The sequence below is a fragment of the Desulfacinum hydrothermale DSM 13146 genome (assembly GCF_900176285.1).
Classification (GTDB): domain Bacteria; phylum Desulfobacterota; class Syntrophobacteria; order Syntrophobacterales; family DSM-9756; genus Desulfacinum; species Desulfacinum hydrothermale.
Map to the genome: position 1 here is coordinate 115,343 of NZ_FWXF01000006.1, position 57,671 is coordinate 173,013.

Below are 57,671 nucleotides of genomic sequence, written 5' to 3' on the forward strand. Positions count from 1 at the left end.
TTGTCCGTGTCAGGAGGATCCATCCAAGATCCTCCTAGGGATGCCAACAGACGATCATTAACTTCCACAAAGCCCCTGTTTTCCCAGAAACCTTGCGGGTTGTCGGGTTGCGGCGGCAGAAGATCATGTTCTCTGCCCAAATACATCCCACAAATGTGTAAGAGACGCGTAATCATCGATGTGCCGGATCGATGCATCCCGGCGATACAAAATAGCATGACCCATACCTCCCATTGTTTTGGTACTTGAACATGACAAAGTCAGCGGTCGGCAAGGGAGAAAATCCGATTCTTCAAACTTGCTGCTCGCTGTTTTGTTTGCCAGCAGCACAGAATGTAAAAGACGACCACGGCGACCTCCTTGCACTTCCGAAGCAAGGATTTTAGGTGCTATTCGATTGCGAGGATTCAGCCATACATTTTTCATGCCAACCAATTCGACTGGACCACCAATTTGGAATAACAAAAAGGTTTTGTCTTAGTTCAGCGTGTAAGGGAATTTTCCTGTACCCAAACAACATAGCTATATTGGCCTATTACCTTACTCCGTGAGTTTGCGCATATACATCCCACTATCTTAGCGAATACATCCTATTGAATGTAACCCTTTTTTATGTTATATGGTCCCCTGTCACATTTTCACCCGGCAGGTGCACTTATGAAGAAAATTGAGATCGAACAATCTTCGAAGGCCTTCTACAGCGGGCAGGCTTGGCCCTTGTGGGGAATCTGATCAACGGGTACACGAGTCTGTGCGAGCGGTTGGAAAAGGAAGTTACAGGACGGTCGATGATCTCACACGCGGATGTGGTCAAGACCTACTTGGACCTTCTGTGTCTGGGCAAGAGTGACTTTGAAGCCGGTGCGGGCGTTTCCAGCGATGACTGGTTCAAAGAGGCTCTGGACATTCAGAAGGTTCCTTCGCAAGAAACCATGCGGCAACGTTTGGACAAGCACGCGAGTGTTTTCGAACGCCTTGCCAGCTTAAGTAACATAGAACTGCTTGAGAGGATCCAGGTTCCCGTGACAGCTCTTTCCACGGGGCACGTGCCTTTGGACCTGGATGTTTTCTGCCTGGACAATTCCGACACAAAGAAAGAAGGAGTTTCGCGGACGTACCAGGACTATGACGGATATGCGCCGATCGGGGCCTACCTTGGCCAGGAGGGATGGTGTGTGGGCCTGGAGCTTCGCCCTGGGTCTCAGCATTCTCAGAGCGGATTTGTTGACTTTTTGCGCAAGACGTTGCGGCATGCCCGCAAGGTTACCCGCAAGCCCCTGCTGGTGCGAACGGACGCGGCTCATGATGCCCTGGAAACGCTTGTGGAGCTTCGCCGACATCCCAAGGTGAGCTTCATCATCCGATGGAATCCGCGCAGGGCGGACATCCTTTCCTGGCGTGATCGGGCGTTCAGGGAAGGCCGTGTGTGTGAACCCCGGGCTGGCAAGAAAGTGGCGATCTTCAGCACGTGGGTAACGCGACACCATGAAGAGAGGACCTATCGGTTTTGGCTGGTGATCCGGGTGACCGAGAGGATATCGGATAGCAAGGGACAAATCTTGATCCGGCCTGATATCAATCTGGAGGGCTGGTGGACGTCGCTTTCCGTCCCTGAAGATGAAGTAATCCGGTTGTACGAGAAGCGGGGTCTGAGTGAGCAGTTTCACAGTGAGATCAAGTCCGACTTGGACTTGGAACGATTGCTGTCTGGAAAGTTTGCCACTAATGCGCTGGTGCTGACCCTGGGCGGATTGGCTTACAACATATTGCGCATCCTGGGCCAAACCGGGCTACTGGCCCATTTTTCGCCTGTACGGCATCGGGCCAAGCGGCGTCGCATAAAGACCGTGATGCAGGAGCTGATCTATCTGGCAGCGCGTGTGATCCGGAGCGGTCGTCGGCTGAAGCTGCAGTTTGGTCGGCATTGTCCCGCTTTTCACGCTTTTCGAAGTGTTTATCTCAAATTTTGTCCAGCGTAGGGATCGCCGCCGCAAAAGCCTGAAAGCTCCTTCGGCCATAAGGGGGTGCGGTGTGTTCGAAAATGTCTGAGATGGCATCGTCATGAGGGCTTTTCAGTCCTTGAAAAGGCGATGACCCGAAAAAGTAATGCCCCCAAATGAGTTCCGAATACATGCAATTAAGTTCATTCAATCGTAGTTCATTGATTCAGCTCATTCACCTAACCAATCACTGCAATCCCAGTCAAGCTCACGCTCTATGCCTTTTATCTCATACTCAAAAATTGACCGAAGATATTCCCTTTCTTTATCATTCATTTTTGATGTATAGGGTCGAGAATGGACTTCTCTGGTATTGACGTTCTTAAAAGTATCCACCTCAAGCAAGTGGCATACCTCCCTAAGAGCCTCGTTTGGTTGATATTTCTGGTACTCATGTTTAATAACCAAAACTTTGTCCTTTCGAAAGAATCGCCAGAGCCTTCTTAGTTGTTCTAAATAGTATCCTCGATCAACATACGAAAAAACCCTGTGCTGGTATGGTAGCGCTTCACGGCACCTTTGTTGTTCATTCTGTATCGCATCCCAGAACCGCAAACTTTCTCCTAAATTGAGCGATTTGGGAGCAAAAATCCCACCTAATGGGCTAAAGGTATGGTATAGTGAAGTTATTCAGGCAACACATACTGCACACGTTTAACCCAAAAGGTGGGAGATTGAATATGAGCCATAGCACGGGAGCGACGAATAGTAAAGCGACAATCGATGGCGTGGAAGTGACCAAGGAGACGATCACCGGGCGGGGTGGTTTGAGTCTGTTTGTCCGCTATCTTCGCAACATCCAGATCTTCCCGCAGGTCGATACTTTTTTCGGCTCCATGCGTCCCAGTCGCACGGAATGTGTCAATGAAAATGAGACACCTCCGGTAAAATGCTAGACTCTTACAGCGTCGCTCGAAGGCTTGTTGATCCAGACGCCCTACGGGCCCCTTCCGTTACCCCCATTCCTACCCTTGTTTGCCGATTCTGAACTGATGTCATCCGATCCTCTCTCCTACCCGCCCAACTCAAATTTAACAAGGAGTAGGTGACTCACCTTCATTGGCACAGAGGGCAAAGCGCCAGCGCCCAAGAACGGTTCCTGAGCGGCTGACGCGAGCACCACCACGGGTGACCCGCGGGGGCCGTCGTCTGAAGATCCAATTCAGTTGGCATTGTGTCCTGCCTTATGGCTTTCGCAGCGTCTGTCTCAGCTTTTGCCCAGCGCAGAAATCACGGAGCAGAAGCCCGGAAGTTCTCCCCCCATAGTTCTTTTCCGATCGTGCTATCACTCGGTATTACTTCCCATCATCTCTTAGCACTTCCCATGCCAGAAACACCTTTTCGCGCAATTCGGTCCGGCAGTCCATGACACCATCGTCCGACCCCTTGAAATCACTTGGATCCCACCGACGTCATCACTTGCGCTATTGGGATAGGAAAATCATTGCCCATGCGGACTAAGGAGACAGCGGCCAATGAACAGACAAGGTCCGGCTGGACCCCTGCGACATCATCGATATTTCGCTTGCTGAAACCATGTGCATCAGAAGTATTTTGACGCGCTCGATAAATTGATCCGACTGCAATCCCTCCCAGCAAAGAAGCGCTGAGGTCCTTCCGTTCGCAAGATGGAGACGCTTGAAGCATGACCGCAAGGACGGTATGTAACGATAGGGGCGACAAAGGGACCGGCCGATTATTTGCGAGCGTCGAGGTGCTGCGGCGGTTGCCGGCTTTCTCCGCCTCCAAGAACGCGTCTCGTACTGGAAAATGCGATGAACCTAGGGACAAAAAATCCCCCAAGGGCGGGAAAATGCCTCCATTTCCTCGAATGGACGAAAAACATCAAGGGCCGAAGGATTTGGCAGCCCCATGTCAAACTGATGACATCCCGGTTCTCCCTGCCTCGGGATGCCTGGGCTGGGAGGCATGGGAGTGGGTTCAAGGGATACCGTGATGTTCTCGGCCTGGCCTTCCGATTTGGACAGGGGTGAAAAGGCTTATCCTGCAGGCTCTTTTCCGGTTCGGCTGATGGTGGTGTCGGCTTTGGAAGCCTTGCTGGATTCGGGCCGCCGCAGAACGCCCAAGGGGTTGGGCGCAAGGGCCAGTGAAGATAGGGAGATCGCTCGGCGGATGGAGGCGAGCGGCGGCTTTACCTCCCGAGAAGCCCATTAACGCCAAACACTGGCAGATTGCAGAAACGGCTCCAGAGGCGCGCCGAACGCCTGGACGAAGCACCTTGGGAAGGCTCTTTAGCAAAAACTCTTCCCAACCAAGAATCCTCTAAGGCTGTTGTCGGAACACGGCTTCTGGCCGGGAGAGCAGGACTCATATTTACGCCCGAGGCGAAACGGAGATCCAGGCTCCAGGGAAGATTCTTGTGGCACTTCCATTCAGATGAGCTTTCAGGCCTTTGACCCGCCGGCCCGTGTGCAGGGGCACAACATGGAGGTGGATCTTGCTTTTGGCGTAACCGGAGCCAACGGTTGACATCCACATCCATTAGGGAGGAAGATTTATTTTCTTGTTGCAGCATGGCCCGGTTGTTTGGATTTGTGGCATCTGGCGGAAATGCACACCATGAAAGACCCACGACCTCCCAGCCCTCCCCAGCCAGCCGTGTGGTTTCCTGCCGTGCGCGCCGGAAGCGGCACGGACGTCTTCACAGAGCGGCTGGCCGAAGGTCTCAACGCGCGTGGGATCCGCGCCCAGATCACCTGGCTGCCGCTTCGGGCCGAGTACGCGCCTTGGACCGTCCCCAAGCCCAAACCGCCCGCCTGGGCCAATATCGTCCACGCCAACTCCTGGCTGCATCCCCGCTTTTTGCCGCGCGACCTGCCGCTCATCACCACTTTGCATTTTTGCGTTCACGACCCGGCACTGGCACCCTACAAACGGCTGGCGCAGCGACTCTACCACGCGGTTTGGATCAAACAGGTTGAAGCTTCGCACCTCGCCCGCGCCGCGTGCATCGTGGCCGTCAGCCGCTATACCGCACAGGCGGCCCAAAGAGCCTTTGGGATTGAAGGCATCCAAGTGATTTACAACGGGGTCGATACGACGCGCTTCCATCCCGCCACTAGGCAAGAGCCGAACCGCCCCTTTCGTCTGCTCTATGTGGGCAACTGGAGCACCCGCAAAGGCGTGGATCTGCTCGCGCCAATCATGGAACAGCTGGGTAACGATTTTGAACTGCTCTACACCGCCGACCGCAACAGGGCACACGAACGCTTTGCATTGCCGCCCAACAGCCGCTGCCTGGGGCGACTGTCCGGCGAGGCCCTGATCACCGCCTACCAACAGGCCGATGCCCTGCTGTTTCCGTCGCGACTGGAAGGTCTGCCGCTGACCGTCCTCGAAGCGCAATCCTGCGGCCTGCCGGTGATCGCCGCGCGCAGCTCATCTCTTCCTGAAGTCGTGAAGGACGATGCCACCGGCCTTTCGTGCCCGCAGGACGACATTCACGCATTTGTAAGCGCTGCGCGCAAGCTGGCAAATAACACCGATTTCTGGCGCCGTATGCATGTGGCTGCGAGGGAACGCGCTGAGACTGTCTTTAGCCTGGGAATGATGCTCGACCGGTATATGGAGATATACCGCAGCGTACTCGCCGATGCTCCAACCGCCCTATAAATTGCGACCCGATACAGAGTGGCGGAATTGAAAGAGCCAATTAAAGAGGCCAGAGCCAGCGGATTTTGTTCCTTTTTCAGATCGCCCCTGGGGTTGAAGACAATTTTGGAGGGGCTCAATTGGCCGCCCCAATCGTTTCGCCAATAACCCGTTCCACCTCACGCACCACTCGGTCCAGCGTGAAATGGCACAGCGCCCTTTCCCGGCCCGCCGCTGCCAGGCGGGCGGCCAAATCTCTGTCTCTCAACACGCGCTCCAGTGCCGACGCCAACGCAGGCGCATCGTTCGGCGGCACCAGCAGACCGCTCACGCCATCTTCTACCAGTTCCGGTACGCCGCCAACCGCAGTCGCCACCAATGGCGCTTCCGAATGCAATGCCTCCAGCACCACCCTTGGACATGGATCGAACTCAGTGGACGGATGCGCAACCACATCCACCGCCCGCATCAGGGCCGGCACATCGTCGCGATGACCGAGAAAATGCACCCGCCCCGTCAAACCCAGTCGATCAACCCGCGAGCGCAAGTCCGCCTCGTAATCCGATTCACCGAAGAACGCGCCGCCGACCAGGGCAACATGGGCCTCTGGCAAGTGCGCCAGGGCATCGATCAAAACGGCTTGGCCCTTCCATCTCGTGAGACGACCAAAGCAGCCGATCAACGCCACATCCAGCGGCAAGCCAGCGCTGCGCCTCACCGCCGCGGGATCGACGGGCTGTGCATAACGGGATGGATCGAGCCCGTTGTGAATGACAATCGGCAAATCCGGCCTGCCCCCAGCAGCGATCAATGTGTCGGCCGACGCCTGCGACACGCTGATCACCCGCGACGCGTAGCGGTTTAGCAAATGCACGAGCAGGCTTTCCGATAGCCGCGCGCGCATTGGAAGCGTCCGCGGTGTGAGCATCGCATCCCGCTGATGCCAAATTAAGGGCCGACGCGCCCGGCGTGCCGCAAGCGCTCCAAACAACAAGGCCTTTTTGGAATTCACATACACCACATCGAAACGGCGTGCCTCCGCAGTCAATTTACCGACAATCCCCCGTAAACGGCGCACAGCCCACAACCTACTCAGAAGTGAAGTCTCACTTCCAAGTGAAAGTAATTGATCGGTATTAGGCATGACCGTTACCGATACATGTTTCTGTTGCAGTTTTTCTACCAACGACCCTGGTGATAAAAGAAAGACATGCGCCTTGACTGAAAGCCGCCTCAGTAACGCTTCCAAGGAATTCTGTCCACCGCCCATCTGGCCACTGTGATCAACAAACAGCACCCGCGGTTGTTCATTACAATGTAACAAGCTCATGCCAAGGCCCTAAATTGTGCAGCCATCACTTCCGCCGCATCTTTCCATGAAAATGGATGTTCCCATTGGTTGGGAAGTTGCCGCTCTCCAGCCGCGCTCATCAAACCCTTGCGAATGCCTGCGACGGTGGGTTCGATATAAAGCCCTTCCGGCCCACCGGCTTCGCGCAGTTCAGGCATATCTGTCGCCACAACGCGGGCGCCACAAGCGCGGGCCTCCGCCGCAGGAATCCCAAATCCTTCATACAAGGAAGGAAAAACAAAAGCCTTCGCACCTGCGTACAAGGCTGCGAGATCATGGTCGGAGACAAAACCCAGCCAGCGCACACCATACACCTCAGCCTCATGGAGCAGCACTTGTAATCGTCGCCCTCGCCAGCCGCGGCTGCCAGCGATCAGCAAAGCGTATTCTGGCAATCTACCGGAACGCTTCAAAGAAACAAAGGCCTCCATCAAGGCGGCCAGGTTCTTGCGCGGCTCAACCGTACCCACCGCCAGAAAGTACGGCTGGCGCACGTTGAGCGCGGAAAGACGCGCCGAAACAACTTCCGGAGCCTGTGGGCCGAAAACAGCCGAAACTCCGGGACGCGCCACACCATCTGCCTCCACGCCAAGCATCGTGCACAAGCGATCCGCCGTGCCTCGTGAATTCGTCACCACCGCATCCGCCCGGCGCACATCGCGCGCGAACCACAGGCGATGCGCCCATAGTGTTGCATGAGGCATGGACTTGGGGAATATCCGGTAATTGAGATCATGCACCGTCGAAACAGTGCGGAACCCATCCGTTCGCCCCGGCAAAATCGTTCGCGTCGCCCAGAATACCTGTACGCCGTCGGCTTTCGCCATCACCCGCGCTGACCACTTGAGCCAAGCATAAGAACTCGCCGCCCGGCTCCCGCCAATGCGCACCTGCCAGCGCGCAGAAGGCGGCTCGACCGTCAGAGGTTGCGGAGAGTACAGGAAAAATTCCGCCTCAGGCATGAGCTCGTCAAGCGCCCGGCAGATTTCCAAAACGTAGCGCCCGATCCCCGCGATGCGGCCAGCCATGGGAAAGGCGTCTACAGCTATTCTGAGCCTATCGGTCATTTTCGTATTCAGGCCGATGCCCTAGACGGCCACGAACTCCATCGGCGATGGCTTTCATAAAAATTTGAAACCGTTGGAGGGATGCGCTTTTATCCGAAGAAAAAAGCATCAAGTTAAAGAAGAGTACACTTGTACGAATTGCAACGTTCAGAAAAAACAAAAACTTGTTGCTCGCCGCTCGAAATTCCAAATAAGTCTGATTGCGAACGCCATAATACATACGATAAAAGCCAACGTCAGGGGATACGAGCGGTTTTAATGGTCCGGAGCGGAGATGCCATGAGTTCTCCAAATCGATCACCAAAGCATCCCGACATCGACGGATTGTGCCACCGGCATGAACAATGCGTGAGGTCCATTCTGTATCATCGGCGTAGGTAACAAAATCCGTACGCGGCAAACCCATTCGCTGGACGAGTGAGGCCGGAATCAAAAGCCCACCATAAGGCGCGACATCGACCACCTCCGTACTCGTTTTGCCGCCAGCCGAATTATCATTCAATTCACGGCTTCCACAACCAAAAAAACGATGCGAAAACCGTAACCACATCCTAAATGCATCATCCAAAAGATTAAATCCCAAAAAGCCGTTGATCGTAGTTCTGCCGGATATCCGGCGTCCCACTCCTGGTGTCAGTCGCGTACAAAGAACCGCATCTTTGGTTGCCTGGTAAAGTTTAACGGATTTTTCCAATGCATTTGTTTCTGGCTTATTGTCATCATCGAGCAACCAAAGCAAATCCATTTTGGTACTAAGAGCTGCACAAATTCCTGCTGCATAACCTTCAGCCGATCCTTTATTGGATTCAAATGACACCAAGCGAGCATCAACCCCGCATTGAACCAAAACATCTTCAATAGAATAACTGGCTCCGTTATTCACAATGACCACACAACTAACTTTGTAGGTCTGAGCTACAATTCCCTTCAGGACCTCAGCTAAAAGCACCCCCCTGTCCCCGTATGTTACGATTACTACACAAACAGACGGTTTATCCGAAAACTTAGATTCCAAAGACGACATACTAGTCCACATCTAACCTGATATTCATTTCGTCATTTAACGACATCCTCTATACTGATCATCACGAGCACCAAGTTTTTTTAGAGGATTCCCTTGTACCATGATACCCTGGCGACAGACACATAAAAACAGACGATCATAACGAGCTCTGCCACATACGTGGCGACGACAGCTCCCCGCCAAGACCAAAGCAAGATTAACCATGCGTTGAGTCCTATATTGATTACCGCCCCACCCAAGGTCATGAGCAGGCTGATGGCTTGTCCTCCTGAGGCATTTAGCACTGTTTGGCCAAATCGTCTGGGTATCGTCAATAGTGGTAACCAGGCCAGCCACCGCAACACCTCGACCGCGGGGGCAAACCCGGCGCCCAGGACCCACGGCAGCAACCCGGCCAGTAGGTACATGCTAACGCTCACGGCCAGCGCATAGAGCATCGGCAGCGGCAGCACCTGCCAGGCATAACGGGCGGCACTTCGGACACCTTCACCGCCGGCCCGGAAAAAACGCGGCGCGGCGGCGGCAAAAAAGGACATCAAAGGCACGTTGGCCATGTCCACCACACGGTAGGCGGCGGAATAGGCTCCTGTGATCTCCAGGGTGGTCAGGCGGACAAGCATGATTTTGTCGATATCCACGTACACCTTCTGTGCCGCACCGCCGACGGCGAAGGGCCAGCCTTCAGCCAACACATACCCGAGGCCACGCCAATGAAACGCCATGCGCAGGCCAAAGTCGCGGTGCAGCAAAACAAGAGTGTAAACGACCGCAAAAGCGGCAGCAATCAGGTAGAGCACCGCCCACACGGAAAGCCGCGCCGAAGGCGCCATGAGCAAGACCAGCGGCAGCAACACGGCGGCGGCGAGACGCGGCAGGATGGGAGCGAGCACGATGCGCGCCGCCCGCCCCATGCGTTCGTGCCCCTGATAGCCTTGCACGCCGGCCAGCATCAAGGGTGTGAGCAAAATTTCCGCTGCTCCAAGACAAACGATGACCACCCACCCGATGCGTTCCGGAAGGATTACCCAAGCCAGCAAGAGATAAACGACGAACAACCCAGGAGCCGTGACCAACCAGGCCCCCAGGGTGCGGCCCCAGCTTGCAGCGAATTCCACAGGATCGCGCGCCGTATCGCGCAACATAATGACAGAGGCGCCCAGCCCCGTAAAGCCGCCCAGCGTCATGGCCAACGCCAGTACCGCCGAATACGCGCCATAGGCTTCCACACCGAGCACCCGGGCGACGATGAGAAAGACACCCGCCTGTCCCAGTGTACGCAAACCGAGCCCGGCGGTCATGGCGAGGGTTCCCTGGGCCAATCTTCCCGGACGGTAATTCAAAAGACGGGAAATGTGTGAATGTAGTGTTTTCATCCCATCGAACTCATGAAGACGTCCGTTCCGGTACCGGCACGGATGGCGGGAATCCGGACGACGGAAAACACGGCATTAAGGGTGGGCATTGCCTTCATTCGCTTTCTTCCCTTCTTTTCGAAGAATACAAACGAGGGTCGGTATGATGGGGCGCAGGCGCGAAAGAAAGGCATCGGGCAACAAGGCGGCCACCGTCGCAAGAAACCCATCTTTTCCCTCATTGGATAACATTTCACGGAAGGCTTCCACCTCCACATGCCTCCAGGTCATGCCACTTTCAGCCAGCAAGGCATCCAACTCACCAAGAGTCATTGGCGCACAATCGTAGGCTTCACCACGGCCTCGTAGCCGCACATAAGCAGACCGCCATGAATCGGGCAACCAGCTAAGAAAGGCCAGGCGAAAATGGGGCTCGACCACCATCCAGCGGTTGGGTACGGCGAGGTAGGCAATACCTCGTGGGGACAACACGCGAGCCATTTCCTGTATATGGTGCCGCTGCGCTCGGCGATCTCCAACGTGCTCGATCACGTGGTTGCTGATCACCACATCGAATGAGTCCGCCTCGAACGGCAGTGTGGTCCCATTTACAAGATGAAATTGAAAGCCTTCCCTAACCAGTCGCTGGTCCACCACATCCACCGCGGTCACATCACAGCGCAGCACCGGATGGGTTGCAAAATAGTACGCTATCCCACCAGATCCGGTCCCTATCTCAAGCACCTTCATGGGCACGTGGCTTGCTTCCAAGCCAAGGAGTCGTTCGATCTTGAGGGCCTTCTTCATACGGGAAGGCAGATCAAGAACCGCATGCGGCTGTCTGAGTCCTGTGGCCATCTTCTCGACTCCTTTTAGGGTCAGACCAGTGCTGCAGCCAACCGGACACCGAAAGATTCCCAGCTGAATCCTTCCGCGAAACGGCGGATGCCTTGCGGTTCCGGGGGATGATGGAGCAGATCGAGCACGGCGGTTGCAAAGCCTTCCGCATCGCCCGGCGTCACAAGTCGGCCGGATACTCCGTGGGCCACGGCATCCACCACCCCGCCGGTGGCATAGGCGACGGTGGGAAGGCCGTGGGCGGCGGCCTCGACGGCCACCATGCCGAAGCCCTCGGGGTCGCCGGGGATTTCCCGCACCGGGAACACATGCACATCCGCCGCGCAGTAAGCGGATTCCAGGTCCTGTCCGAACAGTGTGCCAACCCAGCGGACGTGGTGTTCCAGTCCCATGGTGCGTGCCGCCTGGAGGATGGCCTGAGGTGGCTCCGCCTCGGCGGCCAAGGCATCCCGGGGGGCATCGCCCACGATCAACAAACAGGAATCGGGCTTGCGGCGGACCACCCGTGGCAACACCTCACGGACGAAGGGCATCAGCCCCTTGCGGGAGGTGAGCCGACCCACTGAAAGGAGAAGCGGTCGATCCCCAAGCCCCCATTTTTTGCGAAAGGCGTGCCGCCGGGCCCATTGGAGTGCCGCATCGATTCTGGGTAGCTCCACCCCCGGATGGACGATGGAAAGACGCGCTGCCTCGATACCGGCCTTTCGGGCAAGGGCCGCTGTGGCACGGCTGTTGGCAATGACACGATCGAGGCGGCGCAGGGCACGTAGCCACGCCGCTTGATAGATGGGGTGGGGAAGGGCCAGATCCAGTCCGTGGACGTAGGCCACGGCCTTGGCCTTGGCTAGGCGCGCGGCGATCAGGGCGAGCGGCGCAGTCAGACCGCTTCCGGCCAGGACCCAGTGGGGACGGAAGCGCTTTGCTTCCACGAGCCCCTTGCTGCCTGCGGCGAGCAGGAAGCGTTGCAGCGGGCGGAGTGGCACCTGGACCACCCGGACGCCGGGCGGCGCCTTTTCACTTGCCCCTCGTGGAGCAATGACGCACACCTCGCCATAACGTGACAGCTCGTGGGCCAGATGCCAGTTAAGCCGTTCCATCCCCCCCCAAAGGGGCGGGAAGTTGCGCGTGATAATAAGGATACGGCCGATCGCTGCACCCCCTAATGATCCTCGACTCATCTCCAAAGAGCCCTGCCCCATGGCTCCTCTACCTACCGCAAAGATTCAAGCGTTCGTTGGATAGGCTGCAAGCTCCCTGCGCCCCCCGATCGCGGCTTTCGCCGCTCCCACAAAAAGAGCGCTGAGCGCGGCGCTTCAAAAGGAAAAAAAAGCCGGCCCCTTTCCTCGGGGATGCTCCCGGCCATGCCACACAAGGGAAGGAGCGGCTTTGCCAACCCGATCATCCCCCGTTTTCCACCCGGTCGTAGCGCAGCTGGGTGATCTGTTCGCTCACGAGGCCCAGCATGAAAAGGAGCACCGAAGTGATGAAAAGCAGTGCCGACATGTTGGTGAAGCGATGGGCCGTCAAGTACGTATAGGCGTAGTTGGCCAGGCCCATGAGGAAGAAAGAGCCGCTCACGGGAAGAAAGATGCGAAGAGGCGAAAAGAGCGTGGTGATCTTCAAGATGATGAGAAAAAAGCGCACGCCGTCCTTGAGCGGCTTGATCTTGCTCTTACCCTTTCTCTTTTTCGCCTGGATGGGCACATAGCACACCGACCGGCCGCTTCGTAAGTAAGCCAAGGTGAGTGTGGTGGGATAGGAAAAGGTGTTGGGTAAAAGATAGAGGTATCGAAGCACCGTTTCCCGGTCCATCACGCGGTAGCCGGATGTCAGATCCTTGACAGGAAAGCGGGTGGCGTATCGAGCCAGCAGATTGTAGGCGGCGTTGGCCCATCGGCGAAAGGTATTGGCATGACTGGCGGGGTCCCGGGCCCCCACCACCATGTCGTAGGTTTCGGCCGCCTCCAGAAGGCGCGGCAGATCGGCCGGATCGTGCTGTCCGTCGCCGTCCATGAGCACCACCTTGTCGCGGGACGCCATGCGGATACCGGTTTTCACGGCCGCACCGTTTCCGATGTTGTAAGGATGGGACCACACGTAGGCGCCCGCCCGTCTGGCTTCCTCCGCCGTCCGGTCCCGCGACCCGTCGTCCACCACGATCACCTCCGCTTCAGGAAGCACTTGGACGATCCTGGAAACGGTCTGGGCGATGGCCCCTTCTTCATGGTAGGCCGGAATGACGACGGATACGTCCGAACCTCGTTCCACTGCCCCTTCTCCTTTTTTTGCCCCGGTTTCCATTCGGGGTTAACCACAAGCAATCGGCAGGCCAAATGCGCTGCACGAGGCCCGGATCCACCATGGACGCACCCAAAACGCCCTTCCCTTGGCCGCCCCTTCGGCCCCTTCGGTCTGCATGGCCGCAGGCGCACCACCGCACATGGAAAAATGAGATCATCGGGCATCGACCTTTTCCGTGGAAGTCGATCGGCCGGCCAGGCGTCTCACGGTCAAGGACCGCTCCGCCAGGCACCTGAAACACTCTTTCCTTAGATGGAGACGTCTTTTTTTTGACTCCCCCCAGGGCCTGTGCTAGTCAAAGGGCGTTTTCACCGAAAAGCTCCGATCAGAACAAACACGAGGGAGCCGCTCCATGAACACCCCATCCCCCGGCACACCCATTCCCCGCAAAGGCTATCTCTTCGTCATCTCGGCCGCCGTGCTGTGGGCCGTTTCCGGATCGGCCGGAAAGTATCTTTTCAACCACGGCGTCACCCCCTACCAGGTGGTGCAGATGCGGGTCACCTTGACAACCGCGATGCTCTTTTTGTGGCTGGCCGCCCGGGACCGGAGAAAGCTCCGGATCCCGGCCCGGGACATCCTCTATTTCATGGTCCTGGGCGTGACCGGTCTGGCCATGGTCCAGTTTACGTACTTTTACACCATCAGCAAGATCAAGGTGGCCGCCGCCATCTTGCTGGAATACCTGGCCCCGGTGCTCATAGCCCTCTATTCGGTGACCATCGCCCGGGAAAGGCTCACCTGGCCCACCGCCGTGGCCGTCACCGGCGCCACCCTGGGTTGCTACCTGGTGGTGGGCGGATACAACCTGAATCTTTTCAACATGAACAAGGCGGGCCTTTTGAGCGGCCTGGCATCGGCGGTGAGCTTCGCGTGGTATTCGGTGCACGGCGAACACGGCATGCGCCGCTACAGCCCCTGGACCGTGCTCTTCTACGCCTTCCTTTTCGCCGCCCTTTTCTGGAACATGGCCCACCCGCCCCTGGAATCCTTCCGCCACGACTACACCCCCATGGAGTGGGTGTGGATTCTCTACATCGCCATCCTGGGTACACTCATCCCGTTCGGGCTCTATTTCCATGGGATCAACCTGATCCGGTCCACCCGAGCCAGCATCACGGCCACCCTGGAGCCCATCACGGCGGGGATCGTGTCCTATCTGTTCCTGGGCGAAACCCTGGAGGGACTTCAGATCGTCGGTGGCCTGCTGGTGATCGGAGCGGTCGTTTTGCTCCAGATCCGTCGGGAATTTGACGATGCCACGCCGGAGCTCCTGCGGACGCGGGAGCAGGCGTCCTGAGCCGCACGGCTGCCATGGGCTCGACGCCCCTCCCGGCGGAGCCGACCGGTCGTTCCCATGGAATGGAATGTGGGCCGTTCCCTCGCACAGAAGGAATCCACCTTCCCCGCTCATCCACAAACACCAGAGCCATCTCAGGCAGAGGCGCCGAGATGCCCCCAAAGGACAAGGGATCGGGATCACCATGGAACCCATCATCACCCTCTTGACGGACTTCGGCCTCCAGGACGGCTACGTGGCCTCCATGAAGGGCGTGCTTTTGACCATCGCCCCCCGAACGCGCATCGTGGACATCACCCATCTCATTCCACCCCAGGACATCCGCTGGGGCTCTTACGTGCTCAACAGCTCCTACACCCACTTTCCGCCCGGCACCGTGCACGTGGCGGTGGTGGATCCGGGCGTGGGAACGGACCGACGGGCCATCGCCATCCGCACCGAACATCACCTCTTCGTCGGACCGGACAACGGCCTCTTTTCCTTCGTGCTGGACCGGGAGGAATCGGCGGAAGCTCGCCTTCTGAAAAATGCCAGCCTCTTTCGGCCCACGATCAGTTCCACCTTTCACGGCCGGGATGTCTTCGCCCCGGCGGCCGCTCACCTGGCCTCCGGGATCCCCTTTGCGTCCCTGGGCCCCTCGGTGGAGCCCCTGGTGGGCCCTTGGGTCCGCCCCAACCTTTGCTCCGACGCCTTGGAAGGGGAGGTTCTGGGTTCCGATCGTTTCGGAAACATCGTGACCAACATCCAACAGACGCATTTGGCGGCGTTCGCCCGAAAGAAGGCCTTTCTGGTCTTCCTGGAAGATCAAAGAATTCCCGTTTTTGCCTCCACCTACGACGAGCTGCCGCCGGGACACCCCCTGGCGCTCATGGGCAGCTCGGGCCACCTGGAAATCTCCGTCAATCAGGGAAATGCGGCGCATTTCTACAAGGCTCGAGGGGGACAAAAGGTGCGGGTGGTTCGGGTGGACTGAAGGACGGTCCCAGGCGATCCCGCGCCGAGGAACATGGGCCGGGCCCTGGATCCCGCCATACCGCCGCCCTGGCGATCAGGCACCGAGATCTCCGGCCCGCCCCTGCCAGTTCTCAGCCCAGCCTTCAGGGGTGCGTGGAAGGGATCTTTGACCGCGGTCTCGGACAACCCTTCGTCTCCGAATGGCCCCTTCAGGCATCGGGCGAGAACCCTTCAAGATCCCGGGGCGTTTTGCCGATGTGTGAAGTGAAAGGCAGACGGCGCCGGGAGGCTGCCCGAGGACTCAAAAGGAGCCGCATGGCACAGCGGAATCTCAAGGCGTTGGAAAGCTCCAGAAGGGCCGAAAGGCCATTGTGAGACAAACCGCCAGGGATGTTACTCCGACCCCCACCTTCTGCTGCGCATCTTTACGAAGCCCTGTGCCGTGCTTAATGTACGCATGGAAAAAATGACGACTTCCCAAAGGAGGCTCAAATGGAAAGGAACAAGAACTTGAAATGGCAACTCGATTTCCTGAAGGGAAGCGAAATCGGCAAAGAGGGGCTGGGGGGTCCCGATGTGCTGGAACCCACGACTCCCAACACGCCTCCCGCGGGAAACGAGGCCGCCGTCCATGAGGAAAGCGAACTGCACAACCGGAAACTCCAGGAAAAGATCGAGCGCAGCATGGACGCTGTCAAGGAATTCATCCGCAACATCGACATCAGCAAGCTGTAATCCTCCGCTCCTTCCGACGGCCCACAGCCCCTCCACCGCCATGAGGTGAGAGGGGCTTTTTGTGTGGGCCGGAGCTGCGTGTCCTTGTTGCCACCAGGCCCTTGTGGTAGAAGGCTTGGGCGATCGGGATCGAACCGCTCATTTCACTTGACGCTGGAACATTGAAGGATCGTACATGGACACGCTTTCCGCCGTTGCGCTCGGGGCGCTGCAAGGGATCACCGAATTTTTACCGGTGAGCAGCTCGGGGCATCTGGTCATCGGCCAGCACCTTCTGGGCTGGCAAGAGCCCCATCTCTTCTTCGACGTGTGCCTTCACGTGGGCACCTTTCTGGCCGTGGTGGCCGTCTTCTGGAAAGACATCCTCCAGCTGGTGCGCGGCGGCCTGCTGTGGGTCCGTGCCCCGGGCCGGGCATTCAATCCGGGAGCCGATCCGGCGGTTCGGGTCTTCTGGCTCGTGGTGGTAGGGACGCTTCCCACCGCCGTGATGGGTTTTGCTTTCAAGGACCTGGTGGAACGGCTTTTCGGATCCATGGGCGCGGTGGGAGTGAATCTTCTCATCACCGGCACCCTGCTTTGGCTCACGCGGCGGGCTTCCACCGAGCACGGCCGTCCGGAGTCCCAAATTCGCTGGTGGGAGGCGGTTCTGGTGGGCATCGCCCAGGGCTTTGCCATCGCGCCGGGGATTTCCCGGTCCGGAACCACCATCGCGGTGGCGCTCTTTCTCGGTTTCAACCGGGAGTGGGCGGGGCGCTTTTCGTTCCTCCTTTTCGTCCCGGCCGTCCTGGGGGCCGTTCTTCTGGAGGTTCTGGACCTGGGGGCCATCCCCGCGTCCCAAACAGGGCCCATCGCCTGGGGAACCCTTGCGGCCGCCGTGATCGGCTACGGGGCCCTTCGCCTGCTGCTGCGGGTGGTGAAGCAGGGACGCTTTTACGTCTTTGCCCCCTACTGCTGGGCGCTGGGGATTTTGTGCCTTGTGCGGGCGGGGATGATGTGAACTGCATGCAGGAGCTTGTCCGAAAAGGCCCCGGTTGATCCCTTGTTGTATGGACGAAAGCTTGGGGCTGTCAGCCGCGTGCCGCCGGCCTGGCGTTTCAGAAGATAGGGGCGGCCAGCATCACCGGAACCGTTTCCATGGAGGTCGCATCCACCCATGAGCGCCGCACTTCACCACATGATGAGCTGGATCATCGCCTGGGCCCACACGCCCCACGCGACCACGGCCCTGGCCGTTTTGGCCTTTGCCGAGTCCAGCTTCTTTCCCATCCCGCCCGACGTCCTGCTCATCACCCTGTGCCTCATCGACCCGACCCGTTCCGCCTGGTTCGCCCTGGTCTGCACCCTCTCCTCGGTCCTGGGCGGGGCCTTCGGTTACGCCATCGGCCGTTACGGGGGCCGACCGCTTTTGGAACGATTCGTCAGCGAGACCAAGATCCGGGCCGTGGAGCGCTATTACCAGCGCTACGACGTGTGGGCCGTGGGCATCGCGGGATTTACCCCCATCCCCTACAAGGTCTTTACGATCAGTGCCGGAACCTTTCTGCTTCCCTTCAAGCGTTTCCTGGCGGCATCGGCTCTGGGCCGGGGCGGACGCTTCTTTCTGGTGGCGGGGCTCTTTTTCTTCTTCGGCGAGCCCATTGGGGATTTCGTCAAAAAATACCTGAACCTGCTTTCCGTCCTCTTTGCCGTGCTCCTGGTGGGAGGCTTTGCCACCATGCACTGGTGGTCCAAGCGGCAGGCCCGTTCCGCCGCGACTGAACCCGCATCATCCCAAGAGCCTTCTTGACACCTCCGACATCGTCCGTCTATGCCTACCAAGGTGGCGCCGCCTTGTGGCAAGGCGGGAGGCTCCAGGCAAAAGCGGGAAGAAAGAGAGGTTGTCCGTAAACGCCCAGGTGATCCCTCCGTGTGCAAACGGAGGCTCGGAGCTACCAGGCGGGCGCGTGCTGCCGACCCGGCCTCGGGCGGGAAGGGGCGAGTGACGAAGCGGCACCTGCAAGAAAGGCCCGAAGGCCCTTGTGGGGCAGGCTCCCAGGAGCCTTCGGCCCGCACCCAGGAGGACACCAAGCGCGGAGATTTTTCCCATCCCCGTCTGTGTGAAAAGGATGGAATTCGATTCGGCGGAGGCGGCATGGCGACGAAAACGGCCAGAGGAAACCAAAGGTTGACCAAGGTCCATCGGGGTGGAAATCGGATCATTTGGGCGATGGTGATGCTGGGGGCGATCCTGCTGGGGATGGCACCCTGGGCCTGGTCCCAGACGCCGGCTTCCGGGCCCGGTCAGCCGGTGGACGGCGATTGGCTCATCGTGCATTTGGGCGCCGAACCCGCCACGCTCAATCCCATCACGGCCACCGACGCCTACGCGTCGCGCATCAACGACTACATCTACGAATCGCTCCTTCGACGCGACCCCCAAACCCTGGAGCTGGTGCCGGTGCTGGCCGAGTCCTGGGACGTTTCCGACGACCACCTCACCTACACCTTCCATCTCAGGAAAGACGTTCGCTGGCAGGACGGCACCCCTTTCACCGCCCGGGACGTTCTCTTTTCCTTCCAGCGGATCAAGGACCCCAAGGTGGACGCCGCCCACCTTCGAAACTACTACCGGGACATTGAAAAGCTGGAAGTCCTGGATGATTACACCATCCGCTACCACTACCGGATCCCGTACTTCCGCGCCCTGGAATTCTGCGGCGGCATCCCCATTGTGCCGGCTCACCTGTTTGATGACGATACGGACTTCAACCAGCACCCCATCGGCCGAAAGCCCCTGGGGACCGGTCCCTATCGGTTCGTGCGTTGGGATACGGGAAAGGAGATCGTGCTGGAGCGAAACGATTCCTACTGGGGCAAAAAGCCCCACCTGGAACGCATCGTCTTCAAGATCATCACGGACAACACCGTGGCCCTGCAGGTACTCAAAAAGGGCGGCCTGGACCTCATGGGCCTTCGCCCCATCCAGTGGGTCAAACAGACCAACAGCAAGCGCTTCCAAAAGCGGTTTCGAAAGCTCAAGTACTACCTGCCCAGCTACAGCTACATCGGCTGGAACCTGCGAACACCTCTCTTCAGCGACCGTCGGGTCCGCCGCGCCATGACCATGCTCCTGGACCGCCAGACCATCCTGGACCGCCTTCTCTACGGCCTGGGCACGGTGGTAACCGGAAACTTCTACGTGAACAGCCCCGATTACAACACGGCCGTCCGGCCCTACCCCTATGATCCCGCCGGGGCCGTGGCCCTGCTCAAGGAGGCCGGCTGGGAGGACCACGACGGGGACGGCATCCTGGACAAGAACGGCACGCCCTTCCGCTTCGAATTTCTCATCTCCGCCGGCTCCATGTTCGCCGAGCAGCTGGCCACCATCCTGCAACAGAACCTGAAGGAAGTGGGCATCCAGATGAGCATCCGCAAACTGGAATGGGCCGTCTTCATCCAGAAGATCCAGTCCCACGACTTCGATGCCTGCACCCTGGGCTGGAGCCTCGGCTGGGAATCGGATCCCTACCAGGTGTGGCATTCGTCCCAGGCGGACAAGGGGTCCAATTTCGTGGGGTTTCGAAACCAGGAGGCGGACCGCATCATCGAAGAGGCCCGCCGGGAATTCGATCCCCAAAAGCGCCGGGCCCTGTACCACCGCTTCCATGAGATCCTCCACGAAGAACAGCCCTACACCTTTCTTTTTACCACCGAAGCCCTGGTGGCCGTGGATCGTCGTTTTCAAAACGTGAAGGTCTATCCCATGGGACTGGAGCCCCGCCAATGGTGGGTGCCTCTGGAACACCAGAAGTACGGAAAAGCCCGACCCTAGGAAGAACCGAGAGGCTGTATGCGCGCGTACGTCCTCAAGAGGCTGCTGCAAATCGTTCCCACGCTGCTGGGCATCACCTTCATCACCTTTTGCATCATTCAACTGGCGCCGGGAAACCCGGCGGTGCTGAAGTTGCAAATGGCGTCCCAGGGCGAGATGGCCGACACGGCCTATGCCCAGCAGGTGATCGAGCAGACCAAGAAGCTGTACGGCCTGGACAAGCCCCTTCCAGTCCAGTACCTGCTGTGGGTCAAGCGAGTCTTCACCTTCGACTTCGGATCGTCCTTCAAAGACCACCGCCGCGTGTGGGACAAGATCGCCGAACGCCTTCCCATCACGATCCAGATCAACGTGATCTCCATCTTCCTCGTCTATCTCATCGCCATTCCTTTCGGGATCTATTCGGCCACCCACCCGGAGACCCTGACCGACAAGGCCCTGACCCTCTTCTTTTTCTTCCTCTACTCCCTTCCCAACTTCTGGGTGGCCGTGCTGCTCATCATGTTCCTCGGCGGCGGGGAGTTCTGGGATCTCTTTCCGGTCTACGGCATCGCTTCCGTGGGGGCGCACACCTGGCCCTGGTGGCAGCAGCTCCTGGATCGGCTCTGGCACCTGGTCCTTCCGGTGACGTGCCTCACCTACGGCGGGCTGGCCTATCTTTCCCGTCTCACCCGGGCCGAACTCCTGGAAGTGATCCGGGAAGACTACGTGCGCACAGCCCGGGCCAAGGGACTGAGTGAGCGGGTGGTGATCTTCAAGCACGCCTTTCGAAACGCTCTGCTTCCCATCGTCACCCTCCTGGCTTTTCTGCTGCCGGCCATGTTCGGCGGAAGCGTCATCATCGAAAGCATCTTTTCCATCCCCGGCATGGGCCAGCTGGGCTTTGAAGCGGTCCTTTCCCGGGACTACCCGGTCATCATGGCCATCACCACGCTCTCGGCACTGCTCACCCTGGTGGGCCTGCTCCTTTCGGACATCCTCTACGCGGTTCTGGATCCTCGGATCCAGCTGGAATAGACGCCGCCGACCATGGAGTGACCCGTACCATGACATCCGCCCATCGCCTTGATCGCCCCATGACCGAGACCTTTCAGGAAACGGCGTCTTCCACTTACTGGAAGGCGGTCTGGCGCCATTTCCAAAAGAAGCCCCTGGCCGTGGCGGGCCTGTGGGTCACGGCCTTGCTGATCGTCGTGGCCGTGCTGGCTCCGGTCCTGGCCAACAACCGGCCCATTGTGGCTTCTTTCGGAGGCTCCCTGGTCTTTCCCGTTTTCGATTCGTCGGCCCGGCCACCGCGGGGAGCCTGGAAGGATCTTCGGAACCCTCATCTTTTCATGTGGCAAAGGGATCCAGCCGGCCCCGGCACCTGGGCCCTGTGGCCTCCCGTTCCTTACTCGCCCACGGAATACGATCTGCTGGAGAACCTGTCCCCGCCCAGTCGAACCCATTGGTTCGGCACGGACGACCGTGGCCGGGACGTGCTGAGCCGCATGATCCACGGAGCACGCATCTCCCTTTCCGTGGGGTTTGTGGCCGTAGGGATCGCCGTGGTCATCGGCATCGCTTTGGGCGGCCTGGCCGGATACTTCGGTGGCTGGGTGGATGCGGTGATCAGCCGGCTCATCGAGATCATGCTCACCATTCCCACCTTCTTTCTCATCATCGCCATTATCGCCTTTTTGCCGCCCAGCATTTATAACATCATGGTGGTGATCGGCCTGACGGGGTGGACCGGCGTGGCCCGGTTCGTGCGCGCGGAATTCTTCAAGCTGAGAAACCTGGACTTCGTTCAGGCCACGGCGGCCCTGGGGGCGAGCCATTTGAGGATCATCTTCGTGCACATGCTCCCCAACGCCATGGCCCCGGTGCTGGTGTCCGCCGTCTTCGGGATCGCGGGAGCCATCCTCACGGAATCGAGTCTCAGTTTTCTCGGCTTCGGCGTGCCGCCGCCCACCCCCAGCTGGGGGGACATCCTGAGCCAGAGCCGCGATTACATCGAATTCGCGTGGTGGCTCACCACCTTTCCCGGTCTGGCCATCTTTTTGAGCATCACGGCCTACAACCTGGTGGGAGAGGGGCTGCGGGACGCCATGGACCCCAAGCTTTTTGAGGGATGAGAAACGAGATCCCATGCAGTCTTCTGAGACGGATCCGGGTGGAGGGCCCTGGGGACTACGGACGGAACCTGCCATCAGACCCATAACCCTGTCTCAATCAGGACGTGCTGACCATGCCTGTTACAGCACCGTTTGACCCTCTCAAATCCTCGGCCGTGCTGACGGTCAGCCAGCTGAACGACCGCATCAAGCGCCTGCTGGAAGCCAATTTTCCCTACGTGTGGGTCCGGGGAGAGGTCTCCAACCTGAAGATCCCCGCCTCCGGCCACGCCTATTTTACCCTGAAGGACGAACGAAGCCAGATCCGCGTGGTTATGTTCCGAAGCGCCTACAGCCGTCTGAAATTTCGCCCAGAAGACGGCATGGCGGTCCTGTGCCAGGGGCGGCTCACCGTCTATGAACCGCGAGGCGATTACCAGGTCATTGCCGACATTTTGGAACCGGAAGGGCTGGGAGCGCTCCAGAAGGCCTTTGAGCAGCTCAAGGAAAAGCTCCACAAGGAAGGCCTTTTCGACCAGCAAAGAAAGCGCCCCCTGCCCGCACGCCCTCAGCGGGTGGCCGTGATCACGTCAAGCTCCGGAGCGGCCATCCGGGACATCTTGAAGGTGTTCCAGCAATGCCCCTACCCGCTCACGGTGACGCTGCTTCCCGTGCGGGTGCAGGGAACGGAAGCCGCTCCGGAAATCGCCCAAGCCCTGGAGACCGTCTCCCGGCTGCAGGACCGATTCGCTTGGGATGTGGTGATTGTGGGGCGCGGAGGCGGAAGCCTGGAGGATCTCTGGCCTTTCAACGAAGAAGTGGTGGCCCGGGCCATCGCCCGATGCACCGTGCCGGTGATCTCCGCCGTGGGCCACGAAATCGATCTCACCATTTCCGATCTGGTGGCGGATTACCGCGCGCCCACCCCCACGGCAGGAGCCCAGTGGGTGGTGAGTCGCCTGGAGGATCTGGAACGGCACCTGGCCGACCGAACCCAGCGCCTGCGCTCTGCGCTCCTTTCTCTGGTGGAACACCGTCGGAACCGGATGCGCCGGCTGGAGGCGCGCCTGAAAGACCCCCGCAGACAGCTCATCGACTGGCGGCTTGCCCTGGACGAGCGCCTGGACCGGCTGACCCGGGCCATGCAACAGCGACTCTATCTGTATCGGCTCCGAAAAGACCACCTGGAACAGCGGCTCCAGAGGCTCCACCCGGCCGGGAAGATCGCCGAGCTGCGCCTGGAGCTGGAATCCCTGGCCAGACAGCTCCTCCAGCTGCACCAGCAAAGCCTTCGGGAACGCCGCCTAAAACTGGGCAAGGCGGCCGGCAAGCTGGAATCCCTGAGTCCGCTTTCGATCCTGAGCCGAGGCTATTCCATCACCTACAAGCTGCCGGAAAAGAAGGTGGTCACCGATGCGGCCCGGGTTCATCCGGGAGATGAACTCCTGATCCAGTTGGCCCAAGGGGAGGTGACCGCGGAAGTGGTGGAAACGAAAAAGGGTCCCGGATAGCGGACCGAGGAAAAAGGCGCGGGTGGGATGGCCTGAGGGACCCGGCCGTCCCGCGGCACACGGGTTTGGGGCGGGCACCAGGCCGCGTCCCACGCAGCGCTTCTATGTGCCAAATCCGGCGCGGCGGAGGTGCCGGCCGCGCATGTCCGATAGAAAGCCCTTTCGCCCGTGGGTCTTGTTGGGTGATCATTTCACGGATCCGTCGGCCCAAAATGCCGGATCCCCGTGCCCCGGCAAAGCCGCCGGCACGCACGTAACAGGGAGGAGACAGGGTTGGTGGCACGCAAAAAGAAGATCGAAAAGTTTGAAGACGCCCTGAAGCGGCTGGAAGAGATCGTGGAAAACCTGGAAAAGGGAGACCTCCCCTTGGAAGAGGCCATGACGGCCTTTGGGGAAGGGGTCCATCTCATTCGGCTCTGCCACGAAAAGCTGGACGAAGCGGAAAAGAAGGTTCAGGCCTTGGTCCAGGGGGAAGACGGCCGCTGGGAGATTCGGCCGGTGGAGGAAAAGGAAAGCGACGTCTGAGGATTGAATTCACACTGGAAAGCCGGCAAGCAATCGTGATACAACCCCACGCACTCGGGGTGCCCCATGGGTTCCACGGAACCAGCGGGAAGGCAGCCCGCCAACGTCAAGAACATTCGAAGGCCGCCATGAATCATCACGCGTCAACCACCTCGCATCACGCATCGCTGGATCTCAAGGCGTTCTTGGAGGCGCAGCGCCAGAGGGTGGACGCCGCCTTGGAACGCTTCCTCCCGGCATCCGACAGCCTGGAAAAGACGGTGGTGGAAGCGGCCCGCTACAGCCTTTTTGCAGGCGGCAAGAGGCTTCGGCCCATCTTGTGCCTCACGGCGGCGGAGGTGGTGGGCGGAACCGCGGATGAAGCCCTCACCGCGGCCTGTGCCCTGGAAATGGTCCATACCTACTCGCTCATCCACGACGACTTGCCGGCCATGGACGACGACGACCTGAGGCGCGGCCGCCCCACCAACCACAAGGTCTACGGGGAAGCCGTGGCGATTCTGGCCGGAGACCTGCTTCTCACGGAGGCCTTCGGGCTGCTGGCCGACCCCCGGATAGGAAGCAACGCCGCCGTTGCGGCCGAAAGGCGCCTTCGGGCCCTGACCATCCTGGCCCGAGCCTCCGGTATGCAGGGCATGATCGCCGGCCAGGTCATCGACTTGGAATCGGAAACCCGGGAGGTGGACCTGGCGACCGTGGAATACATGCACATCCACAAGACGGGGGCCCTCATCAGCGCCTCGCTGGAAATGGGCGCCGTTCTCGGCGGCGGCAACGACCAACAGATCCAGGCCCTCGTTCAATACGGCCGCCATCTGGGGCTGGCCTTTCAGATCACCGACGATCTGCTGGACATCGAGGGGGATCCGGACGTGATGGGCAAACCGTCTGGATCGGATGTGGCCAAAAACAAGAAAACCTACCCGGCGCTGCTGGGCCTGGCCCGATCCCGGGAGATGGCCCGAAAACACGTGGACCGGGCGGTGGATGCCCTGAAAACCTTCGACGAAAAAGCAGAACCACTGCGCGCCATCGCCCGCTACCTGCTGGAACGAAAGGCGTGATACGAAGGACCTCATCCACCCACACCATGAACGGCAAGGAAAGAAGGAATCCATTGACCCGGCAGGATGCACAGACACCGGAAGGCAAGGAACTGACCACGTCGCTCCTTGCCACCATCGACTCTCCCCAGGACCTGAAGGGGCTTTCCCTGAAGGAACTGGAGCGCCTGGCGGCGGAAATCCGAACCACTCTGATTGAAACGGTGGCCCGCACAGGCGGCCACCTGGCCCCCAACCTGGGTGTGGTGGAACTCACCCTGGCCCTCCATTACGCCTTCGACAGCCCCAACGATCGCATCGTCTGGGACGTGGGCCACCAGTGCTACACCCACAAGCTGCTCACAGGCCGCCGAGATCAGTTCCACACGCTGCGCCAATACGGCGGGATCAGCGGCTTTCCCAAAAGGCAGGAGAGCCGCCACGACGCCTTCGGGGCGGGGCATGCCAGCACGTCCATTTCCGCCGCTTTGGGCATGGCCACCGCCAAGGACCTGAAGGTTTGTCCCAGCCGGATTGTGGCCGTGATCGGCGACGGCAGCATGACGGGCGGCATGGCCCTCGAGGCCCTCAATCACGCCGGGGATCTGGGCAAAGACTTGATCGTGGTTTTGAACGACAACGAAATGTCCATCTCTCCCAATGTGGGGGCCTTTTCGTCGCTTTTGAGCCGCAAGCTTTCCAGCCGCACCGTGATGAGCCTCAAAAAGGAGCTGGAGACCACCCTGCGGGCCATCCCCGGCGTGGGGACCAACATCCTCCAGCTTCTCAAGAAGAGCGAAGACTCCTTCCGGGCCTTCTTCACCCCCGGCATGCTCTTCCAGGCCCTGCGCTTCCACTACATCGGTCCCATCCAGGGCCACCGCCTGGAGCGGCTGATCGAAACCTTCGAGACCGCCAAAAACATCCGGGGCCCCGTGCTCATCCATGTGGGCACGGTGAAGGGCAAGGGCTACCACCCGGCCGAATGCGACCCGGCCACCTTCCACGGCGTGGGCTGCTTTGATGTGCGCACGGGCGAAAGCCCCTCCCCAACCAAAGGGGCGCCGCCTTCCTACACATCCGTTTTCGGCCGGTGTCTGGTGGAGCTGGCGGAAAAGGACCCCCGGATCGTGGCCATCACGGCCGCCATGCCCCAGGGAACGGGGCTGGTGCCCTTCTCGGAGCTGTATCCCAGCCGGTTTTTCGATGTGGGCATCGCGGAACAGCACGCCGTCACCTTTGCGGCGGGCCTGGCCGCGGAAGGCTACCGGCCCGTGGTGGCGGTCTATTCCACCTTCCTGCAGAGGGCCTACGACCAGGTGGTCCACGACGTGTGCCTGCAGAATCTGCCCGTGGTCTTCGCCATGGACCGGGGGGGTCTGGTGGGAGAAGACGGCCCCACCCATCATGGCGTCTTCGACCTGTCCTATCTGCGCCATCTGCCCAACATGACGGTCATGGCTCCCAAGGACGAAAACGAACTGCGCCGCATGTTGAAGACGGCTCTGGAGCACCGGGGGCCCATCGCGCTGAGGTATCCCAGAGGCCGGGGGCTGGGGGTTGCACTGGATGAGGCGATCGAAACGCTGCCCATCGGCCGGGGGGAAGTGGTGCGCGAAGGCTCCGATGCCGTCCTGGTGGCCATCGGCCATCCTGTGGCGGCGGCCTGCCGGGCGGCTGAACGACTGGAACAGGAAGGCATCCGGGCGGCGGTGATCAACGCCCGCTTCGTCAAGCCCCTGGACAAGGATCTCCTGCTGGATTGGGTGCAGCGGACCAAACTGCTGGTCACCATCGAAGAAAACGCCCTTCAGGGCGGCTTCGGCAGTGCCGTTCTGGAATGCCTGGCCGACGCCGGCTGCCTGCCGCGCCGGGTGGCAAGGATCGGGATCCCGGACGCCTTCATCCAGCATGGGAAACCGGAGATCCTCCGAAAAGAGGTGGGACTGGACGCCGAAAGCATCGCTCGAACCGTCCGAACCGCGCTTTCCAACCCTCATGGCGCCTGCATCCGTGCGATTGGATAAACTGCTGGTGGAAAGGGGCCTGGCGGGAAGCCGGGACCGGGCCCAGGCCCTCATCATGGCCGGACGCGTCCTGGTGAACGGCCACCCCGTCACCAAGGCCGGCCACAAGGTGGCCGTGGACGCCCAAGTGGAGCTCCGCGGCCGGGACATCCCGTACGTGAGCCGCGGCGGGCTCAAGCTGGAGCACGCCCTGGATCACTTCCAATTGGACGTGCGGGGATGGACGGCCATGGACGTGGGGGCCTCCACCGGCGGCTTCACCGACTGCCTGCTCCAGCGCGGCGCCGCCAAGGTATACGCCGTGGACGTGGGCTACGGGCAGCTGGCCTGGACCTTGCGCCAGGACCCGCGGGTCGTGGTCCTGGAACGGCACAACATCCGCTACCTGGAGCGGGACAAGATCCCGGAACCCATCCAAATCGCCACCGTGGACGCCTCCTTTATTTCGCTCAAGCTGGTTCTTCCCCGCGTGCTCGATTTTCTGGACCGGGAGGCCTGGCTGGTGGCTCTCATCAAGCCCCAGTTCGAGGCCGGTCGGGACAAGGTGGGCAAGGGCGGCGTGGTCAAAAACCCGGCCGTGCACCGGGCCGTGTGTGAATCCGTGACCACAACGGCCCAAGAACTGGGCCTGGAGGTAAGGGGGGTGACCCCGTCGCCCATCTTGGGCCCCAAGGGAAACCGTGAGTTTCTTCTGGCCGCCCGTTACCGCCGTGGGGAGTCGGCCTAGCAATGGGCCGAATGCGGTGAAAAAACGCCGGGTTTTTCACAACAGCCCTGGATGGGTGAGAAAGCCCCAACGCACACGAACCAACCCAATGGAAAGGATGAAGGGACGCCTGGACCACGGCGTCCCTCCCGGCCGATGGGACCGTCGCCAAGAAGATGAAAATCCACCTGATCTTTGTGGGAAAGACCGTCTTTCCGGAGATGGAAGACGGCATTCAACGATACCTGGACCGGCTTCAGCACTACGCCCCGGTGCAGGTCCATGTGGTCAAGCCGGAAAAGATGGGAAAGAAGATGGATGCGGACAGGGTGAAGGAGAAGGAAGGTCAAAAGATTCTCCACCTGCCGCGCCCTCAGGATACGCTGATCGCTTGGGACGAGCGCGGCCGGCAGATGACGTCCGGGGAGTTCGCGGACCTTTTAAGTCGCATGCAGCTGTCGTCCTGGGATCTGTGGATGGCCGTGGGCGGTCCCCTGGGCCTGTCCGACGAGGTGCGCCGGAAGGCGAACCACATCCTGAGCCTGTCCAAGATGACACTGCCCCACGACCTGGCCCGCCTGGTGATCGTGGAACAACTCTACCGGGCCTTCACCATCCTGCGCGGAGAACCCTATCACAAGTAAGAGGCCGTCACGGAAGGCCGCGACAGCCCAAAGACGGCCTGGTCCACGGGGGAAGAGGGCCGAACAACCGGGACCGGGTGACACACACCCTCGTCCACCGGTAAGGAGCGATCCCAACCTTTCGGCCCGTGGGGGGGCACACCTGGGCGGAAGGAACGCGCCGGGCGGTTGGGCCTTCCTGCCTAGACGGCCACCACTTCCGTCACCGACGGCACTTCCTGGCGGATGATCCGTTCAATCCCCGCCTTCAGGGTCATCTGGCTCATGGGGCATCCGTGGCACGCACCCGTGAGGCGCACCTTCACCACCGAGCCCTCCACGTCCACCAGATCCACGCTTCCGCCGTCCCGTTCCAGCATGGGACGAATCTTTGCCAACGCCTTTTCCACCTGATCTCTCATCTTTTCCTCCTTTGTTGCCGTAAATCTCGCTGGCTTCATATAATCCCGATCCCCGGACATTGCAAAGGCCAAAGAAATCCCTTCCCGGACGGCCTTCGCTTATTGTGAATGGTTTTGAAGAGTTAAGCGCAGGACTCAATTGACCTTTCTGCACGTTTCCGTTAAGTTGAGGGCGCCTTTGTTTCGCAATACACCGCACAGCGGCTTATTCAGAAAGGAAACGGATGAGACGACACCGGCTGGCACCCAAGATTTCTTACGAGCAGATCCAACACAGGGTCCAGGAATTGGCGCACCAGATCAGCGAGGACTATCAGGGCCGAGAGGTGGTCCTGGTCGGCGTGCTCAAAGGGGCCTTCATCTTCATGGCGGACCTGGTCCGGCACCTCCAGATCCCCGCGGAAGTGGACTTCATTCGGGTCGCCAGCTACGGGAACGCCACGAAAAGCAGCGGCCGCGTGGTGCTCAAAAAGGACGTGGAATGCCCCCTGGAAGGAAAGGACGTGATCATTGTGGAAGACATCGTGGACTCCGGCATCACCCTTTCCTGGCTCCTGGAGCACCTGCGGGAGCGCAAGCCTCGGTCCCTCAAGGTCTGCGCGCTCATCGACAAGTACGAATGCCGCGAGGTGGAAGTCCCGGTGGATTACATCGGAATCCAGATCCCGGGCGGCTTCGTGGTGGGCTACGGCTTGGATTTTGCCGAACGATACAGGGAACTCCAGGGCATCTATGAAGTGGTATTCGTGGACGAGGAGGACTCCACCTCCTGAAAACGACGGGGTCGGCCATGATCGTAAGCTGCGAGCTGTGTGGAACCAAGTATCGCCTGGATCCAAGTCGCCTCCGCAAGGACAGGGCCAAGGTGCGCTGTTCCCGGTGCGGACACACCTTTGTCGTCAAAAAGGACGCCGCTGATGAAAGTTCCGCACCCGCCGCCGACGCGCTCAGCCCGGTGCCGGAGCCTGAGCAAGAGACCATCAGCTATCAACGTCCTACCCCCAGGCCCGTGCGTCCCCAGCCGGCCGCCAAGAAGAAGCGTTCTCTCGCACCCGTCCTGCTGGGACTCCTGGTGGTGGCCGGCCTGCTGGCCGGAGGAGCGTACTACTATTATGCCAAGTTTGTCACCGGTCCCGCTCCCCAGGAAGAAGCCCCAACATCCCCCACGGCCCCCCCGGCGGTGCCCCAGGTGACTATCGAAGAAAACATTCAGGCCTACTTCCTGGAAAACGCCACGGTGGGACAGATCTTCGTGGTGCAAGGCAAGGTGGTCAACGAAGAGAGCCGCCCCGTCAGCTTCGTACTCCTGGAAGGGAAACTCTACACCGGGGAAAACCAGCCCGCGCTGGTGCAAAAGGCCTTCTGCGGCAACGTCCTTTCCAAGGAGGACCTCATGCAGATGGACATGGCGGACGTGCAAAACGCCATGATGAACCGGGAAGGCAAAGACCTGACCAACGTGCACATCCCCCCACAGGGCAAGGTCCCCTTCATGATCGTCTTTTACAACCTGCCCGATCTGGAGATGCTCAAGGACTACAGCGTGGAGGTGGTGAGCGCCCAGGTGGACCAGTGACGCGCTTTGGAGGCGGCAACTGGTCGAGGTTCTTAAATGAATTGACAAGGCGCCGCCCCGGGAGTAAACCAGTCGCTAATCAAGACATTGATACATTTATGAAAAATCGATCCGTGCCCCATGAGAGCAAGATCTGAAACCCTTTGAAGGAAGGCCGACATGTTGGATCTCAAGTTCGTCCGCGACAATGTGGATCGAGTCGCTCAGATGCTGCGGGACCGGCAGATGCCCCTGGACATGCAGCCCTTTGTGGAGCTGGACGGCAAGCGCCGGAACATTCTCAGGGAAGTGGAGGAACTGAAACATCAACGCAACCAGGCATCCGAAGAAATCGCCCGCCTGAAACGCGAAAAGAAGGACGCCGGCGCCCTCATCGAAAAGATGCGCCAGGTGTCCCAGCGCATCAAGGACCTGGACCAGGAGTTGGGAGCCATCGAAGAGCAGTTCCGCCAGTTCCTGATGCTCATCCCCAACATGCCCCACCCATCGGTGCCGGTGGGAGCCGATGAGAGCGCCAATCCCGTGGTGAAGACCTGGGGGCAGGCCCCTGCCTTCGATTTCGAGCCCAAGCCGCACTGGGACATCGGAGAACAGCTGGGCATCCTGGACTTCGAAAGGGCCGCCAAGATCACCGGCGCCCGCTTTGCGCTCTATTGGGGCGCGGGCGCCGCCCTGGAGCGGGCCCTCATCTCCTTCATGCTGGACGTCCACACCACGCGCCATGGCTATACGGAAGTGCTCCCGCCCTTCATGGTCAACCGAACGGCCATGACCGGAACCGGACAGCTTCCCAAGTTCGAAGAGGATCTTTTCAAGCTGGAAGGCTGGGATTATTTCCTGGTGCCCACGGCCGAAGTGCCTGTGACCAACATCCACATGGGGGAGGTCCTGGAAGAAGACGATCTGCCCCGCTACTACACCGCCTACACCCCGTGTTTTCGCTCGGAAGCCGGATCCTACGGCAAGGACACCCGGGGGCTCATCCGCCAACACCAGTTCAACAAGGTGGAGCTGGTCAAGTTCGTCCAACCCGAAACATCCTACGACGAACTGGAAAGTCTCCTGCAAAACGCCGAGACGATCCTCCAGGAGCTGGGCCTCCACTACCGCGTGGTGACCCTGTGCACGGGGGACCTGGGCTTTTCGTCGGCCAAGACCTACGACATCGAGGTGTGGCTGCCGGGTCAAAACACCTACCGGGAGATCTCTTCGTGCAGCAATTTTGAGGACTTCCAGGCCCGGAGAGCCAATATCCGCTTCCGGCGAAAAGGCAAGAAAAAAACGGAACTGGTCCACACCCTCAACGGGTCGGGACTGGCCGTGGGCCGAACCCTGGTGGCCATCCTGGAAAATTACCAACAGGCGGACGGCAGCGTGATCGTGCCCCAGGCGCTCAGGCCCTACATGAGGGGAATGGAAACCATCGGGCCGCGCAACTAGGGACCCTTTAACGCAGGAGACAAGGAGCGAACGCGATGACCAAAAGCCAGCTCATCGAAGCCTTGGCCAAGGCGGAAGGCATCACGCTGAAAGCAGCGGAACTCGCCGTCAATGTGACGTTTGCCAGTATGGAAAAGGCCCTCATTCAGGGGGATCGTGTGGAAATTCGCGGCTTCGGAAGCTTCAAGGTAAAAGAATACGAAGGCTACAAGGGCCGCAACCCCAAGACGGGGGAACTGATCGAGGTGAAGCCCAAGCGCCTGCCCTTCTTCAAGGTGGGCAAGGAGCTCAAAGAACGCGTGGACAGCGACTCCCCCTAAAACCCGGCCATCGTCTGCCAAACACTCAAGGGCCCGTCGGCACTTCCGCCGCGGGCCCTTTTCTCTTTTGAGAACACCCGATCATGGGGTGTCTGCAGGCCGTGCTCGGGATAGTGGGCTGCAGCGGGTTGCTTCGTACTGTCTTGCTTCAGCGGAACATGGATTTTGCTATTCCCCAATTAGCAGCCCTTTCGCATTGAGCTGAGCCCGGCTGGCAGGGCTTTAAGGATGACCACGTGTCCCTGTGTAGTTAACCGATCTGGAGGAAAATTCCAATTCCGTCCGACGGTAAACAAAGGCCCACTCACGGGGAACCTGTCCGACAAAGGCCTTTCGGCCTTTTTGGGGAATTTGTAACCAGTTGAAATGCCACTGTGCCATGGGGTTTTGATTGAGTACTCACACGGCCTCGTGGGAGGGGGTTCCGAACCCGCACCCACCTGCCGCAAGGCCAGGCCGGCAGGGGCCAAGCCGGCCCGTCACCTGGAGCCGGGACGCCGCGGCTTAGTGGAAAGCGCCGACCATGCACTGGAAAAAGCGGTGGCACACATCGGACACCGTGTGGATAGCCGCCCCCGGGTCCCGGAGATCCCAGTTCAGCACCTCTTCGGGAGTCCAGTGGTCCTGAAAGACGTGCACGTTCGGTCCCCGGGGAGCCCACACCCGCGGATCCGTGGGGCCGAAGATGACCAGTGAGCAAGTTCCCACGGCCGCCGCCAGATGACTCACCCCGGAATCACAGCCCACGAAAAAGCCCGCCAAGGACAGCAACGCCGCCACCTGATCCAGATCCCAGCCGGATACCCGGTGCCCCCCGAACCGCCGCGCCATGTGATCCACAAAGGGCACATAGGCGTCATCGGCCGGGCCCGTCAGGAACACCAAAGGCACGGGCAAGGTCTCGTCCATGTACCGCAAGAGCCGCTGCCACCGGGCCAAGGGCCACACCTTGGCCCGGCCGCCGCTTCCCACATGCACCAGGCCGTATCCCCCGGGGCCAAGGCCCCGCGCAACAAGCCAGCGCTCCACGGTTTCCCGGGCCGAGCCCAACGGAACCACCTGGGGCGGGTCGGGGTCGACCGGCCAGCCCAAAGATCCCAGCTGATCCGCCACAAAGCGCGTCACCGGTCCCTTTCCGTCTTCCTTCGCTGGAAAGGATTGGACCCAATGAACGGGTATGGGAAGGCGCTCTCCAAGCCGCTGAACCCACGGGCGAGCCCCCGGCTGCCCCACCCAAAAGAAGGCCTCCGGCCGCAGGAGATCTTCCGGGATCGGGACCTCCTCCCAGGCATCGTCCCGATACAGAGCGTCCCAAAAGGGCGCCTCCAGGCCGTGGATCTGGACCGCGTAGGGTTTTCCCTCCAGCAGGGCCCGGTATCCGGGCCGGGTCCAAAGGTCGAAGCACTCCACGCCCCGTTGCCCGTAAAGAGCGTCCAGAATCGGCACAAAGAGCACAAAATCACCCAACGCCCCCTGATGAAGAAAACCCAAACGGCGACCTCCCTCCCGGCCGCCATCTCGGTTGCACCCCGCCCGTTCCACGGATGCCTCCTCCCACTCTCTTCCTATTCCTTTGACCACCCCGTGCGCAGCCCTGTGACACGCCCCCACCGGGGCGTTGGAACAAAATGGGGCCTGAGTCCCCAAAAATGGTACATCTTTGTATCTTTTTTTGTCCATCACTCAAATTTGCAAAGGATGCCCCAATACATTTTCCACTGTAACGTCAACACCTTAAAAAAAATCGCCCACCTTGGCCAGAGATTTGCCCATGGATAGGTCAACCATCACTCACACCCAGGAGGTTGCCGACATGACCAAAATTGAAGCCATCATCAAACCGTTCAAGCTGGGCGATGTGCAGGAAGCCCTCATGGCCCTGGGCGTCCAGGGCATGACGCTCACGGAAGTCAAAGGATTCGGGCGCCAGAAGGGCCACGTGGAGCTCTATCGGGGCGCCGAATACCACGTGGACTTCCTCCCCAAGCTGCTCTTGACCGTGGTGGTTGCCGACGACCTGGCCCCGGCCGTCGTGGAGGCCATCCGGGAAGCGGGTCGCACGGGAAAGATCGGTGATGGCAAGATCTTCATCAGCCAGCTCAAGGATGCCATCCGCATCCGCACCGGGGAACGGGGAATCCAGGCCCTCTGATCCCCGGGCCCAGGGGGTCTTATACATTTTGGAACCTATCACGTCCTATCGGAGGAGAATCCCATGTTTTATAAAACCCTGAGGATTGCTGTCTGGTTTGTCACCCTGATGTTACCTGCAACGGCGCTGGCCGACGGTCCCACGGCCGCGGATGTGCAGACCCATCTGGATTACGTGTGGACGCTCATGGCCGCGGCCCTGGTCTTTTTCATGCAAGCAGGTTTCGCCCTGGTGGAGACGGGCTTTACGCGGGCCAAGAACGCCGTGAACATCATGATGAAAAACCTCATGGACTTTTCCATCGGGACGTTGGGCTTCTGGGCCGTCGGCTTCGGGCTCATGTTTGGAGCGAGCCTGGGGGGTTGGGTCGGCACCAGCGGTTTTTTCCTTTCCGACTACGCGCCGGGCGGCAATCCCTGGGTGCTGGCCTTCTGGATGTTCCAGGTGGTCTTTTGCGCCACAGCGGCCACCATCGTTTCCGGCGCCTTGGCGGAACGTACCAAGTTCGTCTCCTACTTGTGCTTTTCCTTTGTGATCAGCGCCATCATCTATCCTGTCTTCGGCAGTTGGGTATGGGGAAGTCTTTTCCATGGAAACGGCTGGCTGGAAAAGCTGGGGTTCATCGATTTCGCCGGCTCCACGGTGGTCCATTCCGTGGGCGGCTGGGCGGCCTTGGCCGGCACTCTGGTCCTGGGGCCACGCATCGGCAAGTACGACGCCCAGGGGCGCCCCCGGGCCATTCCCGGCCACAACCTTCCCCTGGCCGCCCTGGGGGTCTTCATCCTGTGGATCGGCTGGTTCGGCTTCAATCCCGGCTCCACCACCGCCGGGGTCAAGGACATCGCCTGGATCTTTGTCAACACCAACCTGTCCGCCGCCGCCGGCACCATGGGGGCTCTCATCACCATCTGGACCATCGCCAAAAAGCCCGATCTCACCATGACCCTGAACGGGGCCCTGGCGGGCCTGGTGGGAATCACGGCCGGCTGCAACAACGTGAGTCCTGCCGGCGCTGTCATGATCGGCTTCCTTGCGGGTATCCTGGTGGTTGTGTCCGTCCTCTTCTTCGATAGGATTCGGATAGATGATCCGGTGGGGGCCATCTCGGTCCACGGAGTGTGCGGAGTGTGGGGCACCCTGGCCGCCGCCATCTTCCATACGGGCGGCTTCTCCATGGGGCAGCTGGGGGTGCAGGCGCTGGGAGCGGCCGCCGCCTTCCTGTGGGCCTTCCCCACGGCCTACCTCACCTTCCGAGTCCTTCATGCCACGGTGGGCCTTCGGGTGAGCCCCGAAGAGGAGATGAACGGCCTGGACCTGGAAGAACACGGCGAAAGCGCCTATCCGGATTTCGCCTTGATGGCCGGTGGCACCTCGGCTGTGGTGCCCAACAATCCCGCAGGCACCAAGGCCCATGCCCCTGCGCGCAAGCCGATCCACGCCGGAAGCTGAGAGAACCCATTGTGGGGCGGGGCCCTCAGGGCCGCCCCGCCGAACAAAAGATTCCATCCCTCGCCCTTTCTTGCTGTATAAGAAGTGAGGTGGGAACGGAATTATGTGTGATGGCTGAGATGGGAGCCACGAGGGAAGTTCATGGCCTTGTTCTCCCAAACGCTGACCATTGGAAAACTCCGCTCCGGCGGAATCATCACCAACTACCACTGCTCGTCCCGGTGCCGGCATTGTCTCTATTGCTGTAGCCCCAGCTGGCCCAAGGATACCATGGACCGGGAGACGGCCCGAAGGGCCATGGAGACCATCCTCCGGCTGGGGTGCGCGTCGGTTCACGTGGGAGGAGGAGAGCCTTTCCTGGCCCCGCAAAAGCTGCTCACCGTGTTGCGCACGGCCCGGGAGGTGGGCATGGGCGTGGAGTACGTGGAGACCAACGCCTCTTGGTTCGTATGCGATCAAAAGGGAACGGAAATCCTCCATGCCTGTGCCAAGGCGGGGCTCCGCACTCTGCTCATCTCCATCAGCCCGTTTCACGCTGAGTTCATCCCGTTTTGCCGGGTTCAAAACCTCATGGAGGCCTGCCGCAAGGCGGGCCTCCACGTCTTTCCCTGGGTGGACGGCTTTCGGCCGGACCTGGAACAGCTGGATCCCCACACGACCCACGACCTGCAGGAACTGGTGGATCTCTTCGGCCCCGACTACCTGCGCCGGATTCCCCGCCGGTACTGGATCCATTATGGGGGCCGGGCGGCGCTCTTTTTCGGCCGGGTCTTCGGAAGACAATCGGCCCAAGCCGTCCTGGACGCCAACGACCGTCCCTGCTCGGAACTGGCCGACACGAACCATTTCCACGTGGATCTTTACGGCCGCTACATTCCCGGGTTGTGCAGCGGCCTGGCCGTACACATGGCGGACCTGGGCCGGGCCCTGTCCGAAGACACATACCCGCTCCTTTGCCTCCTTTTCCGCAAGGGCATCCGGGGCCTTTTCCAATTCGCTTGGGAAACCCATGGATATCGACCCTCCCGGGATTATCTCAACAAGTGCGATCTGTGCCTGGACATCCGGCGGCACCTAACCCTGGAGGCCGGGACCCATTACGCGGAGCTGCACCCGCGGACCTTCTATGAACAGTGGTGGCTGGAACCGTAATGCACTCCCACCTTTCTTTGCTTGCGCCCCGAGGCGCTTTTCGCTAGTTTGGTTCGTGCACAATCTGCCAAGCCCCATTCGATCCCATTGCAAGGAATAGCCGAACCGGCGCGAGATCTTTTCCGCGGCGCATCCCTGGCACCCGTAACCAACAACCAGGAGGGGCAGCACGGCATGAAAGCGTATTCTCACCTCTTCATCCAGCGAGCAGAAAAAGGCGGCGACACAAGGGCTCTTGCCTATCGCGACAACGGCCAGTGGCGGGACATGACCTGGAACGCCTTCTACGATGCGGTTCGCCGCACCGCCCGAAGCCTGATCGCCTTGGGGGTGGATGCCCAGGACCGGGTGGCCATCTGGAGCCACAATCAGCCCCGCTGGACCATCGCGGACCTGGCCTGCCAGCTCGTTCGGGCGGTTTCTGTTCCCATCTACCCCACCAACACGGCGCAGCAGGCGGCCTACATCCTGAAAGATTCCCAGGCCAAGGTGGTTTTTGTGGGCACCGAGGACCAGCTGTCCCGGGCACTGGAGGTGATGGGGGACCTACCGCACATCCAGGCCGTGGTGAGCCTGGACGACTCGGCGGCGCAAGTGGCCTCGGAAAAGGTCCTGACCTTCGACGCCTTTCTGGATCTGGGGGAAGCGTCCCACGACAACCAGGTGTCCAGACGACTGGAAGAGGCCCGGCCGGAAGATCTTCTCACCCTCATCTACACGTCCGGCACCACGGGGGAACCCAAGGGGGTCATGCTCACCCAGTCCAACGTGCTCTTCCAGATGACTTCCCACGACGGCCGGATCCTGCCGTGCGGCGAGTCGGACGTCTCGCTGTGCTTTCTTCCCCTGTCCCACGTCTTTGAACGGACCTGGACCTACTACGTCTTGCACAAGGGGATGACCAACGCCTACCTGGACGACCCCAAGCAGGTGATGGAAGCCATGCAGCAGGTGCGGCCCACGGTCATGTGCACGGTGCCGCGGCTGTTGGAAAAGATCCACGGGGCGATCCAGGAAAAGGTTCAGTCGGCGCCCACGTTCCGCCGGCGCATGTTTCGCTGGGCCCTGGCCGTGGGTGATGCCTACTTCCAGCGTCAAAAGGACGGCCTGGGAGTTCCTGCCGGCCTGGGCCTTCGGCATCGTGTGGCCGACGCCATGGTCCTTTCCAAGCTCAAGGCGCTTTTCGGAGGCCGGATCCGATTCATGCCCTGCGCCGGAGCTCCCCTCTCGGCGGAAATCGAGCGGTTCTTCTGCGGCGTCGGGGTGTTGGTGGTGTGCGGTTGGGGGCTTACGGAAACCACCGCCACCGTCACCTGCCACGAAACCAAGGGATTTTCTTTCGGCACGGTGGGACGACCGCTGCCCGGACTGGAAGTGCGCATCAATCCCCGCAATCAGGAAATCCTGGTTCGCGGCCCCAACGTGATGCAGGGCTACTACAACAAGCCGGAGGAAACGGCCGCCGTCTTCACCGAAGACGGTTGGTTCCGAACCGGGGATGCAGGCACCTTCGACGCTTACGGTGAGCTGATCATTACCGACCGGATCAAGGACCTTTTCAAGACCTCGGGCGGCAAATACATCGCGCCACAGATGATCGAAACCCTGGTGGGAGCGGATCCGGCCATCGAGCAGATCACGATCGTGGGAGAAGGGCGAAAGTGCGTGACGGCTTTGGTGGTGCCCAGCTTCGAAAACCTTGAGGGCTTTTTGCAGGAAAAGGGACTTGAAGATCTTTCCCGGGAAGAACTGGTGAAGCATCCTGTCTTCACCACCTTTTTCCGAAACAAGATAGACGAATTGACCCGGGTTCTGGCTCCCCACGAAAAGATCGTGCGCTTCACCCTCATCCCCAAGGAGTTTTCCCAGGAAGACGGGGAGATGACCCCCACCTTGAAGCTCAAACGCAAAGTGATTTTGGAACGTTACGCGGACATCATCGAAGATATGTACCGGAAAATCGATCAGGCGGGGAAGAAGTGATGAACGCAGCCCCTTCTCATACGGTGGCCCTGGAAACCTATGAAAAACCGGTGGAATCGGTGGCCCGGGTCATCGAGGCGGCCGGAGGCTTTCCGCCCCTGGGACCGGACACCCGCGTCTTCATCAAGCCCAACGTGGTCACCTGGACCCCGGCCGTGGATTTTCCCAAATGGGGCGTGATCACCACGAGCCGGGTGGTGGAAGACGTGGTACGGGCCCTTCACGATGCGGGAGCGCGGCGTATCACCCTGGGCGAAGGGTTGGTGTCGGTGGATCCCAGAGAAAAGGGACTGGCCCAGGCGGCCTTTACCTCTCTGGGCTACTTCAAGCTGGCAGACCGCTACGGAATCCAGGTGGTGGACGTCTTTCAGCGGCCGTTTCGGAAAGTGGCCGTGGCCGACGGCATCAGCCTGAACTTCAACCGGGACGCCCTGGAATCGGACCTCATCGTGGATCTTCCCGTGCTCAAGACCCATGCCCAGACGGTGGTGAGTCTGGGCATCAAGAATCTCAAGGGGCTCATCGACATGGCGTCCCGCAAGCGATGCCACAGCGCCGATCCCCAATGGAACCTGCACCGGATGGTGGCCGCACTGCCCGCGGGACTTCCGCCCGTGTTCACCGTGATCGACGGCATCTTCAGCAACGAGCGGGGTCCCGCCTTCGACGGAACGCTGCATCGTATGAATGTCCTGGTGGCTTCCCGCGATCTGCTTTCCGCGGACATGGTGGGCGCCCGTCTGCTCGGCCACCACCCCGACCGGGTCCCGCACCTGGTGCATGCCGCCCGCGCGGCCGGTCGTCCCCTGGATCTTTCGGACGTGCGCATGGCGGGCGAAAGCCTGGACAGCCTGGCCCGTCCCCACGATTTCTCCTTTCCCTACACCGAAGACGGCTCGCTTCCCGCCCTCATGGAACAGATGGGCATCCGGGGCCTGAGCTACCCCAAATACGACGACACCCTGTGCACCTACTGCTCCATGCTCAACGGCCTGGTGCTCACGGCCGTGGCCCGCGCCTGGTCCGGAAGCCCCTGGGACGAGGTGGAGGTGCTCACGGGAAAGGCCATGCAGCCCACTCCGGGCAAGAAACACACCATTTTGCTGGGCAAGTGCATGAGCCAGGCCCACAAGAACAACCCGAACATCCTCCACCCCATCCCGGTGCCGGGATGTCCCCCCAAGCCGGGGCGGATCGCCGAGGCCTTTCGGGAAGCGGGCATTCCCGTGGATGCGTCCATCCTGGAGTCTTGGGCCCTTTTCCCTGGCCGTTTTGTCAAGAAATATGCCGGAAAGGATGGATTCGACGAGGCCTTCTTCCGGATTCCGTGAATCCGGTGGAAAAGCACACAATGGTTGTGAAGGCGGGCGCGACAAGGCGTGAGGCGCACGCGGCCAGGAATCCCATGCCCCGCCCCGCAGCCCATGCGCCGCCTTCAGTCCTTGATCTTGGACATGCCGGGGATGAGCGTCTTGGTGAAGTGGACGCCGGGAAGCTGGCGGATGTTTTCGTGGACGAAGTCGGAAATGACCTCCGCGTCGGAACTCAGCAGGTCCCGGGTGAGCTGGATTTTCACCAGCACATCCACGTCGCCATGCACACTGTGGATCTCCCGAACCTCTTCCAGCTCGTAGAGCCGTTCCACGATCTTGTGTTCCTTTTTGGCCTGCACGCTCATGAGCACAAAGGCCGTGATGTTGCGCTGCATTTCCGGGTATCGAACCCCGTCGCCTCCCGACATCTTCTCTCGAAACGCCTCCATGTCGTCCGGCAGGATCTCGTTGATACCGATACCGTAGTGGCGCCGCTCCCCCTTCTCCCACAGCCGCACGGAAATATAGGTGTAGAGATCCGCCGCGGTTCTTCCCGGAAACTCTTCCAGCAACCGTTCCTTTTTGATGATGGCGCACAGAGGCCGATAGATGTACTGGTACCAGTCGGCGGCGGCGTCTGGAAAGGAAACGGGGCCGCCGCGTGACTTTTCCAGAAAGGCCTGATGCCGCCGGATCTGTTCCAGCAGGTGCTCATACTGGCCCGGTTCGGACAGGGTGATGTCGGCGTGGAGCTGGGTGGCATCCAGAAAGTCGGCCCGCTGGCGGTAGAGCACGCCTTCCAGGTCATCCCCGGACGGAACGAATTCCACGATGTGGGCCAGGATCTCGTCGTGGCCCAGGGCCTTGGCCGCCGCCACCCGATGGTTGCCGTCTTCCACGTAGTAGGCGTCCCGAATCTGCCACAGGCGTACGGGCGGAAGGACCTTGCCGCGGCGCATGGCGTTCTTGATCCCTTCGAGACGTTCGGACGGGGCCTGGTTCTTCAGGCGGAACTTGTCGTCGAAGTCCTGGTAGCGTCCCACGCTTCCCACGATTTTGGCCAGGGGGACGGTCCGAATCCCCCTGTCGCGGCATTCAAAGGCTTCGTCGGCGCGCTGCAGGTCTTCGAAGGAGACGGTGCCAGAGCCGTGCGGGGCCTTTCTTTTCCAGAAGGCCCATGTGCGGAGCCACTCTTTCATGGTCGATCTCCAGCAGGTAGAAACCAAAGGTGTTGATGACAAGGGTCCGTCCCAGCCTTGTGATGCGCTCGGACGGATCGGCAAAGGACCGATGGATGTGGCCGTGGATAAAGTACGCCGGCTGATAGCGCCGGATCAGCTCCAGAAAAGATTCAAAGCCCCGGTGACACAGGTCCTCCCCGTCTCCCACGCCGCGCGGCGGGGCATGGGTGATGACCACGTCCACGCCTCCGTGCCACCACAGACTCGCCCGAAGCCCGCGCAGAAGGCGCTGCATCTCCTTTTCCCGGTACTGCACCGGTCCCCCGTTGTACCACATGGACCCTTCCAGTCCCAGCACGCGGAGCCCTTCCACGATCGTCACCCTCCGGTGCAGATTCACCAGACCGGGCCGATCCATGGCCCCGGGGCGAATGTCGTGGTTTCCCCGAACGTAATGAACCGGCAGGTCGAAGGACCGGGACAGACGGATCAGGTATTCCGGCGGAAGATCCCCGCAGGAAAAGATCATGTCCACCGGGCCGAACCGGCCGGGATCCAGCAGGGGATCCAGGTCCGGATCGATCACATCGGAAACAGTCAAAACGCGCCACATCACCAGGCCCTTTCCTTTGGTGCCGCGCCGCGAAGACCTGCGCGCACCGGGCCGTCGCAAGGGATTCAGGCGGGCCCGTTGATCGGGATGGGATAACGCCCATCGCCAACGCGCAGAACGAACCCTTCGCCCTTCTCGTCCGGTTCGATCCACTGAGCGATCTGGTAATAGGCGGGCCGGGAAAATCGGGCCGGAAAGGATCCGCCTCGCACCCGGCAGTAGAGCACGTTGTCCCGGCCGACCCACAGGGTCTCCGGATCCAGCCATTCCGCTTCTTCCAGGTGCTTGAGCGTGAGCCGGATCCGCTCGGCGCCCGTTTCATCAGTCACCTTGTCCACCCGGGTGACCACAAACGGGGTGTCGTCCACCTGGATCGGATGGTGCGCTCCCTGCCAATCCAAGAAATAGCCGCCGTCCTCATCGCGGCCCAGGTGTTCGTAGAAGGTCTGGAGGATCTCCTTTCGGAAGATCAGCCGCGGCCCGTAGTGCCAGTCGCCTTCCGCGTCCACATGAATGTCCACCTCTTGGGAGGACATCTGGAAAGGTTCTTCCTGCATGGTCATGTCTCCATTGTCACTGGGCCGAGACCCGCCGGAGGCCCCCTTCAAAACGCCTTGGAGCTGTCCACCAGCAGGGTCACCGGACCGTCGTTGGTCAGGTGCACGGCCATGGTTTCCTGGAATCGCCCCGTGGCCACCGCGATGGGATAGGTCCGCAGCCGGGCCACGAAGCATTCGAACAGCTCCCGGGCCCGTTCGGGCGGGGCGGCCTCCACGAAGGACGGGCGCCGGCCCTTTCGGCAATCGCCCCACAGGGTGAACTGCGAAACAGCCAGCACGCCGCCGTTGATATCCAGGACAGACCGGTTGAGCTTCCCCTGGTCATCGGCAAAGATGCGAAGGTTCACGATCTTGTCGGCCAGATAGTGGGCGTCCCGATCCGTGTCCTGGCGTCCCACGCCCACCAGCACCAGAAGCCCCGCGCCGATCGCGCCCACCGTCTGTGCGTCCACGTCCACCGACGCCCGGCTGACCCGCTGCACCACCGCCCGCATCTTTGCCCCTCCCATCCATCGTTCTTTGACCTGAAGCACGGCTCAGGATATATAAGCGGCGCTTTCATTGGCAATTCCTTTTGCCGGAAAAGTTCTCATTTTGACGGATCGGGAGACGGGCAGGGGCTCCAGGCCGCTCACGTCGAACGCCCAACGACCCACGACGAGCGGGGGATAGGGACCGGATCCCGCCCGACGCCAGGCTCCCAGGCAGAAAGGGGTACCACCTTCATGTCGACCCGCTCCAAGCCGCCCTTCGTGCTCCTTGTCAATCCCTGGATCACGGACTTTGCCGCCTACGACCTGTGGGCCAAGCCGCTGGGGCTCCTTGTGCTGGCCGCCCTTTTCCGCCAAGGAGGTTACCGGGTGGCGTTGGTGGATTGCCTGGACCGGCACGACCCGGACACGGCCGCACGGCCGGACGTGATCCCCGGTGGCGACCGCCTCTACGGAACCGGCAAATACCCCAAGATGCCCCGACCCACGCCGGAAATCTTCGGAGACTTTCCGCGCACCTTCTACCGTTACGGGATGCATCCGGAGAGTTTCCGAAAGAAGCTCCAATCCCTTCCCCGACCCGACCTGGTCTGTGTCACCAGTTCCATGACCTACTGGTATCCCGGCGTGACGGAAGCCATCGCCCATATCCGGGACATCTTCCCGGAAGCCCCGGTGTGGTTGGGCGGGATCTACGCCCGCTTGTGCCCGGAACACGCCCGGAAAACCTGCGGTGCCGACCGCGTGTGCACGGAACCGCTCATCCAAACGGCGGCCCGGGCGGAAGCCCTTCTGGGGCACCCGCTTTCCAATCGCCCCCAGTGGGCGTCTCCCGCGGATTTTCCCCTTCCCGCCCTGGATCTCATACCCCGCCTGTCCTATGGCCCCGTACTCACGAGCCTGGGCTGTCCCTACCGCTGCCCCTATTGCGCCTCGTGGCGCCTTCAGCCCGAACGCATCACCTTTCCAGTCCGGCACGTGACCCGCCAGATCCTCCACGTCCATGACCGCACGGGGGTCCAGGACTTCGCCTTCTACGACGACGCGCTCCTGCTGGGAAATCCAGGGATCCGCCCTGCACTGGAAGGACTGATTCAAGAAGACCGATCGCTTCGCTTCCACACGCCCAACGCCCTGCACGTTCGGGCGCTCGTCGATCCCCACTGGTGCCGCCTTCTGTACCGAAGCGGATTCACCACCATCCGGCTCGGCCTGGAAACCACCCGCCCCGACAAGCAGCGGGCCTGGGGCGGCAAGGTGGAACAGGACATGTTCTTTCGAGCGGTGGAAAACCTTCACCGGGCCGGTTTTCGTGGCGAACAGATCGGGGCCTACCTCTTGTGCGGCATGCCGGACCAGACGGTGCAAGAGGTGGCCGAAGCCATCGAAACGGTCAGGCGAGCGGGAGCCATGCCCCACCTGGCGGAATACTCTCCCATCCCCGGCACGGCGGCCTGGCGTCAGGCCGTTCGGATCAGCCCCTTTCCCATCGAAACGGAACCCCTCACCCACAACAACACCTTTTTCGCCTGCCGCCGTCCCGACTTCACCCTGCAGGACCTGCAGGAACTCAAACGGCTGGCGCTGGAAGCGCGAAGACACGGCAACCGAAAAGACTAAAGACCGCCGACAAAGAACCGGTGCCCAACCAGGTGTTGGGGTTTATGCCCGTGGCATCTCGCCCCCTGCCGGGTAACACACCAGCGTCGACCCGCAGGGAATGGGGCCCTGTTGAAACGGCCCGATCCGGGCTGCCCCACGACCTGGGACCAGGCGGCATTTCCAGCAAGCTCCCCTCTGGAGCGCGCGGCCTTGTCAGAAGCCGGGTGTTTCTTTATGCTGGGGAGCCCAGGCGGCCCTCCATGGCCTCGACCGGACGGCTGCCGGCGGTTTCCACGGCACCCCGTCTTGAATCTGAAAACACGACCGACCTCGATGAAAAGCAAAAACGGAGAAAGGACCTCATGAGCGATTTCAGCTGGGACGCACACGGCGGGACACTGGTCAACCTGGTGGTGGATGAAGAAAGGGCGCAGGTCTTGAAAGACCTGAGCCAAGGCATACCCAGCCTCACTCTGAACGGGCGTCAACTGGCGGATCTGGAACTGATCCTCAACGGAGCCTTTTCACCCCTTCGGGGTTTCATGACCAGTGCGGACTACGAATCGGTCCTGGACCGGATGCGTCTCCAGGACGGAACGCTCTGGCCCCTGCCCATCTGCCTGGACGTCACGGAAGCGGAAGCACGGGGGCTGGAACCCGGCCAATCGGTGGCCCTTCGTGATGCGGAAGGGTTCATGGTGGCCGTCTTGCACATCCAGGACATCTGGCCCGCGGACAAGGAACGCGAAGCGGAAATCGTTTACGGGACCACGGACACGGCCCACCCGGGAGTGGACACCTTGTTGCATCAAAGCGGCACCCACTACGTGGGCGGCACGCTGGAAGGGGTGCAACTGCCCCTGCACTATGCCTTCAAACGCCTTCGCCACACGCCCCCTGAATTGAGGACGCTCTTCAGGAAGCTGGGCTGGCGCCGCATCGTGGGCTTCCAGACGCGCAACCCCCTTCACCGGGCCCAGTTCGAAATGACCCTTCGGGCCATGGATCAGGCCAAGGCCAACCTGCTGCTGCACCCGGTGGCCCGCCGGGCCCGGCCGGGCGACATCGACTACTACACCCGGATCCGGTGCTATCAGGCCGTCAGCCGGTACTACCCGCCCAATATGATGCTCTTGAGCCTGCTCCCATTGGCCATGCGCATGGCGGGCCCCAAGGAAGCCCTCCTGCACGCCATCATCCGCAAAAACTACGGCTGCACCCATTTCATCGTGGGCCGGGACCACGCCAGCCCGGGCAAGCGCCCCGACGGCACTTCGTTCTATCCCCCGGAAGGGGCCATGGAACTGGCGACCGATCTCCAGGAAGAACTGGGGATCGGGATTTTGCCCTTCGAGGAAATGGTCTATGTGATGGAAGAAGACGCCTACATGCCGGCAAGCGAGGTGCCCCCGGACACCACGGTGCGTTCCCTGGCCCTGGACGATTTCCACCGGCGCCTTCGCGAGGGGAAACGGGTCCCGGAATGGTTCACTTTCCCGGAGGTGATCGAAGAGCTCCAGCGCGGCTATCCGCCCCGGCACAAGCAGGGATTCACCATCTTCTGCACGGGCCTTTCCGGAGCAGGCAAGTCCACCATCGCCCGGATCCTGTACGCCCGGTTCCTGGAAATGGGAGGACGGCCCGTCACGTTGCTGGACGGAGACATCGTGCGGCGCAACCTTTCCAGCGAGCTGGGCTTTTCCAAGGAACACCGGGATATCAACGTGAGGCGCATCGGCTTCGTGGCCAGCGAGATCACCAAGAACCGGGGGATCGCCATCTGCGCCCCCATCGCTCCCTACGCCGCCACCCGCCGCCAGATCCGCCGGTTGATCGAAAACTACGGCGGGTTCGTGGAAGTCCACGTGGCCACTCCCCTGGAAGTGTGCGAAAGCCGGGACCGCAAGGGCCTGTACGCCAAGGCCCGCGCCGGACTCATCAAAGGCTTCACGGGTATCGACGACCCCTACGAACCACCGGAAGCCCCGGAGGTGACCATCGACACCACGGAACTCACCCCCGATGAAGCGGCCCAGGAGGTGCTTCTCTTCCTGGAACGGGCCGGCTACATTAAGTGATGAGTGAGGCAGGGTGAGCGGGAAAAGGCCGGAATCGGGCCAGCAGGCCGCCCCATGAACAACCCGTATGCGGAGGGAACATGATGGACGGGCTGATCCAGCGGATGATTCGAGCTGCAAAACTGGACGTGAGTCTCTACGAAGAGGTGGAAGCGGACAAGACGGCCATGGGCCAGGCCATGACCGTGGTGGTGCTTTCCAGCGTGGCGGCCGGCTTGGGCAATATGACCATGGGGGGTCTGAAGGGGCTGGTGCTCATCACCCTGATCGCCCTCATCGGCTGGGTGGTCTGGGCCTATCTCACCTATTTTATCGGCACCCGGCTTCTGCCGGAGCCCCAAACGGAAGCGGACCTGGGGCAGCTTCTTCGAACCATCGGCTTTTCCAGCGCCCCGGGACTCGTCCGCATCCTGGGGATCCTTCCCTTCCTTCGAAACATCGTCTTTCTGGCGGCCGGCATCTGGATGCTTTGGGCCATGATCATCGCCGTGCGCCAGGCTCTGGACTACCGGAGCACGTGGCGCGCGGTGGGCGTGTGTCTCATCGGCTGGTTGGTACAGACCGCCATGCTGGCGCTTTTCTTCTCCCTCGTGGGCCATCCCACCATGATGCACCACGGCGGGCCCTGAAAGAGGCGGCGTTCATGCACCCTCGAGGACACCCGGAGACGCCGGGAAGGGCGGAGCGTCTGGCAGTGTGGGGCGTTCTGGCCCTGCTTCTGGCGGTGGCCGTGGGCGTATGGGTCCGGCAGTTTCACGCCGATCCGTTTCTTTCCGCCACCGCCTTGCCCCCGTCTCCAGGGGAAGCGTCCGGACCGTCTCCCATGTGATCCAACCCGCTTTCTGGGAAGCCGGCCCGGAGGGGCTCTGGACGCCCATCCTGGATTTCAGGGCGGGTTCCAGCGGGTGCCAGTGGAACTGCGTGGCCTGCAGCCGGATCTGCCCCACGGCCGCCATCCGTCGTCTCAGCCTGGAAGAAAAGCAGGGGAAGGGACCCTTTGAAGCGGCGGGACCGGTCCGCATGGGCCTTGCCTTCGTGGACCGAAGCCGGTGCCTGCCCTGGGCCCTGGATCGCCCTTGCCTCGTCTGTGAGGAAAACTGCCCCGTGAGCCCCAAGGCCATCCAGACCCGAGAGGCTCGGGTCACGATCTTTCAAGCGGATCGAGGGACGCCCGCATCGGATGAGCGGCGCCTGATGCTGCCGGGATTTTCGCCCCCCGGGGATGCCGCGCTTCCCGAAGACGTTTATCTTGACTCGAACAGCACCGCGAACGCCCGGCCGATCCCCGTCACCCAGTGGGGACATGGCTGGGTTCGCCTGGACGATAGGGCCCCGGTTTCCTGGAAACCGGAGCGGCCCGGCCCGGTGCGCCTGGTCCGCAGACTCAAGCGCCCCCACGTGGACCCCCTCCGGTGCGTGGGCTGCGGCATCTGCCAGCACGAATGCCCCGTGCGGGGCGTTCCGGCCATTCGGGTTTCGGCCGAAAACGAATCCCGCCATCCCAAACGGCGCATGGTGGTATGATGAGGACTTCACGATCCACCACAAGAACGGAAGGCGTCATGACACAAGACGGCATGAAGCGACGAACCTTCGTGAAGGCCGCGGCCTGCCTGGGACTGGGTACGGCCGCCGCTCCCCTGGCTCCACACCACGCCATGGCCGCAGGGCCCGCCGAGCAAGCGAAAATCCCCACCCGCCCGTTTGGAAAAACCGGGGTGCGGGTGCCCATCCTGGCCCTGGGCGGTATGTTCGATACGGGCGCCAACCAGATCCTCCTTCGCCAGGCCCTCCGCTGGGGCGTCTCCTATTGGGACACGGCCGACTGCTACGGCGGGGGCCGAAGCGAAGAAGGCATCGGGCGGTTTTTCTCACGAATCCCGGAAGCGCGGAAATCCGTCTTTCTGGTGACCAAATCCGATGCCAGGGATCCCAAGGGCATGACGCGCCTTTTGGAGCGGAGCATGAAGCGGATGCAAACGGATACGATCGATCTCTATTTCCTCCATGCCGTGCGCACAACGGACGAATTGAACGACGACGTTCGCCGCTGGGCGGAAAAGGCCAAGACCTCGGGAAAGATCCGCTTCTTCGGTTTCAGCACCCATTCCAACATGGCCCGCTGCCTTTCCAACGCCGCCCGTCTGGGCTGGGTGGACGGGATCATGTTCAGCTACAATTTTCGGCTCATGCGCGACCCGGACATGAACCGGGCCTTGGATCAGTGCGCCCGGGCGGGTATCGGATTGACGGCCATGAAGACCCAGGGAGGGGGCCCTCTTCCCATGGAATCGGAAGAGGCGGGCCAGCTGGCCGAAGGGTTGCTCCGAAGAGGCTTTACGGACAAACAGGCCAGGCTCAAGATCGTCTGGGAAGACGAACGCATCGCCAGCATCTGCTCCCAGATGCCCAACCTGACGATCCTCATGAGCAACACGGCGGCGGCCCTGGACCGAACGTCCCTCACCCGGGCAGAAAGGGACCTGCTGCACCGCCACGCCCGGGCCACGGCTCACGCCTACTGTGCCGGCTGCGCCGAGCTTTGCGAGGAGGCCGCCGGAACTCCCATCGCCGATCTCCTGCGATGCCTCATGTACCACACGGACTACGGAGACACGGAGGCAGCCCGGGACGCTGCCCGAACCCTTTTGGCCCGGGGCCCCCTTGCCCGCCCGTCCGCCCAACGCCTTCTCACGGCCCAACAGCGCTGCCCCCAGGGCCTACCCCTCTCCCGCCTGGTGCCCAAGGCCGCCCGCCTGGCCCGACAGCTCGCGGGCGATCCCGAAGGATCCCAGCCGTACGCATGACGAACCGGGAGAAAAGGGAGAAATCGCCCACGGCAAGGGAATATGCAAAGCGGGGCCGAAACAAGGAGCCCCCGTAGGTGTGCAATTGGCTTTCTTCTGCCCATAAAGAAGGCACCTTCAATGGAAGAGGTGTCACGGATCAACCCGGCCCTATGCGGAAGGACGGCGCACGTGACGCAGGCCCGGGCGGCAGGGAATGAGGGCCTTTGAGCGCACACGAAGACGGGAGACCCCCGGATGAAACGACGCGTTCTTTTCCTTTTGTTTTGATGTTGAAGCCTTTCTTGGCGATCAGCGTGGAGATATGGGTCACGATGCCGACCCGGTCCTGGAGACCCAGGTGAAGCTTGAGGTGCTCATCCATGGGCGATACCCGTTCCCGGTTTCGTTGAGTGGCACAAGGGTTTGCATTTGCCCGCCTGGGAAGGACATGTTAATTGTCACAGGTGTCTGCACCCTTGCTTCTCGGCCCCAACCGGGATTGTTCCCGGCGCTGGCTGCAGCGGCCGCCATTGCCAACCCGAAGTGACGATTGCTTGAGCTCGCAGCGTCACAATGCCTCCAAGCACACGATGCCATGTCCGCCTACACCATTCCCAGTCCCGAATCCCTGCGGCAGGAAATTCGTGCCAGCCACGAACGCTGCTGGCAATACAAGGTCGATCCCCGGCACCGGTGCAATCGCCAGCAAGCACGCCTGAGTCGTGATGGTCTCGAGAGACGACGCCAGCAACTGCAGGATTTTCTCGACGTCGCCACGGCCCACATTGAAGAGCTGTACCAGTTTGTGGCCGGGGCCGGCTTTGCCGTCACCATTGCCGATCGGGACGGTTACATCCTGCACATCATCGGTGACCAACTGACCCTGGACAGATTGCGGGCGGGCAACTGCTGCCCGGGCTTTCGCTGGACCGAGCGCGATGTGGGCACGAGCGCGCTGAGCCTGTCGCTGGCCCGGGGAATCCCGGTGCAGATCAACGATGACGAGCATTTCTGCCGCCGCGGCCACGGCTACACCTGTTCGGCAGCCCCGGTGTTCGATGAAAGCAAACAGCTCACTGGGGTGATCGCCCTTTCCGGCGAGGCTTCCCAGGTCCATCCCCATACCCTCGGAATGGTGATCACCGCCGCCAAAGCCATTGAAAACCAGCTGCGCATCTCGAAAACATCGCGCCAGCTCCTGCTGCAAAACAACTACATGACGGCGCTGATTCAATCCATCGACAGCGGGGTGATGGCCATCGACCGCCGGGGGCTCATCACAGAGCTCAACCGCGCCGGCAAGCAGATTCTCAATTGGGACCATGACCTGGTGGGCAAACCCTTCGCCAGTCTTTCCGGCCTCGATATCGACTTCAGCAAGGTGCTGCGTGACGGGATGGAAATCCGCGATCGGGAGATCTTTATCCGGGGCGACGGCCGCAGTATTCACTTGATGAGCACGATCAAGCCCATCTTCGATTCATCCGGCCAAGTCCAGGGTATCCTCCTGGTGTTTAACGAAATCAAGCGCATCCGCAAGCTTGCCTATGCCATGGCGGGCTCACAGGCGCAGTTCACCTTCGACGACATCATCGGCTCCAGCGCCGCCTTGAACGACGCGCGCAAACTCGCCATGCTCGCCGCCCAAGGCAACTCCACTGTGCTCCTGCTGGGCGAGACCGGGACCGGCAAGGAACTGTTCGCCCAATCAATCCACAACCACAGTGAGCGGCGTGCGCATCCTTTCGTGGCGATCAATTGCGGGGCCATTCCCCGGGAGCTCCTGGAAAGTGAGCTGTTCGGCTACGCGGAAGGGGCGTTCACCGGCGCGCAAAAAGGGGGGCGCCCGGGTAAATTCGAACTGGCCAGCGGCGGCACCCTATTCTTGGACGAAATCGGCGACATGTCCCCCGATATGCAGGTGAAACTCTTGCGGGTGCTGCAGACCGCCGTGGTCCACCGCGTCGGCGAACACCAACCGATAGCCGTGGATGTGCGCATCATTGCTGCAACCCACCTGGATCTCCAACAGGAGGTGCGCCGCGGCAACTTCCGCGAAGATCTCTTCTATCGCCTCAATGTCTTTCCCATCACCATACCGCCACTGCGGACCCGGCGTGACGACGTCGTCCAGCTCGCCCGGCATATCCTGCGGCGCTGCTGCAGTGTGCTGGGAAAACCCGGGATTCGCTTTAGCGCCGCAGCGGAAACCGCTCTGCTCCATTACCCCTGGCCCGGCAATGTGCGCGAGTTGGAAAATATCATCGAGCGGGCGGTGAATCTGGTGGACGGCCCCGTCATCGATGCCGGCTTGCTCAAGGCGATCGTCCAGCCCCCACGAAGGGCCATCACCCTGCCCGACGGCGGGTCGCTGCTGAGCGACGTGGAGCGGCAGACGATTGCGCAGACGCTGGAGCAAAACGAGTACAACGTGGCACGCAGCGCGCGCCTGCTGGGGATCACACGGGCTACGCTCTACGCCAAGGTGCGCAAATACGGGCTGAGTCTGGCTCGAGGCGGCCCGTGATCTGTAAAAATATTATACATGTTCAACCTTCATACGGTTCGCTTGGCCGCCCTTCAACAAAGGATCCCGGCTTTCTGGCGGCGTGGGTATGTTTAATATCTAAACAGCTTCTCCGACCCACCCCAATCGTCTCCGGCACCGGCTTCACGGCAACTCCCCATGAATATCCGACGGGTTAGATGAGTGCTGAAACGCTGTCTGCGGCGCCTGCGGGTGCTTGGCATTTCTTTTGCCCCCTTTTGGGATCATCACCGTTGTCACAGGGCGTGGCGTTCCGAGCGACGGGATGCCCACACGGGGCACAGGGATTTTTCCATCCTTAAGAGCGTAAGCAAGAGGAGGACGACGCATGAGGCAAGGCAAGCAACAGATGTTACTGGCATGCTGGGTGGTGTTTCTGACGCTCATGCTGGCCGTGGCGGGACCGGTCGGCGCGGAGAGAAAGCCGGGGGCGGTGGTCGATGCCATGAAGATCACGACGGCCACGGCCACCTTCGATCCGGTACGTCCCGAGGCGGCGCGGGTGATCGCCGAAGCCTTCAAGTCCATTGGCTGGCAGGTGCAGGCCAATCCCATCGACTACAACCAGAACGTGCAGAAGGTCATGATGGAGCATGACTTCGACATGTGGCTGGTGATGCTTTCGGGGGCGTCGCTGCGCATTGATCCCAACGTGTTCTTGTACAAGCTCCACCATAGTTCGGAGTACAAGAAGGGTGGTTGGAACTGGTCGGGCATCAGCGTCCCGGAACTGGACAAGCTGGTGGAAGAGCAGCAGACCACCATGGACCTGGAAAAGCGCCGTGAGGTGGTCTTCAAGGCCCAGGCCCTGGCCCACGAAGTGCAAGCGTTGAACGTGCTGGCCTATGCGCAGATGACCAATGCCTACCGCTCCGATCGCATCAAGAACGTGGTGCCCATGATGGGCGAGGGGATCGGCAGCTTCTGGACGGACATCAACATGGAAGTGGTGCAGGGCGACGGCTACGTGCGCACGGGCATGACGACGCCGCTCAAGAACCTGAACCCGGTGGCGGCCAAGGATCACTCTGAGTTCATGGAACTGCGCATGATCTACGACCGGCTGATCCGTATCGGCCCGGACGGAGAGCCCAAGCCGTGGGCGGCGGAATCTTTCAAGATCGTGGATCCGACGACGATTGAACTCACCTTGCGCAAGGGCATGAAATTCCACGACGGCGTGGAGGTCACGGCAGAAGATGTCAAATTCAGCCTGGATTATCACAACAAGTGGAAGGCACCTTTCTTTGTGGAGGGGCTGCGCCATATGGACAGCGTGGAAGTGCTCGACAAGTACAATATGCGCATCCATTTGAAGGAACCTTACGCGCCGTTCGTACCCAACCTGCTGGGCTCCATTTTCATCATTCCCAAGCATATTTGGCAGGATATTCCGGAGAAGGTCGGCCTCGACGATCCACTCAAGTTCCCCAACGACAAGCCCATCGGCAGCGGTCCGTTCAAGTTCGACTACTGGGATCGGGGTCGCGAGTTGAAGGTTTCCGCCTTCAAGGAGCACTTCTCCGCACCCAAGTGCGACGGCATCATTCGCATCGTCTACGGCAGCCATGACGCCATGGCGGCCGCCATCGAGAAGGGCGAGTGCGATCGCACCCGCTATATTCTCAAGCCGAGTCTGGTGGAAGACCTGAAGAAGGTGAAAAATGTGGTGGCCAAGGGCTATCCCAACCACGGCTTCTACACCCTGATCTATCACACCAGGCGGGCTCCCCTGGATGATCCGGCGTTCCGCAAAGCCATCGCCCATGTGCTTCCCAAGGAGCTCATGATTGAGGCCATCTTGAGCGGCTACGGCGAACCCGGAGGATCGGTCATCTCGCCGGTCAACAAGTTCTGGCACAACCCCGAGGTGAAGCCGTTTCCCAACGACATCCAGAAGGCCAAGGAAATCCTGAAGGCGGCCGGCTACACCTGGGACGCCCAGGGACGACTCCATTATCCGGCCAAGTAATGTGGGCGCGAACGCCCCGTTGAACCCGCGGTGCGCCCGGTCGCCGCGCCGCGCCCAGGGAGGCTTTGCTTCCGGGAGCGGCGCGGGGCCGGCCACCCTCCCAGTGATCCATAACGGACGGCCGAGACGATGAGAGAATATATCGTACGCCGATTACTCTACACCCTGATGACCCTGTTCGCGGTGGCCACCATCCTTTTCTTCCTGTTTCGCATGCTGCCCGGTGATCCCACGGCCCAGGTCATCTCCCCGGCGCTGGACGAGGTCGCCCAGGCGCGCCTCAAGCAGGCTTTCGGCCTGGATCAGCCCCTCCACATCCAATACCTGCTCTATCTCAAGAACCTGTTCGCCTTGGATTGGGGGCGCTCCTTCACCTCGTCACGCAAAGTCTTCGATATCATCCAGTATCGTTTCTGGAATACGATCTTTCTCATGGGAGCGGGCATGTGCCTGACGCTCATGGTCGGCATCGGGATGGGCATGGTCATGGCCTGGCGCCGCAACGGTCCCCTGGACCTTTGGCCCACGCTCGGCAGCCTCATCTTTCAATCGGCGCCGCCCTTCATCACCGGCCTCTTGCTCCTCATGATCCTGAGTTATCGGCTCGACCTGTTTCCCACGGGAGGGATGCGCACGCCCGGCGTGCAGCTCACGCAAGGCATGGGCCTGTTCCTGTCCTGGGATTTCATCCACCACCTGATCTTGCCGACTCTGACCGTGTCCCTCTACTACCTGGCGACTCCCATGCTCATCATGCGCGACTCCATGCTCGAAGTCATGGGCAGCGACTTCATCGAGTTGGCACGCGCCAAGGGCCTCAAGCCCCATGTGGTCATGATACGCCACGCGGCACGCAACGCCTTGCTGTCCGTGGTGACGGTGTCCTCCATCCTGGTGGGCTTCGCCATCGGCGGCCAGGTCATCGTCGAGCAGGTCTTTTCCTGGCCGGGCATGGGCTCGCTCATGGTGGAAGCGGCCTCGTCCCACGACTACCCGGTGGCCCAGGGCACCTTCCTCGTGCTCGCCATTGTCGTCATCTTCCTGAATCTCTTGTCGGACATCTCGTATTGCTACCTGGATCCCCGCATCAAGTTGGGGGATCGCTGACGGCGCCCATGAAGGAGGAGAGGCCATGGAGATCCGCGCGCTGGAGCTGCATCACGTCCGCATCCCCTTTGCCGTACCCTATAAACTCTCCAAGCGCTACGGCACCTTGACCCATGCCGAAGCCGTGGTGGTCAAGCTGGAAACGGACGACGGGTTGGCCGGCTATGGCGAAGCCGACCCCATGATGCCGTTTACCGAAGAGACCCCGGCGTCGGTGTGCGTCGTCATCCGCGACGTCTTCGGCCCCTTGCTGTTGGGTCGGGATCCGTCGGATGCGGCATCCTTGGAGCGGGAGCTGGACGCCCGCGCACACGGCAATCTCATGGCCCGCGGTGCCCTCAACATGGCCTTGTACGACCTGAAGGGGAAGGCCCTGGGCGTGCCCGTGCATGATCTGCTCGGCGGCGCCGTGCGTCGGAAAATCCCTCTCATGGGCGCCCTCGGCAGCGGCAGCCCGGGAGAAGACGCCGAGCGGATCGAGAGCTTTTTCGCGGCGGGTTACCGCACGGTCATGCTGAAGATGGGCACCCAGCCCATCGACGTCGAAGTAAAGCGCATGGAAGCCTTTTATCGCCAATTCGAGGGACGGATGCAGGTCATCGCCGATGCCAACCAGGGCTGGAGCCTGCAGGAGGGACTCCGGTTCGTCGAGCGCACGCGCGGCTGCCCTCCCGATTTGCTGGAACAGCCGGTGGATCGTGACGACCTGGCCGGTCTCAAGCGCATCCGGGAAAGTTCGCTCAGCCCGGTGAGCGCAGACGAGAGCCTGGTTTCGGAAGCGGATTGCCGCAAGCTGCTCGCGCGCCGGGTCGTCGATACGTTCAGCATCAAGGTGTCGAAAAACGGCGGGCTCGGAAAAAGCCTGCGGCTGGCCCAGGCGGCCCGGGTCTTCGGCGTCGGCTGCCTGATGAACAGCATGCTCGAGTTCGGCATCACGCAGGCGGCGTCCCTGCAGCTGGGTTGCACGCTGGCCAACCTGGTGGAGATGGGTCACGCATACATGTCGGTGCTGCGGATGGCGGACGATTTTACGGACTTTGCCGACCATGTGAAAAACGCCGTTGCCCAGGTGCCGACGCGGCCCGGATTGGGCGTGGAAGTCGATGACGCCAAGTTACGTCACTATGCGCTGGAGAGTCTCCGGCTGGAAAGCAAATAGAAGGGTGGAAGGCCCCATGTCCCGTCGTCCCCGTTTCGCCATCCTCGGCACAGGAAATTCAGGCCAGGCCTTTGCCGCCGATTTGACCCTGAAGGGCTACGAGGTTCACCTGGCCGAGCTGCCAAATTTTGCCGATACCCTGCATGCCATCGAAAGGCGCGGCGGCATCGAAATCAGCGGTGATGCGGCCACCGGCTTTGCGCGCCCCAAGCTGCTCACAACGGACCTGGAAGCGGCCCTCGAAGGGGTCCATATCCTCATCTTCGGCGGCTCCGCCTTCGCCCACGAACCATGGTGCCGGGCGGTGGCGCCCTACCTTCGCGACGGCCAATACATCCTGTTTACTTCTAATTTCGGCGCCCTGCGGTTTCGCCAATGGCAGCAGGAGTGGCCCATCCGCGCCGATGTGACGCCGGTGGAAGCCATGAGCTTGATCTACGCCACACGGGCGCCGGAGCCGGGTCGGGTGGTGGTGATCGGCGTCAAATCCCACCTGCCCGCGGCCGCGCTGCCCGCCACGCGCACACCGTCCTTCCTGGAGCTCATGAAACCGGCTTTTCCGGCGCTGGTGGCGGCCGAGAACGTGCTCTTCACCAGCCTGAACAATCTCAACCCCATCGTCCACCCGCCCATGGTGCTGTGCAATGCGGGGCGCATCGAGGCCACCGGTGGCCAGGGCTGGAACCTGTACCAGGAGGGCGCGACCGCTTCGGTGACGCGCCTCATGGAGGCCCTGGACGCCGACCGCCGCGCCCTCATGCAGCGGGTCGGGCTGAAATCGCTGGCCTTCAAGGAGGCTTTCGGGGTGCTCTACCGGGACTACGGGGTGGAAAAGGAGACCCTGGAAGCCACCTTGCGAGAAAGC

General features: G+C 61.0%; 50 protein-coding genes and 1 pseudogene (2 of these 51 running past the window's edge). 37 read left to right on the forward strand and 14 right to left on the reverse strand.

All coding sequences use genetic code 11. From position 1 onward, the window contains the following. On the reverse strand, window positions 1-218 hold the 5' end (the start) of the coding sequence (locus tag B9A12_RS17785) for a glycosyltransferase (RefSeq protein ID WP_084057218.1). Its footprint begins 2,752 nt before the window's first position; the window shows 218 of its 2,970 coding nt (coding positions 1-218); the start codon lies at window positions 216-218; its stop codon lies beyond the left edge, outside the window. A 439-nt stretch (window positions 219-657) separates the two neighbouring features. Between B9A12_RS17785 and B9A12_RS07215 the strand changes: the two are divergent. The 3 genes and pseudogenes from B9A12_RS07215 (at window position 658) to B9A12_RS07225 (ending at window position 5,633) form a co-directional block, all read left to right on the forward strand. Next, a pseudogene (locus tag B9A12_RS07215) lies at window positions 658-1,979 on the forward strand (IS1380 family transposase). Window positions 1,980-2,680: 701 nt separating this feature from the next. Beyond that, window positions 2,681-2,896 (forward strand): hypothetical protein, encoded by a 216-nt coding sequence (locus B9A12_RS16915; RefSeq protein ID WP_170920421.1) that lies wholly within the window; start codon window positions 2,681-2,683, stop codon window positions 2,894-2,896. Window positions 2,897-4,580: 1,684 nt separating this feature from the next. After that, window positions 4,581-5,633 carry a glycosyltransferase family 4 protein gene (locus B9A12_RS07225; RefSeq protein ID WP_084057285.1) on the forward strand — a complete coding sequence of 351 codons (1,053 nt, stop codon included), beginning with the start codon at window positions 4,581-4,583 and terminating at the stop codon, window positions 5,631-5,633. A 115-nt stretch (window positions 5,634-5,748) separates the two neighbouring features. Here the strand turns inward: B9A12_RS07225 and B9A12_RS07230 are convergent, their stop codons facing one another. From B9A12_RS07230 to B9A12_RS07265, 7 genes are all read right to left on the reverse strand, one after another. Further along, on the reverse strand, window positions 5,749-6,942 hold the full coding sequence (locus B9A12_RS07230) for a glycosyltransferase family 4 protein (protein WP_084057221.1): 1,194 nt from the start codon (window positions 6,940-6,942) through the stop codon (window positions 5,749-5,751). Continuing rightward, window positions 6,939-7,991 (reverse strand): glycosyltransferase family 4 protein, encoded by a 1,053-nt coding sequence (locus B9A12_RS07235; protein ID WP_170920422.1) that lies wholly within the window; start codon window positions 7,989-7,991, stop codon window positions 6,939-6,941. Before B9A12_RS07235 ends, B9A12_RS07230 begins: the two co-directional genes overlap by 4 nt. Window positions 7,992-8,019: 28 nt before the next feature. Then, window positions 8,020-9,066, reverse strand: a complete 1,047-nt coding sequence (locus B9A12_RS07240) for a glycosyltransferase (RefSeq protein ID WP_084057223.1) — start codon at window positions 9,064-9,066, stop codon at window positions 8,020-8,022. 68 nt (window positions 9,067-9,134) lie between these two features. Next, complete coding sequence (locus B9A12_RS07245; RefSeq protein ID WP_084057224.1) at window positions 9,135-10,427, reverse strand: oligosaccharide flippase family protein; 1,293 nt, start codon at window positions 10,425-10,427, stop codon at window positions 9,135-9,137. Window positions 10,428-10,502: 75 nt separating this feature from the next. Beyond that, the gene (locus tag B9A12_RS07250) at window positions 10,503-11,264 is read right to left on the reverse strand and encodes a class I SAM-dependent methyltransferase (RefSeq protein ID WP_084057225.1); all 762 of its coding nucleotides are present in this window, start codon (window positions 11,262-11,264) and stop codon (window positions 10,503-10,505) included. 20 nt (window positions 11,265-11,284) lie between these two features. Beyond that, window positions 11,285-12,463, reverse strand: coding sequence for a glycosyltransferase family 4 protein (locus B9A12_RS07255; RefSeq protein ID WP_342752486.1), 1,179 nt, complete (start codon window positions 12,461-12,463; stop codon window positions 11,285-11,287). 199 nt (window positions 12,464-12,662) lie between these two features. Next, complete coding sequence (locus tag B9A12_RS07265; RefSeq protein ID WP_245802378.1) at window positions 12,663-13,532, reverse strand: glycosyltransferase family 2 protein; 870 nt, start codon at window positions 13,530-13,532, stop codon at window positions 12,663-12,665. Between the two features lie 385 nt (window positions 13,533-13,917). On the opposite strand from B9A12_RS07265, the gene B9A12_RS07270 reads away from it, so the two are divergent. From B9A12_RS07270 to B9A12_RS07335, 14 genes are all read left to right on the forward strand, one after another. Then, window positions 13,918-14,865, forward strand: a complete 948-nt coding sequence (locus tag B9A12_RS07270; RefSeq protein WP_084057228.1) for a DMT family transporter — start codon at window positions 13,918-13,920, stop codon at window positions 14,863-14,865. A gap of 184 nt (window positions 14,866-15,049) precedes the next feature. Next, complete coding sequence (locus B9A12_RS07275; protein ID WP_084057287.1) at window positions 15,050-15,838, forward strand: SAM hydrolase/SAM-dependent halogenase family protein; 789 nt, start codon at window positions 15,050-15,052, stop codon at window positions 15,836-15,838. Window positions 15,839-16,311: 473 nt separating this feature from the next. Next, window positions 16,312-16,554 carry a hypothetical protein gene (locus B9A12_RS07280; RefSeq protein WP_084057229.1) on the forward strand — a complete coding sequence of 81 codons (243 nt, stop codon included), beginning with the start codon at window positions 16,312-16,314 and terminating at the stop codon, window positions 16,552-16,554. Window positions 16,555-16,729: 175 nt separating this feature from the next. Then, window positions 16,730-17,551: an undecaprenyl-diphosphate phosphatase gene (locus B9A12_RS07285; protein WP_084057230.1), complete on the forward strand. Its 822-nt coding sequence runs from the start codon at window positions 16,730-16,732 to the stop codon at window positions 17,549-17,551. 156 nt (window positions 17,552-17,707) lie between these two features. Beyond that, on the forward strand, window positions 17,708-18,340 hold the full coding sequence (locus B9A12_RS07290) for a YqaA family protein (protein ID WP_212636859.1): 633 nt from the start codon (window positions 17,708-17,710) through the stop codon (window positions 18,338-18,340). Between the two features lie 345 nt (window positions 18,341-18,685). Continuing rightward, window positions 18,686-20,368, forward strand: a complete 1,683-nt coding sequence (locus B9A12_RS07295; RefSeq protein WP_212636860.1) for a peptide-binding protein — start codon at window positions 18,686-18,688, stop codon at window positions 20,366-20,368. 18 nt (window positions 20,369-20,386) lie between these two features. Beyond that, entirely contained in the window at window positions 20,387-21,385 is a 999-nt protein-coding gene (locus B9A12_RS07300; protein ID WP_084057232.1) for an ABC transporter permease, read from the forward strand. 29 nt (window positions 21,386-21,414) lie between these two features. Beyond that, a complete protein-coding gene (locus B9A12_RS07305) occupies window positions 21,415-22,485 on the forward strand; it encodes an ABC transporter permease (protein WP_212636861.1) in 1,071 nt (356 codons plus the stop codon). Between the two features lie 113 nt (window positions 22,486-22,598). Next, window positions 22,599-23,975 (forward strand): exodeoxyribonuclease VII large subunit, encoded by a 1,377-nt coding sequence (xseA, locus tag B9A12_RS07310; RefSeq protein WP_084057233.1) that lies wholly within the window; start codon window positions 22,599-22,601, stop codon window positions 23,973-23,975. 276 nt (window positions 23,976-24,251) lie between these two features. Continuing rightward, window positions 24,252-24,500 (forward strand): exodeoxyribonuclease VII small subunit, encoded by a 249-nt coding sequence (gene xseB / locus B9A12_RS07315; RefSeq protein ID WP_084057290.1) that lies wholly within the window; start codon window positions 24,252-24,254, stop codon window positions 24,498-24,500. A 167-nt stretch (window positions 24,501-24,667) separates the two neighbouring features. Continuing rightward, on the forward strand, window positions 24,668-25,564 hold the full coding sequence (locus B9A12_RS07320; RefSeq protein ID WP_084057291.1) for a farnesyl diphosphate synthase: 897 nt from the start codon (window positions 24,668-24,670) through the stop codon (window positions 25,562-25,564). 26 nt (window positions 25,565-25,590) lie between these two features. Next, a complete protein-coding gene (gene dxs, locus B9A12_RS07325; RefSeq protein ID WP_084057234.1) occupies window positions 25,591-27,570 on the forward strand; it encodes a 1-deoxy-D-xylulose-5-phosphate synthase in 1,980 nt (659 codons plus the stop codon). Beyond that, a complete protein-coding gene (locus tag B9A12_RS07330) occupies window positions 27,542-28,297 on the forward strand; it encodes a TlyA family RNA methyltransferase (RefSeq protein ID WP_084057235.1) in 756 nt (251 codons plus the stop codon). Before dxs ends, B9A12_RS07330 begins: the two co-directional genes overlap by 29 nt. Before the next feature lie 155 nt (window positions 28,298-28,452). Next, window positions 28,453-28,920 (forward strand): 23S rRNA (pseudouridine(1915)-N(3))-methyltransferase RlmH, encoded by a 468-nt coding sequence (locus tag B9A12_RS07335; protein ID WP_084057236.1) that lies wholly within the window; start codon window positions 28,453-28,455, stop codon window positions 28,918-28,920. Window positions 28,921-29,102: 182 nt separating this feature from the next. Here the strand turns inward: B9A12_RS07335 and B9A12_RS07340 are convergent, their stop codons facing one another. Then, complete coding sequence (locus tag B9A12_RS07340) at window positions 29,103-29,321, reverse strand: NifU family protein (RefSeq protein ID WP_084057237.1); 219 nt, start codon at window positions 29,319-29,321, stop codon at window positions 29,103-29,105. A gap of 224 nt (window positions 29,322-29,545) precedes the next feature. Between B9A12_RS07340 and hpt the strand changes: the two genes are divergently transcribed. The 4 genes from hpt to B9A12_RS07360 all read left to right on the forward strand — a co-directional run bounded on the left by hpt (window position 29,546) and on the right by B9A12_RS07360 (window position 32,657). Next, window positions 29,546-30,094 carry a hypoxanthine phosphoribosyltransferase gene (hpt, locus tag B9A12_RS07345; protein WP_084057238.1) on the forward strand — a complete coding sequence of 183 codons (549 nt, stop codon included), beginning with the start codon at window positions 29,546-29,548 and terminating at the stop codon, window positions 30,092-30,094. A 17-nt stretch (window positions 30,095-30,111) separates the two neighbouring features. Further along, window positions 30,112-30,897: a DUF3426 domain-containing protein gene (locus B9A12_RS07350; protein ID WP_084057292.1), complete on the forward strand. Its 786-nt coding sequence runs from the start codon at window positions 30,112-30,114 to the stop codon at window positions 30,895-30,897. A gap of 159 nt (window positions 30,898-31,056) precedes the next feature. After that, window positions 31,057-32,337 (forward strand): serine--tRNA ligase, encoded by a 1,281-nt coding sequence (gene serS / locus B9A12_RS07355; RefSeq protein WP_084057239.1) that lies wholly within the window; start codon window positions 31,057-31,059, stop codon window positions 32,335-32,337. Window positions 32,338-32,372: 35 nt separating this feature from the next. Further along, window positions 32,373-32,657: an HU family DNA-binding protein gene (locus tag B9A12_RS07360; RefSeq protein WP_084057240.1), complete on the forward strand. Its 285-nt coding sequence runs from the start codon at window positions 32,373-32,375 to the stop codon at window positions 32,655-32,657. Between the two features lie 504 nt (window positions 32,658-33,161). On the opposite strand, the gene B9A12_RS07365 is transcribed toward B9A12_RS07360, so the two are convergent. Beyond that, a complete protein-coding gene (locus B9A12_RS07365) occupies window positions 33,162-34,148 on the reverse strand; it encodes a glycosyltransferase family 9 protein (protein ID WP_170920425.1) in 987 nt (328 codons plus the stop codon). Window positions 34,149-34,470: 322 nt separating this feature from the next. Between B9A12_RS07365 and B9A12_RS07370 the strand changes: the two genes are divergently transcribed. The 5 genes from B9A12_RS07370 to B9A12_RS07390 all read left to right on the forward strand — a co-directional run bounded on the left by B9A12_RS07370 (window position 34,471) and on the right by B9A12_RS07390 (window position 40,724). After that, window positions 34,471-34,809, forward strand: a complete 339-nt coding sequence (locus B9A12_RS07370; RefSeq protein ID WP_084057242.1) for a P-II family nitrogen regulator — start codon at window positions 34,471-34,473, stop codon at window positions 34,807-34,809. A gap of 63 nt (window positions 34,810-34,872) precedes the next feature. Beyond that, window positions 34,873-36,258, forward strand: coding sequence for an ammonium transporter (locus B9A12_RS07375; protein WP_084057243.1), 1,386 nt, complete (start codon window positions 34,873-34,875; stop codon window positions 36,256-36,258). A 141-nt stretch (window positions 36,259-36,399) separates the two neighbouring features. Beyond that, window positions 36,400-37,410 carry a radical SAM protein gene (locus B9A12_RS07380; RefSeq protein ID WP_084057244.1) on the forward strand — a complete coding sequence of 337 codons (1,011 nt, stop codon included), beginning with the start codon at window positions 36,400-36,402 and terminating at the stop codon, window positions 37,408-37,410. A 174-nt stretch (window positions 37,411-37,584) separates the two neighbouring features. Next, window positions 37,585-39,393, forward strand: coding sequence for an AMP-dependent synthetase/ligase (locus B9A12_RS07385; protein WP_084057245.1), 1,809 nt, complete (start codon window positions 37,585-37,587; stop codon window positions 39,391-39,393). Next, window positions 39,393-40,724 (forward strand): DUF362 domain-containing protein, encoded by a 1,332-nt coding sequence (locus tag B9A12_RS07390; protein WP_084057246.1) that lies wholly within the window; start codon window positions 39,393-39,395, stop codon window positions 40,722-40,724. The genes B9A12_RS07385 and B9A12_RS07390 overlap by 1 nt, the downstream gene beginning before the upstream one ends. A gap of 104 nt (window positions 40,725-40,828) precedes the next feature. Here B9A12_RS07390 and B9A12_RS07395 read toward each other — a convergent pair whose 3' ends face one another. From B9A12_RS07395 to dtd, 4 genes are all read right to left on the reverse strand, one after another. Continuing rightward, on the reverse strand, window positions 40,829-41,905 hold the full coding sequence (locus B9A12_RS07395; protein ID WP_084057247.1) for an Lrp/AsnC ligand binding domain-containing protein: 1,077 nt from the start codon (window positions 41,903-41,905) through the stop codon (window positions 40,829-40,831). Continuing rightward, window positions 41,802-42,500, reverse strand: coding sequence for a metallophosphoesterase family protein (locus B9A12_RS07400; protein WP_084057248.1), 699 nt, complete (start codon window positions 42,498-42,500; stop codon window positions 41,802-41,804). The genes B9A12_RS07395 and B9A12_RS07400 overlap by 104 nt, the downstream gene beginning before the upstream one ends. A gap of 65 nt (window positions 42,501-42,565) precedes the next feature. Further along, a complete protein-coding gene (locus B9A12_RS07405) occupies window positions 42,566-43,057 on the reverse strand; it encodes a DUF1285 domain-containing protein (protein WP_170920426.1) in 492 nt (163 codons plus the stop codon). 47 nt (window positions 43,058-43,104) lie between these two features. After that, window positions 43,105-43,554 carry a D-aminoacyl-tRNA deacylase gene (gene dtd / locus B9A12_RS07410; protein ID WP_084057293.1) on the reverse strand — a complete coding sequence of 150 codons (450 nt, stop codon included), beginning with the start codon at window positions 43,552-43,554 and terminating at the stop codon, window positions 43,105-43,107. A 231-nt stretch (window positions 43,555-43,785) separates the two neighbouring features. On the opposite strand from dtd, the gene B9A12_RS07415 reads away from it, so the two are divergent. The 11 genes from B9A12_RS07415 to B9A12_RS07470 form a co-directional block, all read left to right on the forward strand. Further along, window positions 43,786-45,171 carry a B12-binding domain-containing radical SAM protein gene (locus B9A12_RS07415; protein ID WP_084057250.1) on the forward strand — a complete coding sequence of 462 codons (1,386 nt, stop codon included), beginning with the start codon at window positions 43,786-43,788 and terminating at the stop codon, window positions 45,169-45,171. A gap of 344 nt (window positions 45,172-45,515) precedes the next feature. Continuing rightward, on the forward strand, window positions 45,516-47,231 hold the full coding sequence (locus B9A12_RS07420; RefSeq protein ID WP_084057294.1) for a bifunctional sulfate adenylyltransferase/adenylylsulfate kinase: 1,716 nt from the start codon (window positions 45,516-45,518) through the stop codon (window positions 47,229-47,231). A gap of 80 nt (window positions 47,232-47,311) precedes the next feature. Further along, window positions 47,312-47,860 (forward strand): YIP1 family protein, encoded by a 549-nt coding sequence (locus tag B9A12_RS07425; RefSeq protein WP_212636864.1) that lies wholly within the window; start codon window positions 47,312-47,314, stop codon window positions 47,858-47,860. A gap of 14 nt (window positions 47,861-47,874) precedes the next feature. Next, window positions 47,875-48,060, forward strand: coding sequence for a hypothetical protein (locus B9A12_RS16920; RefSeq protein WP_084057251.1), 186 nt, complete (start codon window positions 47,875-47,877; stop codon window positions 48,058-48,060). Continuing rightward, window positions 48,057-48,755 (forward strand): 4Fe-4S binding protein, encoded by a 699-nt coding sequence (locus B9A12_RS07435; protein WP_084057252.1) that lies wholly within the window; start codon window positions 48,057-48,059, stop codon window positions 48,753-48,755. The genes B9A12_RS16920 and B9A12_RS07435 overlap by 4 nt, the downstream gene beginning before the upstream one ends. Window positions 48,756-48,793: 38 nt before the next feature. Beyond that, window positions 48,794-50,038, forward strand: a complete 1,245-nt coding sequence (locus B9A12_RS07440) for an aldo/keto reductase (protein WP_084057253.1) — start codon at window positions 48,794-48,796, stop codon at window positions 50,036-50,038. Window positions 50,039-50,615: 577 nt separating this feature from the next. Then, window positions 50,616-52,547: a sigma-54-dependent Fis family transcriptional regulator gene (locus B9A12_RS07450; protein WP_084057255.1), complete on the forward strand. Its 1,932-nt coding sequence runs from the start codon at window positions 50,616-50,618 to the stop codon at window positions 52,545-52,547. A 349-nt stretch (window positions 52,548-52,896) separates the two neighbouring features. Next, window positions 52,897-54,540 (forward strand): ABC transporter substrate-binding protein, encoded by a 1,644-nt coding sequence (locus tag B9A12_RS07455; protein ID WP_212636865.1) that lies wholly within the window; start codon window positions 52,897-52,899, stop codon window positions 54,538-54,540. A 129-nt stretch (window positions 54,541-54,669) separates the two neighbouring features. Then, window positions 54,670-55,647 (forward strand): ABC transporter permease, encoded by a 978-nt coding sequence (locus B9A12_RS07460; RefSeq protein WP_084057256.1) that lies wholly within the window; start codon window positions 54,670-54,672, stop codon window positions 55,645-55,647. A 25-nt stretch (window positions 55,648-55,672) separates the two neighbouring features. Further along, window positions 55,673-56,806, forward strand: a complete 1,134-nt coding sequence (locus B9A12_RS07465; RefSeq protein WP_084057257.1) for a mandelate racemase/muconate lactonizing enzyme family protein — start codon at window positions 55,673-55,675, stop codon at window positions 56,804-56,806. Between the two features lie 16 nt (window positions 56,807-56,822). After that, window positions 56,823-57,671: the 5' portion of an NAD/NADP octopine/nopaline dehydrogenase family protein gene (locus tag B9A12_RS07470; RefSeq protein ID WP_170920427.1), read on the forward strand. The gene runs 255 nt beyond the window's last position; the window shows 849 of its 1,104 coding nt (coding positions 1-849); it begins with the start codon at window positions 56,823-56,825; the stop codon falls past the right edge of the window.

Coding starts and splice junctions, on each gene's coding strand:
- B9A12_RS16915 (WP_170920421.1), top strand. CDS start 2,681: ATGAGCCATAGCACGGGAGCGACGAATAGTAAAGCGACAATCGATGGC.
- B9A12_RS07225 (WP_084057285.1), top strand. CDS start 4,581: ATGAAAGACCCACGACCTCCCAGCCCTCCCCAGCCAGCCGTGTGGTTT.
- B9A12_RS07230 (WP_084057221.1), bottom strand. CDS start 6,942: ATGAGCTTGTTACATTGTAATGAACAACCGCGGGTGCTGTTTGTTGAT.
- B9A12_RS07235 (WP_170920422.1), bottom strand. CDS start 7,991: ATGGCTGGCCGCATCGCGGGGATCGGGCGCTACGTTTTGGAAATCTGC.
- B9A12_RS07240 (WP_084057223.1), bottom strand. CDS start 9,066: ATGTGGACTAGTATGTCGTCTTTGGAATCTAAGTTTTCGGATAAACCG.
- B9A12_RS07245 (WP_084057224.1), bottom strand. CDS start 10,427: ATGAAAACACTACATTCACACATTTCCCGTCTTTTGAATTACCGTCCG.
- B9A12_RS07250 (WP_084057225.1), bottom strand. CDS start 11,264: ATGGCCACAGGACTCAGACAGCCGCATGCGGTTCTTGATCTGCCTTCC.
- B9A12_RS07255 (WP_342752486.1), bottom strand. CDS start 12,463: ATGGGGCAGGGCTCTTTGGAGATGAGTCGAGGATCATTAGGGGGTGCA.
- B9A12_RS07270 (WP_084057228.1), top strand. CDS start 13,918: ATGAACACCCCATCCCCCGGCACACCCATTCCCCGCAAAGGCTATCTC.
- B9A12_RS07275 (WP_084057287.1), top strand. CDS start 15,050: ATGGAACCCATCATCACCCTCTTGACGGACTTCGGCCTCCAGGACGGC.
- B9A12_RS07280 (WP_084057229.1), top strand. CDS start 16,312: ATGGAAAGGAACAAGAACTTGAAATGGCAACTCGATTTCCTGAAGGGA.
- B9A12_RS07285 (WP_084057230.1), top strand. CDS start 16,730: ATGGACACGCTTTCCGCCGTTGCGCTCGGGGCGCTGCAAGGGATCACC.
- B9A12_RS07290 (WP_212636859.1), top strand. CDS start 17,708: ATGAGCGCCGCACTTCACCACATGATGAGCTGGATCATCGCCTGGGCC.
- B9A12_RS07295 (WP_212636860.1), top strand. CDS start 18,686: ATGGCGACGAAAACGGCCAGAGGAAACCAAAGGTTGACCAAGGTCCAT.
- B9A12_RS07300 (WP_084057232.1), top strand. CDS start 20,387: ATGCGCGCGTACGTCCTCAAGAGGCTGCTGCAAATCGTTCCCACGCTG.
- B9A12_RS07305 (WP_212636861.1), top strand. CDS start 21,415: ATGACATCCGCCCATCGCCTTGATCGCCCCATGACCGAGACCTTTCAG.
- xseA (WP_084057233.1), top strand. CDS start 22,599: ATGCCTGTTACAGCACCGTTTGACCCTCTCAAATCCTCGGCCGTGCTG.
- dxs (WP_084057234.1), top strand. CDS start 25,591: ATGAACGGCAAGGAAAGAAGGAATCCATTGACCCGGCAGGATGCACAG.
- B9A12_RS07330 (WP_084057235.1), top strand. CDS start 27,542: ATGGCGCCTGCATCCGTGCGATTGGATAAACTGCTGGTGGAAAGGGGC.
- B9A12_RS07335 (WP_084057236.1), top strand. CDS start 28,453: ATGAAAATCCACCTGATCTTTGTGGGAAAGACCGTCTTTCCGGAGATG.
- B9A12_RS07340 (WP_084057237.1), bottom strand. CDS start 29,321: ATGAGAGATCAGGTGGAAAAGGCGTTGGCAAAGATTCGTCCCATGCTG.
- hpt (WP_084057238.1), top strand. CDS start 29,546: ATGAGACGACACCGGCTGGCACCCAAGATTTCTTACGAGCAGATCCAA.
- B9A12_RS07350 (WP_084057292.1), top strand. CDS start 30,112: ATGATCGTAAGCTGCGAGCTGTGTGGAACCAAGTATCGCCTGGATCCA.
- serS (WP_084057239.1), top strand. CDS start 31,057: ATGTTGGATCTCAAGTTCGTCCGCGACAATGTGGATCGAGTCGCTCAG.
- B9A12_RS07360 (WP_084057240.1), top strand. CDS start 32,373: ATGACCAAAAGCCAGCTCATCGAAGCCTTGGCCAAGGCGGAAGGCATC.
- B9A12_RS07370 (WP_084057242.1), top strand. CDS start 34,471: ATGACCAAAATTGAAGCCATCATCAAACCGTTCAAGCTGGGCGATGTG.
- B9A12_RS07375 (WP_084057243.1), top strand. CDS start 34,873: ATGTTTTATAAAACCCTGAGGATTGCTGTCTGGTTTGTCACCCTGATG.
- B9A12_RS07380 (WP_084057244.1), top strand. CDS start 36,400: ATGGCCTTGTTCTCCCAAACGCTGACCATTGGAAAACTCCGCTCCGGC.
- B9A12_RS07385 (WP_084057245.1), top strand. CDS start 37,585: ATGAAAGCGTATTCTCACCTCTTCATCCAGCGAGCAGAAAAAGGCGGC.
- B9A12_RS07390 (WP_084057246.1), top strand. CDS start 39,393: ATGAACGCAGCCCCTTCTCATACGGTGGCCCTGGAAACCTATGAAAAA.
- B9A12_RS07395 (WP_084057247.1), bottom strand. CDS start 41,905: ATGAAAGAGTGGCTCCGCACATGGGCCTTCTGGAAAAGAAAGGCCCCG.
- B9A12_RS07400 (WP_084057248.1), bottom strand. CDS start 42,500: ATGTGGCGCGTTTTGACTGTTTCCGATGTGATCGATCCGGACCTGGAT.
- B9A12_RS07405 (WP_170920426.1), bottom strand. CDS start 43,057: ATGCAGGAAGAACCTTTCCAGATGTCCTCCCAAGAGGTGGACATTCAT.
- dtd (WP_084057293.1), bottom strand. CDS start 43,554: ATGCGGGCGGTGGTGCAGCGGGTCAGCCGGGCGTCGGTGGACGTGGAC.
- B9A12_RS07415 (WP_084057250.1), top strand. CDS start 43,786: ATGTCGACCCGCTCCAAGCCGCCCTTCGTGCTCCTTGTCAATCCCTGG.
- B9A12_RS07420 (WP_084057294.1), top strand. CDS start 45,516: ATGAGCGATTTCAGCTGGGACGCACACGGCGGGACACTGGTCAACCTG.
- B9A12_RS07425 (WP_212636864.1), top strand. CDS start 47,312: ATGATGGACGGGCTGATCCAGCGGATGATTCGAGCTGCAAAACTGGAC.
- B9A12_RS16920 (WP_084057251.1), top strand. CDS start 47,875: ATGCACCCTCGAGGACACCCGGAGACGCCGGGAAGGGCGGAGCGTCTG.
- B9A12_RS07440 (WP_084057253.1), top strand. CDS start 48,794: ATGACACAAGACGGCATGAAGCGACGAACCTTCGTGAAGGCCGCGGCC.
- B9A12_RS07450 (WP_084057255.1), top strand. CDS start 50,616: ATGTCCGCCTACACCATTCCCAGTCCCGAATCCCTGCGGCAGGAAATT.
- B9A12_RS07455 (WP_212636865.1), top strand. CDS start 52,897: ATGAGGCAAGGCAAGCAACAGATGTTACTGGCATGCTGGGTGGTGTTT.
- B9A12_RS07460 (WP_084057256.1), top strand. CDS start 54,670: ATGAGAGAATATATCGTACGCCGATTACTCTACACCCTGATGACCCTG.
- B9A12_RS07465 (WP_084057257.1), top strand. CDS start 55,673: ATGGAGATCCGCGCGCTGGAGCTGCATCACGTCCGCATCCCCTTTGCC.